Origin of the sequence: Microbacterium marinilacus, assembly GCF_019753765.1 — a bacterium.
Lineage (GTDB): Bacteria > Actinomycetota > Actinomycetes > Actinomycetales > Microbacteriaceae > Microbacterium > Microbacterium marinilacus.
Genome location: NZ_JAIJZW010000015.1, coordinates 1 through 57,313, shown reverse-complemented (window position 1 = coordinate 57,313; position 57,313 = coordinate 1). Strand labels below are relative to the sequence as shown.

Annotated in this window: 47 protein-coding genes and 1 pseudogene (1 of these 48 cut by a window edge); 29 read left to right on the top strand and 19 right to left on the bottom strand. The window is 72.7% G+C overall.

The annotated features are described in order from the left end of the window. A pseudogene (locus K5S26_RS17235) lies at window positions 1-1,147 on the top strand (MOSC domain-containing protein) (its annotated part extends 224 nt beyond the left edge of the window); the annotation flags it as partial. Continuing rightward, on the top strand, window positions 1,102-1,521 hold the full coding sequence (locus tag K5S26_RS19335) for a 2Fe-2S iron-sulfur cluster-binding protein (protein WP_372454424.1): 420 nt from the start codon (window positions 1,102-1,104) through the stop codon (window positions 1,519-1,521). The pseudogene K5S26_RS17235 and the gene K5S26_RS19335, both read left to right, overlap by 46 nt. A 73-nt stretch (window positions 1,522-1,594) precedes the next feature. Here the strand turns inward: K5S26_RS19335 and K5S26_RS17230 are convergent, their stop codons facing one another. From K5S26_RS17230 to ocd, 8 genes are all read right to left on the bottom strand, one after another. Further along, on the bottom strand, window positions 1,595-2,299 hold the full coding sequence (locus K5S26_RS17230; protein WP_246604206.1) for a M48 family metallopeptidase: 705 nt from the start codon (window positions 2,297-2,299) through the stop codon (window positions 1,595-1,597). Between the two features lie 5 nt (window positions 2,300-2,304). Further along, window positions 2,305-5,520: a type I restriction endonuclease subunit R gene (locus K5S26_RS17225; protein ID WP_221860498.1), complete on the bottom strand. Its 3,216-nt coding sequence runs from the start codon at window positions 5,518-5,520 to the stop codon at window positions 2,305-2,307. Window positions 5,521-5,644: 124 nt separating this feature from the next. Next, on the bottom strand, window positions 5,645-6,388 hold the full coding sequence (locus K5S26_RS17220; RefSeq protein WP_308123050.1) for a DUF3800 domain-containing protein: 744 nt from the start codon (window positions 6,386-6,388) through the stop codon (window positions 5,645-5,647). Further along, entirely contained in the window at window positions 6,381-7,445 is a 1,065-nt protein-coding gene (locus tag K5S26_RS17215; protein ID WP_221860494.1) for a restriction endonuclease subunit S, read from the bottom strand. Before K5S26_RS17215 ends, K5S26_RS17220 begins: the two co-directional genes overlap by 8 nt. Window positions 7,446-7,700: 255 nt before the next feature. After that, window positions 7,701-9,221: a type I restriction-modification system subunit M gene (locus tag K5S26_RS17210; RefSeq protein WP_221860493.1), complete on the bottom strand. Its 1,521-nt coding sequence runs from the start codon at window positions 9,219-9,221 to the stop codon at window positions 7,701-7,703. Further along, window positions 9,218-9,811 carry a restriction endonuclease subunit S domain-containing protein gene (locus tag K5S26_RS17205; protein ID WP_221860491.1) on the bottom strand — a complete coding sequence of 198 codons (594 nt, stop codon included), beginning with the start codon at window positions 9,809-9,811 and terminating at the stop codon, window positions 9,218-9,220. The genes K5S26_RS17210 and K5S26_RS17205 overlap by 4 nt, the downstream gene beginning before the upstream one ends. A 39-nt stretch (window positions 9,812-9,850) precedes the next feature. Then, window positions 9,851-11,455, bottom strand: coding sequence for an amidohydrolase (locus K5S26_RS17200; RefSeq protein ID WP_221860489.1), 1,605 nt, complete (start codon window positions 11,453-11,455; stop codon window positions 9,851-9,853). Window positions 11,456-11,501: 46 nt separating this feature from the next. Then, a complete protein-coding gene (gene ocd, locus K5S26_RS17195) occupies window positions 11,502-12,530 on the bottom strand; it encodes an ornithine cyclodeaminase (RefSeq protein ID WP_221860487.1) in 1,029 nt (342 codons plus the stop codon). 97 nt (window positions 12,531-12,627) lie between these two features. Between ocd and K5S26_RS17190 the strand changes: the two genes are divergently transcribed. Next, window positions 12,628-13,065, top strand: coding sequence for an Lrp/AsnC family transcriptional regulator (locus K5S26_RS17190; protein ID WP_221860485.1), 438 nt, complete (start codon window positions 12,628-12,630; stop codon window positions 13,063-13,065). 104 nt (window positions 13,066-13,169) lie between these two features. On the opposite strand, the gene K5S26_RS19265 is transcribed toward K5S26_RS17190, so the two are convergent. Continuing rightward, window positions 13,170-14,651, bottom strand: coding sequence for a PucR family transcriptional regulator (locus tag K5S26_RS19265; protein WP_221860483.1), 1,482 nt, complete (start codon window positions 14,649-14,651; stop codon window positions 13,170-13,172). 73 nt (window positions 14,652-14,724) lie between these two features. Between K5S26_RS19265 and K5S26_RS17180 the strand changes: the two genes are divergently transcribed. From K5S26_RS17180 to K5S26_RS17155, 6 genes are read left to right on the top strand one after another with little or no spacing between them, the layout of a single operon-like run. Then, window positions 14,725-15,846, top strand: coding sequence for an S-methyl thiohydantoin desulfurase family protein (locus tag K5S26_RS17180; protein WP_221860482.1), 1,122 nt, complete (start codon window positions 14,725-14,727; stop codon window positions 15,844-15,846). Further along, window positions 15,843-17,447 carry a hydantoinase/oxoprolinase N-terminal domain-containing protein gene (locus tag K5S26_RS17175; RefSeq protein WP_246604198.1) on the top strand — a complete coding sequence of 535 codons (1,605 nt, stop codon included), beginning with the start codon at window positions 15,843-15,845 and terminating at the stop codon, window positions 17,445-17,447. The genes K5S26_RS17180 and K5S26_RS17175 overlap by 4 nt, the downstream gene beginning before the upstream one ends. Continuing rightward, window positions 17,444-19,054 (top strand): ABC transporter substrate-binding protein, encoded by a 1,611-nt coding sequence (locus tag K5S26_RS17170; protein WP_221860480.1) that lies wholly within the window; start codon window positions 17,444-17,446, stop codon window positions 19,052-19,054. The genes K5S26_RS17175 and K5S26_RS17170 overlap by 4 nt, the downstream gene beginning before the upstream one ends. Window positions 19,055-19,064: 10 nt before the next feature. Beyond that, complete coding sequence (locus tag K5S26_RS17165) at window positions 19,065-20,087, top strand: ABC transporter permease (protein WP_221860478.1); 1,023 nt, start codon at window positions 19,065-19,067, stop codon at window positions 20,085-20,087. Window positions 20,088-20,097: 10 nt separating this feature from the next. Further along, window positions 20,098-21,987, top strand: a complete 1,890-nt coding sequence (locus K5S26_RS17160; RefSeq protein WP_221860476.1) for a dipeptide/oligopeptide/nickel ABC transporter permease/ATP-binding protein — start codon at window positions 20,098-20,100, stop codon at window positions 21,985-21,987. Beyond that, a complete protein-coding gene (locus K5S26_RS17155; RefSeq protein WP_221860474.1) occupies window positions 21,984-22,760 on the top strand; it encodes an ABC transporter ATP-binding protein in 777 nt (258 codons plus the stop codon). Before K5S26_RS17160 ends, K5S26_RS17155 begins: the two co-directional genes overlap by 4 nt. A 19-nt stretch (window positions 22,761-22,779) precedes the next feature. Here K5S26_RS17155 and K5S26_RS17150 read toward each other — a convergent pair whose 3' ends face one another. Together K5S26_RS17150 and K5S26_RS17145 are read right to left on the bottom strand one after the other, a co-directional pair. After that, window positions 22,780-23,043, bottom strand: a complete 264-nt coding sequence (locus tag K5S26_RS17150; RefSeq protein ID WP_221860472.1) for a DUF1905 domain-containing protein — start codon at window positions 23,041-23,043, stop codon at window positions 22,780-22,782. A 165-nt stretch (window positions 23,044-23,208) separates the two neighbouring features. Then, on the bottom strand, window positions 23,209-24,552 hold the full coding sequence (locus K5S26_RS17145; protein WP_221860471.1) for an MFS transporter: 1,344 nt from the start codon (window positions 24,550-24,552) through the stop codon (window positions 23,209-23,211). Between the two features lie 193 nt (window positions 24,553-24,745). Between K5S26_RS17145 and K5S26_RS17140 the strand changes: the two genes are divergently transcribed. From K5S26_RS17140 to K5S26_RS17115, 6 genes are all read left to right on the top strand, one after another. Continuing rightward, complete coding sequence (locus K5S26_RS17140) at window positions 24,746-26,665, top strand: helix-turn-helix domain-containing protein (protein ID WP_221860469.1); 1,920 nt, start codon at window positions 24,746-24,748, stop codon at window positions 26,663-26,665. A gap of 130 nt (window positions 26,666-26,795) precedes the next feature. Next, window positions 26,796-28,067, top strand: a complete 1,272-nt coding sequence (locus K5S26_RS17135; protein WP_221860467.1) for a hydroxymethylglutaryl-CoA reductase, degradative — start codon at window positions 26,796-26,798, stop codon at window positions 28,065-28,067. Continuing rightward, window positions 28,064-29,047 carry a hydroxymethylglutaryl-CoA lyase gene (locus K5S26_RS17130; RefSeq protein ID WP_221860465.1) on the top strand — a complete coding sequence of 328 codons (984 nt, stop codon included), beginning with the start codon at window positions 28,064-28,066 and terminating at the stop codon, window positions 29,045-29,047. The genes K5S26_RS17135 and K5S26_RS17130 overlap by 4 nt, the downstream gene beginning before the upstream one ends. Before the next feature lie 31 nt (window positions 29,048-29,078). Then, window positions 29,079-30,329 (top strand): CaiB/BaiF CoA transferase family protein, encoded by a 1,251-nt coding sequence (locus K5S26_RS17125; protein WP_221860463.1) that lies wholly within the window; start codon window positions 29,079-29,081, stop codon window positions 30,327-30,329. A gap of 8 nt (window positions 30,330-30,337) precedes the next feature. After that, a complete protein-coding gene (locus tag K5S26_RS17120) occupies window positions 30,338-31,210 on the top strand; it encodes an FAS1-like dehydratase domain-containing protein (protein WP_221860461.1) in 873 nt (290 codons plus the stop codon). An 88-nt stretch (window positions 31,211-31,298) separates the two neighbouring features. Next, window positions 31,299-32,075, top strand: coding sequence for an IclR family transcriptional regulator (locus K5S26_RS17115; protein WP_221860459.1), 777 nt, complete (start codon window positions 31,299-31,301; stop codon window positions 32,073-32,075). A 131-nt stretch (window positions 32,076-32,206) separates the two neighbouring features. On the opposite strand, the gene K5S26_RS17110 is transcribed toward K5S26_RS17115, so the two are convergent. Continuing rightward, window positions 32,207-32,998 carry an HpcH/HpaI aldolase/citrate lyase family protein gene (locus tag K5S26_RS17110; RefSeq protein WP_221860457.1) on the bottom strand — a complete coding sequence of 264 codons (792 nt, stop codon included), beginning with the start codon at window positions 32,996-32,998 and terminating at the stop codon, window positions 32,207-32,209. Continuing rightward, on the bottom strand, window positions 32,995-33,489 hold the full coding sequence (locus K5S26_RS17105) for a MaoC family dehydratase (RefSeq protein ID WP_221860455.1): 495 nt from the start codon (window positions 33,487-33,489) through the stop codon (window positions 32,995-32,997). Before K5S26_RS17105 ends, K5S26_RS17110 begins: the two co-directional genes overlap by 4 nt. A 77-nt stretch (window positions 33,490-33,566) precedes the next feature. On the opposite strand from K5S26_RS17105, the gene K5S26_RS17100 reads away from it, so the two are divergent. Beyond that, window positions 33,567-34,760 carry a CaiB/BaiF CoA transferase family protein gene (locus tag K5S26_RS17100; protein ID WP_221860453.1) on the top strand — a complete coding sequence of 398 codons (1,194 nt, stop codon included), beginning with the start codon at window positions 33,567-33,569 and terminating at the stop codon, window positions 34,758-34,760. Window positions 34,761-34,789: 29 nt separating this feature from the next. Here K5S26_RS17100 and K5S26_RS17095 read toward each other — a convergent pair whose 3' ends face one another. The 5 genes from K5S26_RS17095 to K5S26_RS17075 form a co-directional block, all read right to left on the bottom strand. After that, the gene (locus tag K5S26_RS17095; RefSeq protein WP_221860451.1) at window positions 34,790-36,751 is read right to left on the bottom strand and encodes a helix-turn-helix domain-containing protein; all 1,962 of its coding nucleotides are present in this window, start codon (window positions 36,749-36,751) and stop codon (window positions 34,790-34,792) included. A 73-nt stretch (window positions 36,752-36,824) separates the two neighbouring features. Next, window positions 36,825-37,601, bottom strand: a complete 777-nt coding sequence (locus tag K5S26_RS17090) for an enoyl-CoA hydratase/isomerase family protein (protein ID WP_221860449.1) — start codon at window positions 37,599-37,601, stop codon at window positions 36,825-36,827. After that, window positions 37,601-38,866 carry a CaiB/BaiF CoA transferase family protein gene (locus tag K5S26_RS17085; protein WP_221860447.1) on the bottom strand — a complete coding sequence of 422 codons (1,266 nt, stop codon included), beginning with the start codon at window positions 38,864-38,866 and terminating at the stop codon, window positions 37,601-37,603. Before K5S26_RS17085 ends, K5S26_RS17090 begins: the two co-directional genes overlap by 1 nt. Then, on the bottom strand, window positions 38,863-40,203 hold the full coding sequence (locus K5S26_RS17080) for an MFS transporter (protein WP_221860445.1): 1,341 nt from the start codon (window positions 40,201-40,203) through the stop codon (window positions 38,863-38,865). Before K5S26_RS17080 ends, K5S26_RS17085 begins: the two co-directional genes overlap by 4 nt. Before the next feature lie 128 nt (window positions 40,204-40,331). After that, window positions 40,332-41,378 (bottom strand): Lrp/AsnC family transcriptional regulator, encoded by a 1,047-nt coding sequence (locus K5S26_RS17075; RefSeq protein ID WP_221860443.1) that lies wholly within the window; start codon window positions 41,376-41,378, stop codon window positions 40,332-40,334. Between the two features lie 238 nt (window positions 41,379-41,616). Between K5S26_RS17075 and K5S26_RS17070 the strand changes: the two genes are divergently transcribed. From K5S26_RS17070 to K5S26_RS17035, 8 genes are read left to right on the top strand one after another with little or no spacing between them, the layout of a single operon-like run. Then, on the top strand, window positions 41,617-43,221 hold the full coding sequence (locus K5S26_RS17070; protein ID WP_221860441.1) for an ABC transporter substrate-binding protein: 1,605 nt from the start codon (window positions 41,617-41,619) through the stop codon (window positions 43,219-43,221). A gap of 53 nt (window positions 43,222-43,274) precedes the next feature. Next, the gene (locus K5S26_RS17065; protein ID WP_221860439.1) at window positions 43,275-44,213 is read left to right on the top strand and encodes an ABC transporter permease; all 939 of its coding nucleotides are present in this window, start codon (window positions 43,275-43,277) and stop codon (window positions 44,211-44,213) included. 55 nt (window positions 44,214-44,268) lie between these two features. After that, the gene (locus tag K5S26_RS17060; RefSeq protein ID WP_221860437.1) at window positions 44,269-45,486 is read left to right on the top strand and encodes a metal-dependent hydrolase family protein; all 1,218 of its coding nucleotides are present in this window, start codon (window positions 44,269-44,271) and stop codon (window positions 45,484-45,486) included. Continuing rightward, window positions 45,483-46,358: an ABC transporter permease gene (locus K5S26_RS17055; protein WP_221860435.1), complete on the top strand. Its 876-nt coding sequence runs from the start codon at window positions 45,483-45,485 to the stop codon at window positions 46,356-46,358. Before K5S26_RS17060 ends, K5S26_RS17055 begins: the two co-directional genes overlap by 4 nt. Further along, a complete protein-coding gene (locus tag K5S26_RS17050; RefSeq protein WP_221860433.1) occupies window positions 46,355-47,377 on the top strand; it encodes an ABC transporter ATP-binding protein in 1,023 nt (340 codons plus the stop codon). The genes K5S26_RS17055 and K5S26_RS17050 overlap by 4 nt, the downstream gene beginning before the upstream one ends. Further along, window positions 47,374-48,345: an ABC transporter ATP-binding protein gene (locus tag K5S26_RS17045; RefSeq protein WP_221860431.1), complete on the top strand. Its 972-nt coding sequence runs from the start codon at window positions 47,374-47,376 to the stop codon at window positions 48,343-48,345. The genes K5S26_RS17050 and K5S26_RS17045 overlap by 4 nt, the downstream gene beginning before the upstream one ends. Further along, entirely contained in the window at window positions 48,327-49,484 is a 1,158-nt protein-coding gene (locus tag K5S26_RS17040; RefSeq protein WP_221860429.1) for a peptidase C39 family protein, read from the top strand. The genes K5S26_RS17045 and K5S26_RS17040 overlap by 19 nt, the downstream gene beginning before the upstream one ends. Further along, window positions 49,477-50,961, top strand: a complete 1,485-nt coding sequence (locus tag K5S26_RS17035) for an amidohydrolase (protein ID WP_221860426.1) — start codon at window positions 49,477-49,479, stop codon at window positions 50,959-50,961. Before K5S26_RS17040 ends, K5S26_RS17035 begins: the two co-directional genes overlap by 8 nt. On the opposite strand, the gene K5S26_RS17030 is transcribed toward K5S26_RS17035, so the two are convergent. Further along, window positions 50,958-52,445 carry an amidohydrolase gene (locus K5S26_RS17030; protein ID WP_221860424.1) on the bottom strand — a complete coding sequence of 496 codons (1,488 nt, stop codon included), beginning with the start codon at window positions 52,443-52,445 and terminating at the stop codon, window positions 50,958-50,960. The two genes, K5S26_RS17035 and K5S26_RS17030, sit on opposite strands and share 4 nt — an antisense overlap. A gap of 222 nt (window positions 52,446-52,667) precedes the next feature. Here K5S26_RS17030 and K5S26_RS17025 point away from each other — a divergent pair, with 222 nt between their 5' ends. The 5 genes from K5S26_RS17025 to K5S26_RS17005 all read left to right on the top strand — a co-directional run. Then, window positions 52,668-53,846, top strand: a complete 1,179-nt coding sequence (locus tag K5S26_RS17025) for a M20 metallopeptidase family protein (RefSeq protein ID WP_308123047.1) — start codon at window positions 52,668-52,670, stop codon at window positions 53,844-53,846. A 125-nt stretch (window positions 53,847-53,971) separates the two neighbouring features. Beyond that, on the top strand, window positions 53,972-54,820 hold the full coding sequence (locus K5S26_RS17020) for an alpha/beta fold hydrolase (RefSeq protein ID WP_221860420.1): 849 nt from the start codon (window positions 53,972-53,974) through the stop codon (window positions 54,818-54,820). Continuing rightward, the gene (locus K5S26_RS17015) at window positions 54,813-55,445 is read left to right on the top strand and encodes an FMN-binding negative transcriptional regulator (RefSeq protein WP_221860418.1); all 633 of its coding nucleotides are present in this window, start codon (window positions 54,813-54,815) and stop codon (window positions 55,443-55,445) included. The genes K5S26_RS17020 and K5S26_RS17015 overlap by 8 nt, the downstream gene beginning before the upstream one ends. 625 nt (window positions 55,446-56,070) lie before the next feature. Further along, window positions 56,071-57,045 (top strand): IS481 family transposase, encoded by a 975-nt coding sequence (locus K5S26_RS17010; protein WP_221860417.1) that lies wholly within the window; start codon window positions 56,071-56,073, stop codon window positions 57,043-57,045. Between the two features lie 86 nt (window positions 57,046-57,131). Then, a partial coding sequence (locus tag K5S26_RS17005) for a helix-turn-helix domain-containing protein (protein ID WP_221860415.1) occupies window positions 57,132-57,313 on the top strand: 182 nt, incomplete at its 3' end.

The following is a 57,313-nucleotide window of genomic DNA, read 5'->3' as shown; positions in this document are numbered from 1 at the left end:
GGGCGACGGGCACTTCGCCGAGAACCTGACGGTCGATGTGCTGGACGCGTCGCTGCTGCGGGTCGGCGACCGCTTCGCCCTCGGCGAGGCCGAGCTCGTGGTCACCGGGCCGCGTGTGCCGTGCTGGAAGCTCACGTGGCGGCTGGGTCAGCCCAAGACGTTCATGCGGCGGTTCCGCCTGTCGGGCCGCTCGGGCGTCTACCTCGGCGTGCTGCGCCCGGGCCGCGCGCGGCCCGGCGACGAGTTCGTCCCCTTGGGCGGGGAGGACGACCGGCCCACCGTCGTCGAGCTGTCCCGGCTGTGCGATTCGGGCACGCGCATCACGCCGGACGAGCGCGCCGTCATCGACCGGGCCCTCGCGTCGCCGCACCTCAGCGCCACGGTCCGCGCCACGCTCGACCTGAAGGTCGCGGGCATCGAGCGCGAGTCGGGCGCGTACGCGGGCGGGTGGAAGGGATGGCGGCCGTTCGACGTCGACGAGGTCGTCGACGAGACGGCCGAGATCGTCTCGGTGTCGCTGCGTCCGCGCGACCGCGGCGCCCTGCCGGCGCCCCGGGCGGGGCAGCACGTGGTGGTGCGCCTCGCGGAAGCAGGGCGGGAGCCCGTCGTGCGCACCTGGAGCCTGTCGAGCTTCTCGGCGCGCCCCGAGCGCTACCGGATCAGCGTGCGCGTCCGACCCGACGGGCGGGGCAGCCGGCTGCTCGCGCGTGCGGGATCGGGCGCGGTGTCCGTGGAGCTGCGCGCACCGGCCGGCCGGTTCCACCTCGATCGCGGCACGTTCCGCCCCGTGGTGCTGGTGGCGGCGGGCATCGGGATCACCCCGATGGTCGCGATGATCCAGGCGCATCTCGAGCGCGGGCCGGGCATGCCGCCGCTCTGGCTGCTCTACGGCGTGCGCACCCCCGAGGAGGCGGCCTTCCGCCACGAGCTGGAGCGGGTCTTCGCCGGGCACGACGACCTGCACCTGCACTGGTTCCTGACCCGGCCCGCGGGCGAGCCGCCCGTGGGCGAGGTGCACGAGGGGCGGATCACCGCGGAGCGCGTCGTCGAGGTGATGCGCGACAACTACATCCCGACCCCCGGCGGCCGGGTGGACGTGCCGTGGTTCGAGAGCGACGCCTATGTCTGCGGCTCGCCGGAGTTCGCCGAGGCCGTGCGCGAGGGCCTGATCTCGGCGGGCGCGAACCCCGACCTGGTGTTCGCCGAGGACTTCGCCGCCGCCGCGTCCGCGCCTCTCGCGCCGCTTCGGCGGACCGATGCGCTCGTGCGCTTCGGGCAGGGCGGCCCGGACACGGCGTGGGAGGCCGCGACGGAGAAGACCTTGCTCGAGGTCGCCGAGGACTCCGGTCTCGAGCCCCCTACGACTGCCGCGTTGGTACCTGCCGCACGTGCGAGTCGCGGCTGCTGTTCGGCGAGGTCGACGGGGCGGTCACGACCCTGGCCGACGGCGAGCGCCGCGTCCTGCCGTGCGTGAGCTATCCGCGGTCCGATCTCGTGGTCATCGAGCCGTCGCCCGGATGACCCCCGCCGCGCGGGTCCGCCGGCCGGCGCGGGCGCGGGGAGAGGTCAGCGGCTCTGGCCCGACCCCGCCGGGTCAGGCCAGAGCACGCTCCAGCCGCGTCTTGCGGCGTTCGTAATCCGGCATGGCCGCGGCCAGCACGCGCCAGAACGCCGGTCCGTGGTGCGGCTCGATGCGATGGGCGAGCTCGTGCGTGATGACGTAGTCGATCGCGTCGGACGGCGCGCGGACGAGGGCCGGCGCGAGGCTGAGGACGCCACCCGGGGACATCGATCCCCAACGCGTGCTCATCTCCCGGATGCGCATCGAGACGGGGGCGACCGCCGCTGTGTCGAAACGCCGCAGGCACTCGTGAAGTCGCCGCGCGAAGACCTCCGTCGCACGATCCCGGTACCAGGCGTGCACCAGCCGCTCGGTCTTGTCGGCGTCTCCGAAGCGCACGCCGTCGACGAGCAAGAATCCGCGGATCAGGCGCACGCGACGATGGGTCGCGTCGGGGTTGCCTACGCGCAACCGGTACTGCCGTCCCAGGTACAGATGTGTCTCCCCGGGCAGCCACGTGCGTGGCGGGGTGCGCGGCCGGAACTGCTCGAAGTACTGCCGCTGCGCGGTGATCCAGCGTCCGTGCCGCGCGACCCGTCGCACGACCTCCTCGTTCGCCGCGTGCTCCGGTGCGGTGACGATCACGTTTCCTTCGTCGTCTACGGCGATGTCCAAGGTGGTGCGCGGGCGACGCCGGAGGGTGAAGGTGATCGTGCCGGCACCGTAGGCGGCGGTCATCGTTGTCACGGGAATCTCGCCTTCGCGATTCTCAGCACGGCGCCGCGGATCGCGTCCTCGTCCTCCGGGGAGAGCGCGACGCTGTGCCGATCCTCGACTTCATTCCACAGGTAGTCGTCGATGGCGTTGGCGAGGTCGTGCTGGGCCTCCACGTTCTCCCAGAATCCGACGATGTGCCGGTCGCGCGCGAGACAGACGAGCTCGACGGCGACGTCGGCCACAAAGCTCATGTCGACGCGCGGTGACGCGCCGGAGACCGGGAAACGTCCGACGATCTCCGCGAACACGGCGGCGGACGGCTCGTCGTGCGATACCTGGGACGGGAGATCGTCGTGACGTCGCGCGTGCGCGACGTCGTCGGCGTGGGCACGCATCCGGGCGAGGTAGTCCACCTCCGAGATCCGGTGGGCGCGGTGCGCCTCGATGGTCTCCTCGATGAGCTCGCTGAACCGCCGGTACAGGGCCGGGTCCTCGTCGATCCGCTCCGAGATGCGCCGGCGTGCGGCGCTGGCGATCCGGTCGGCGCGCGCGGCGGGGGTCCCGCCCTGTTCGACGGCGGCGTCGTGCACGGCAGCGGGGTCGGTGAGGTCGAGGGCGTCGATCACGACGCGTGCGGGCAGCGCCAGCACGTGGTCGTCGAGGAGGTGCTGCACCTTCGGCTCGTAGTCGCGAAGGTCGACGCGCTCGTTGTAGCGGAACTGCACGGATCGGCGCAGCTGGATGAAGGCGGCCCAGTCTGCCTTGTAGCGGTCCAGCCGGTCCGCCGGCACGGCGTCCTCGACCGTGGCGCTCGACAGTGCGATGTGCAGGGTGCGGGTGAACGCGGTCAGCCGCTCGTAGAACTCCTCGCGCACATCGATCGGCTCGAGGTGCTGCTCCATCGCCTCTTGATCGTTCCTCGCGACGCCGTTGAACACCGCCCAGACGGCGTCCCAGCGGGCGGGCAGGCGCGCGATCTCGTCGCGCACGCTCACCACCGCGCCGAGCAGGTCGCCCTCGTCGAAGCCGTCGAGCGCGCTGTAGGCGGTCAGCGCCTGGTCGAGCTCCTGCAGCAGCCCCTCGTAGTCGACGATGATCCCGAAGTCCTTCGCCGGGTCGGTGTCGTGAGGCGGCTCGTAGAGGCGGTTGACACGGGCGATCGCCTGCAGCAATGTGTGCTCGCGCAGCGTACGGCACAGGTAGAGCACGGTGTTACGGGGCACGTCGAAGCCCGTGAGCAGCTTGGAGACGACGATCAGGATCTCCGGACCACCGGGCGTCTTGAACGCGTCGATGACGTCTCGGAGGTATGCGCCTTCAGTGCCGTGCTGCCGCATCGTGTCGTTCCAGAACCGTCGCACCAGCTCCCGCGACTCCTGGTCCGCCGCTTCGATGGTCTCGTCATCGCCGGGCGCGGAGATGACGACCTCGCTCGTGACATGACCGATTTCCTGCAGTACGTGATGGAACCGGATCGCCGATGCCTTGTCGGGCGCGACGAGCTGGGCCTTGAGACCGGTGCCCTGCCAGTGCTGCCGATAGTGCTCGGAGATGTCGAATGCCTTGGCACGGATCACCTGGCCGGCGCCCGCGATGCGGTCGGCGCGGGAGAACTTGCGCTTCAGGTCGGCGCGCTGCTCGGTCGTGAGCCCCGCGCTGATGCGGTCGAACCACGCGTCGACGGCGTCCGACGCGAGCTGCTTCTCGATGTGACGTCCCTCGTACAGCAGTGGGACGACGGCTTTGTCGTCGTTGGCGTCCTTCATCGTGTAGCGGTGGATGAGCGGACCGAAGGTGCGCATCGTGTTCTTCTCGCGCTTGAGCAGCGGAGTGCCGGTGAAGCCGATGAAGCTCGCCGCGGGCAGAGCACGGTGCATCCTGCGGGCGAAGGCGCCGTACTCGCCTGACTTCGCGGAGTGGCTGCGGTGACTCTCGTCGACGAGCACGAACACGTTCGGGTCGTCGTCGGGCGTCGTCCCCTCCAGGTGCGCGGCGGCGTTCTCGAACTTGTTCACGATCGTCGTGATGAGCGGAGCGCGCGTCGCGATCAGCTCCGCGAGATGCTTGCCGGTGCGGGCGCGCACGGGCTCCAGCTCGCAGGCGCGGAAGGTGTCGCGGATCTGCACGTCGAGGTCGTCCCGGTCGGTCACGAGCACAAGGCGCGGCTCGTCGATGCGCGGGTCGAAGGTGAGCGCCTTGCCGAGCATGACCATCGTGAGCGACTTGCCCGATCCCTGCGTGTGCCAGACGACACCGCCGGGCCGGGTCCGCCCGGCCGCGCACGAGGTGACGCGGTCGATCGTCTCCTTGACGGCGAAGTACTGCTGATGGCGCGCGACCTTGCGCACCCCGCTGTCGAACACCGTGAACGTGCGCACGAGCTCGAGCAGCCGCTCGGGCCGGCACAGCGCGTGCAGTAGGCGATCCTGTTCGCTCGGCACGCGCTTCTCGAGGGATTCGAGCTGCTCCGCGGGGCCGCCGAAGAGGTCTGCGAGGGTGCCGGGTGCGAGCGGGCGCCGTACGGCCTCGGCCACTGCGCCTTCGGCGTCACGCGCTTCCCGCCACGGTGTCCAGAACCTCTTCGGTGTGCCGGCGGTGGCGTAGTGCGCCTCGCGGCGATTGGTGGCGATGAGCAGCTGCGCGAACGAGAAGTAGGCGGGGATCTCTTCCTGCCGCTGGTAGCGCAGCAGCTGGTGGTCGGCGTTCGCGATCGGATCGGAGGGACGCTTGCACTCGATCGTGACGAAGGGGATGCCGTTGACGAACGCGACCACGTCGAGGCGGTTCGCGTGTGTGCTGCCTGTGCGCTCGACCTCGTACTCGACCGTGACGTGGTACGTGTTGTTCGCCGGATCCGTCCAGTCGATGTAGCGCACCTGTGGGCTGATCGAGGTGCCATCGATGGTCTTCGGGATGGCGCGGCCGCGCACGAGGTCGTCGTAGACGGCGCGGTTCAGCGTCGCCGCGCCGGTGCGCAGGGCAGGCTGCGGCAGGAGGCGGCGGATCGCCTCCTGCGCGTCAGCGAGATCGAGCGGGTACTCCTGACCGCGCCGGCGCACCCGGTTCAGGGCGACGATGCGCTCGGCGAGCACGTCCTCGAGGATCGGCGTGCGACGCCGCCCGCCCCGCATCGCGAGCGCATCCGCAGGTGAGAGCGGCCGGAAACCCAGCGCGGCGAGCATCTGCACGGCGGGCACTTGAGACTGCCACTTCTCGCTCGGGTCGAACGTGGCCTCGGTCATGGCGCACCGCCCTCGTCTTGTCCGGTGTCGCCGGCCCGACGTACACTGGAATCGGATTGGGAATGCCCGGTCGGCAACGGGACCTGAGGAACGCCTCGGGTCCTTTTGCTTTGCCCCGCCGACATCAGGGGAACACCTTCTGGTATCGGATCTTCGGCCGGATCAGGTCGTAGGCGCGATTGCCCTGGCCGGGCCTGACGGTGCGCAGTGCGATGGGGCGGGCCGTGAGGTCGGCGAGCTGGAGTCCTGTGGAGTTCGCGTCCTTCTTCGTGAAGATCGACTCGAAACGGATCTGAGAGAAGTCCATCGCTCGGTAGCCCCAGCGGACCTCGTTGTTGCAGATCCGCGAGAACTCCGCCTCAAGCTCTCGGTCTTCGCTCTTGCCGCGACTCTCGAAGATCACGTGCACGCGACGTCCCTGCTGATCGCGCTCGATGAGGAAGGAGAGAAGCCGCTCCATGCAGAACAGCAGCGCGATTTCATAGGGGCTCATTGGTGCTGAGTACCTGGCCACGTGCCGCCGCTTGTCGATGACTGCTGCGATGATGTCGAACCGCGCACCGGAGAGCAGAGGATTCAGCCGCTCGAAGAATGCCTCCCGCGTCTCCGCATTGAGCAGGATGTTGAACGGGCCGGAACTCTTGCGGATATCGGCCTCGTGCATGATCACGGCGTCGTGGCCCCAGAAATCGAACTTGAACGTCTCCATCGCGGGGATCACCTGCTGCGCGTAGTCAGCCTTCCGAAACACGCAGAACGTCAGAGCGAAGACGGGGAATCCGGCGTCGATGGAGACGAGGCTGTGGTCGCCGCTCTCATCGACGTAGACGACGTAGTCGGAGAACCCGAGGCCGTGCGGGTCAGTCACCGCTCGGCTCCTCGTCGAGCGGCACGCGGACATCGCCGCTGAGCAGCTTCTGCATCAGCCCGCGCTTCTGCGTGCGCAGCAGCTCGAGCTCACGGCCGAGCAAGGTGAGCTCTTCGCGAACGGCATCCAGCGCGGTCGCGATGGCGCGCTGACGTTCGAGGTCGGGTAGATGGACGCGGATCGCCGCGAGCTCGGCGTAGTAGGTGCGCGTCCGGACGCTTCCCGACGCGCCGGCGTTGACATCGTGGCGCCAGCGGCGCGTCTTCAGGACGTGATCCAGGTAAGCGGGGATCAGCCGCGTCTCCTCGCAGGCGAACAACACGTAGTCGGGGCTGACCAGCACCTCGGCGTCGAGCCGCGACATGGCGATCGAGCCGATGTTGATGCGCATCGGGTTGTAGGCGAAAGCCCGTGGGGGGAGCACCAGGTAACGCGAAACGTCGATCGAGACCGCCTGTCCCCGCATCATGGAGATGCCGGAGGTGTTCGAGACGCCTCTGACCGCCGTGCGGTCGAGTCTCCCGGCATTGCGTTCCGTGAGTTCGCGCGTCACGTCGCCGAGTCGTGCATGGGCGCCGTTCGCCGATCCGGCCAGCCGTTCCGCCGCCGCGTCATAGCGCTTCTGCGTGCGCGAGAGGAGCAGCCGCACGCGTTCGATTGCGTCGTCCCAGGCGCGCAGGATCTCGGCGATCCTCCGCTGCTCCGTCAGGGGCGGGAGGGGGACGGGGAACTTCTTCAACTGTGACGAGTTGATGCTTGCGAGATTGGTGCTCTGCTTTGACGCCCCGACGAAATACCGGCGCCCATGCGGCGACGCGGCGAGAGCAGCCAAGAACTCGGGCAGCAGGACACGCGGGTCCGGCCGCACGGCGAAGACGTGGTTCTGATGCAGGCACGGGTCGATCGACCCGTCCCAGACGCAACCGCGCCCGAGCTTGTCGAAGTCCCCGCCCTCCGTGAACAACACATCACCGGGCCGCAGGCCGTACCGAGAAGCCTCGACATCGTCAGCGAGGACGGAACGGACGTCAGTGGAATCGACGTATCCGTCTTTCACGTTCGCTACCCGAAGGTAAGGGACCTCCTTGGCGCCCGGCCTGGGGACGCGCCCGATCTGGATCCCGCTTTGCACAGCCGCAATATCTCCAAGCCGCGCGGTGGGCCATCGTGATCCGTTCACTCGGCGCCCTTTCCCGGGACGTCGGTGCCGACGGCGTAATGGCCGTGCACGGGCTGAACTGTCCGGAATCTCCGGATAGTTGCCGCCCCGATGCGAACTGTCAAGGAGTCCTTGACGGTTGCCCCGCCCGGTTCAGCCATCGATCCCCAGCTCCTTCAGGTAGCCGGCCATGCGGGTGCGCACCTCGGCGAGCTCCGCCTCGACGGCGTCGATCTCGCGCTGCACCGCGGCGATGTCGACCTCGGGCTCGGGCTCGAACGTGTCGACGTAGCGTGGGATGTTGAGGTTGTAGTCGTTGCCCGCGATCTCCTCGGGCGTCGCGCGATGCGCGTAGCGCTCGACCTCGGCGCGTTCGCGGTACGTCTCCACGATCTTCGCGATGTGCGCATCGTCCAGCAGGTTCTGCGACTTGGCGGGCGTGAACTCGCGGCTCGCGTCGATGAACAGCACGTCGTCGCGTTCCGCGTTCGCGCCGCCCTCCTCGCGAGAGCGGTCGAAGACGAGGATCACGACCGGGATGCCGGTGGTGGTGAACAGGTTCGCGGGCAGCCCGACCACCGCGTCGAGTAGGTTCTCGTCGATGAGCGCCTTGCGGATGCGCCCCTCCGCCCCTCCGCGGAACAGCACCCCGTGCGGCACGATCACCGCGACGCGCCCCGTCTCGCGCTTGGCGACCTCGACCATGTGCGTGATGAAGGCGTAGTCGCCCTTGCTCTTCGGGGGCACGCCCCGCCAGAACCGCCGGAACGGATCGGTCTCGGCCAACTCGGCGCCCCACTTGTCGAGCGAGAAGGGCGGGTTGGCGACGACGACGTCGTACTGCCGCAGCCGGTCGTTCTCGAGCAGCGTCGGCGCCGTGAGCGTGTTGCCCCACTCGATCGTCGCCGCGTCGTTCGCGTGCATGAACATGTTCATGCGGGCGAGCGCCCAGGTGGCGCCGTTGACCTCCTGCCCGAACAGCCGGTAGTTGTTCGAGCCGACCTCGGCCGCGGCCTGGACCAGGAGCGAGCCCGAACCGCACGTCGGGTCGAAGATCGTGTCGCCGGGGCGGGGGGCTGCAAGCTTGGCGAGCAGGGTCGATACCGAGCCGGGCGTATAGAACTCGCCGGCTTTCTTCCCTGCGTCCGAGGCGAATCGCGAGATCAGGTAGATGTAGGCCTCGCCGATGATGTCGTCGCCGACGCGCGACGGGCGGAGGTCTAGGTCGGCCTTGTGGAAGTCCTCGAGCAGGTGCGTGAGCCGCCGGTTGCGCTCTCGCGTCTGACCCAGGTTCGCCTCCGAGTTGAAGTCGATGTTGCGGAAGACGCCGTCGAGCTTGGCTTTGTTCGCCTCCTCGATGGCCTCCAGCGCGACATTGATGAGCTCACCGATGTTGTCGGCCTTGCGCTGACGGTACAGGTCGTAGAAGCTGGCGCCTGCCGGCAGGGGGAAGCGTTCTCGCTGCAAGCGCGTCGTGATCTTGCGCTCGTCGCCGTGGAACTGCTGCTCGTACTGATCGCGGTGGTCGTTCCAGATGTCGGAGATGTACTTCAGGAACAGCATCACGAGGATGTAGTCCTTGTACTGCGTGGCGTCGATGACTCCCCGGAACGTGTCGCACGCGGCCCACGCGGCCTGGTTGATGCGCTGCTGGGTGACGGTGTCGGCGGTCATGCGTCGGTGTTCCTGTCGGTGAGGGGGTCGGTGGCGCGCGCGTGCTGCACGAGATGAGCCGTGACGAGGTCGTGCCGCAGCGTCGCAAGACGGTCGGTGAGCGCACGTTCGCGGAGGGCGAGGGATCCCGCGGCGGCGGTCGCGCGTTGCGTCGCGAGCGGAGGGGGATCGAACGGCAGCGCCAGCAGCACGTTCTTGGTGATCATCTGGACACCCGTGCCCATCGCCTCCGCGGCGAAGTAGCGCTGTGCCACCGGCCCGTTGATCCACCAGCACAGATAGCTGGGATCGACCTCGGTGGCTGTGCGCAGCACGAACAGCGGGGCGACGGCGACCAGGGGCTCGCTCAGGGCATCGGCGCACCAGGCGTTCCAGTACGGCCCGCGTGAGCGGAAGACTACATCGCCGTCGCGGACGACGTGCTGCGGCGAGACGAGATCGGCTCCGATGCGGACGGTCGCACCTGGCGCGTACCCGCCGCCTCGTGCGACGTCCCCGAGCAGGAGCGCGCGCACCCCGAGGCCCTCTCCGGGAGCAGGCCGCTCACGCAACGAGATGCCGGTGCGCACCGACACCCACTGCTGCAACATGGTTCTGACCATACGCGCAGTACGTGCGTACCGCAATAGTCATGGTGAGGCTGGTGCTCGGCGCGTCCAGACGCGCTCGCCGGCGATCCAGGTCTCGAGCACCCCGGTCTCGCCGATCCGCTCGGAGGGCACCGTGAACACGTCCTGGTCGAGCACCGCGAAGCTGCCCTCGCACCCCACGTCGATGCGTCCCAGCCGGCCGACGTCGGTGAGGGCGGCGGCGCGGTCGGTGTAGAGCAGCATCGCCTGCGCGACGGACACCGCCGCGCCCTGCCCGATGTCCGCCCCGTTGTAGGCGCGGCGGCGCACGGCCGCCTCGACCGACACGAACACGTTGTCGGCCTCTCCCCAGGCCGTGGCCGGGCAGTCGGACGACAGCGCGAGCGCCGGGAGCTCCTCGTACAGCGAGCGGATCGGGTAGGCCTGGTCGCGCAGCTCGGGCCGCAGGTTGCGCTCGTAGCCGTCGTACTCGGCGTACAGGAAGACCGTGTGCGTCGCGATGCCGAAGGCCATCCGCGCCGTGCGGAGGCGCTCGATGGTCTCGGCGGACAGCAGCGTGGCGTGCTCGATGCGGATCGAGGGCGTGCCGTGGAGCCACGGCTCCTGGTCCGCGAACAGCTCGATCACCTGGCGGATCGCACGGTCGCCCATGGCGTGCACCGCGAGCTGCACGCCGTTGCGTCGCGCCCACGCGCCCGCGGACAGGGCGTCCTCGTCGCTCAGCGTGCGCAGCCCGTGGTCGTCGTCCGAGCCGGGGTAGGGGTGGCACACCCAGGCGGTGCGGTTGGAGTACGCGCCGTCCATGATCACCTTCAGCCCGGCCGCGCGCGATCGCCCGGTGCGGTCGTCGTCGGTGAGGTCGGCGGGCGGGTCGGCCGGGTCCCAGCCGTAGAACAGCGATGCGCGCGGCATCGGCGCGCCGTCCTCGGCCGCACGGTAGGCGTCCAGCGGCTCGGGGATGCGGGTGGCCAGCAGATCGCACACCCCGACGATGCCGCGGGAGAGCAGACGCTCGCCGACCTGGCGCAGCTGCGCGACGCGCTCCTCCGGCGCGGCGTCGGGGATGTGCGAGGCGACGGCCTGCGTGGCGGAGATCTCCGTGAGCACGCCGTCCGGGCGCCCGTCGGCGTCGCGCTCGAAGCGGCCGCCGGCGGGGTCGGGCGTGTCGGCGGTGAGCCCGGCGATCTCGAGCGCGCGCGAGTTGCACGCGGCCGAGTGCCGGTCGCAGCGCCACACGATCACCGGCTGCGTCGTCGACACCTCGTCGAGGTCGCGGGCGGTCGGGGCGCGTCCCTCGGGGTACTTCGTCTCGTCGTAGCCGTTCCCGACGATCCAGGCGTCCGGCCCCGCACCGACCGCGGCATGGGTGCGCAGGGCCTCGATCAGCTGCGGCAGCGACGTGACGGCCGGGGGCAGGCAGTCGACCGCGTCGATCGTTGTCGTCATGAGGGCCGGGTGCACGTGCATGTCGAGCAGGCCCGGCACGACCGTCCGCCCGCCGAGGCGGTGCGCGTCGGCGGTGTCCACCTCGGACGCGTCGCCCAGCCAGTCGACGACGCCGTCGGTCACGCGGAAGGCGGTGACGAAGTCGTCCTCGCCCCGTCCGGTGAAGACCTTCGCGTCGGTGAAGACCTGCGATGCCATGTGGTGCCCTTTCGTCTCGGAATCCGCGTGCCGGCCGCCTGCGCGGTCATCCGACCGGCACGAGCGAGTCGCACATGCCGAACAGGTCCTTCGGGTCCTCCGGCTCGGCGACGAGGTCGATGTCCTCGACGAACGGCGTCCCGGCGACCGCATCGCGAACATAGCGCAGCGCGGAGACGTCCTCGATCGCGAAGCCGACCGAGTCGAACAGCGTGATCTGCTCGGTCGACGTGCGTCCCGCGGCGCGTCCGGTCAGCACCTCCCACAGCTCGGTGACGGGGAACTCGGGGTCGCGGGCCTGGATCTCGCCCTCGATGCGCGTCTGCGGCGTGTACTCGACGAACACGCTCGAGCGGTCGAGGATGGTCGGCTCGAGCTCGGTCTTGCCGGGGCAGTCGCCGCCGATCGCGTTCAGGTGCATGCCCGGCGCGACATCCGCATCGCGCAGGACCGTCGCGAGCGCCTTGTCCGCCGTGCAGGTGGTGACGACGTCAGCGCCCTCGCACGCCTCCGCGGCATCGCCGGCCACCGTGATCCGGAAGCCGAGCGGCGTGAGGTTGCGGACGAACTTGGCGATGGCATCGGGGTCGATGTCGTAGACGGAGAGCTCCTCGATGCCGAGGGCGCCGCGCATCGCGAGCGCCTGGAACTCCGACTGGCTGCCCGCGCCGATCAGCGCCATGCGCGTCGAGTCGGGACGGGCGAGGGTGCGCGCCGCGAGCGCGGAGGTGGCGGCGGTGCGCAGCGCCGTCAGCACGGTCATCTCGGCGACGAACGTCGGGTAGCCGTTGTGCACGTCGGCGAGCACCCCGAAGGCGGTGACCGTCTGGTAGCCGCGCGCCGGGTTCGACGGATGCCCGTTGACGTACTTGAACCCGTAGGTCTCGCGGTCGCTGGTCGGCATCAGCTCGATCACGCCGAACGGCGTGTGGTTAGCGATGCGCGGGGTCTTGTCGAACTGCTCCCACCGGGCGAAGTCGTCCGCGACGTAGTCGACCAGGCCCGCGATCACGCGCTCCGGTCCGCTCCGCGCCAGCCAGCGCACCATGTTCTTCACACCAACGAAAGCCGTCATTCCTCTCACGTTATGAGTGGGCGATATGCGCAGACAATCATCCTCATGCCCATGTTGTGTCGTCTGACTGAGCACTTAGCTCTATGATTGTGAGCACATGGACAGAATCAAGCTCGACGAACTGGATCGCGCGCTGCTCTCGGCGCTGCGCGCCGACGGCCGCGCGCCGGTCGCGGTGCTCGCCCGCGAGCTGCAGGTGACGCGCGCCACGGTCACCAGCCGGATCGACCGCCTCGTGTCGTCCGGGGTCATCGTGGGCTTCACCGTGCGCGTGCGCGACGAGGTGGATCCGCTGGAGATCCGGGCGATCTCGCTCATCGAGGTCGAGGGGCGCGACACCGACACCGTGATCCGGCGCCTGCGCGGGCTGACGGAGATCACGGCGCTGCACTCGACCAACGGCGGCTGGGACCTGGTCGCCGAGCTGCGCGCGGCCTCCCTCGGCGACTTCGACCGCGTGCTCGGCCGGATCCGCTCGATCGACGGCGTCGTCAACAGCGAGACGAGCCTGCTGCTGAGCTCCGTGCTGCGCTGAGGCGAGGCGCCGCCCTCGACGCCCGCGAGTTCCATTCGGCACTCACAGACCGGGCGTGAGTGCCATATGGCACTCACAGGCCGCCCGCGAGTGCCGGATGGCACTCAGCGGCGGGTGGAGAGCAGGCGGACGCGGCAGGCCAGCTCGACGGCGAAGCGGTGGTCGGGGTCGGACAGGTCGAGCTGCAGCGCCTGCTCGGCGCGGCGCACGCGGTAGTTGACGGCGTTGGGATGCAGGTTCAGCACCTCGGCGGCCCGTGCCAGCGAGTTGCGGTTCGCGAGGTAGGCCTGCAGCGTGCGCACGGCGACGTCCGCCCGCTCGGGCCCGAGCGCGTCGAGCGGCGCGAGCACGTCGTCGAGCAGCTTGCGGCTGAGCGGCGAGGCGTAGAAGTCGAGGAGCACGCGGCGCAGGCCGGTCACGTCCGTGGCGGCGATCGATCCGCTGCGCCCGCCCGCGATCGCGGTCTCCACCGTGATGCGCGCCTCGGCGGCGGACTGCCGCAAGCCCGATGCGCCGAGCTGCGGGGTGCCGAGCCCTAGCGTGCACACCCACTCCTGGCCGCCGAGCTCCGACACGTGATGGATGAGCTGGCCGCCGACCTCGCGCAGGCGGCGCTGGTGGTCGCCGGCCCCGAGCGGCTCGGAGGACACGACGACGAGGTCGTCGTGCATCGACGCGAAGTGCCACAGCTCGCTGCGCGGCTCGACGAGCTGCAGGGCGAACAGCTCGAGCGCCGCCGACATCGTGCGCGGCGGACGCTGTGCCGGGTCGTCCCGGTGCGTCACCCGCAGCCAGCCGACCGCGTGCGAGAGCTGCAGCGGCAGGCCGAGCCGCGCGGCGTCGGCGGCGAAGGCGTCGACCCGCGACGAGTCGGCGAGGATCAGCTCGACGATCAGGTCGGCGCGGGACTGGGTCGGCGCGAACCGCTCGCTCAGGTCGCGCTGCATGGCGCGCGACACGAGCGAGGCGATCACCGGCACGGCGAGGGCGACGGCGGCGTCCGTGCCCTCCGCACGCAGCCGTCCCACCGGGGTCTCGCCGACGCACACCGCATCCGGGTCGGTCCATCGCGTTCCCGCTCCCGGCTCGATCGACAGCGTCAGGCCGAGCGCCTCCGACGCCTCGGCGAGGATCCGCTCGGCGTCGTGCCCCTGCTCGGCGACGGCCCCCGCGCGGTCGATCGCGTACTCGGCACGGGCGAGCGCTCCGACCGCGTCGCCGCGGACGATCCGGTCGATGCCCATCGCGATGTCGGGCGGAGATCCGGTGGTGCAGGTCAGCACGCGCATGCCCGCCCGCTCGGCCAGGGCCCGCGCGGTCTCGGCCAGGACCAGCTCTCCGATGAACACCAGGCCGCTGAAGCCGCGGGCGATCGCCTGCCGGATCGCGACGTCCACCTGGTACGGCGAGGGGGCGTTGCCCTCCCGCGTCGTCGCGAGCACGAGGCTGCCGGGCGCGGCCGAGAGCGCGTCGATCGGCGAGATGACGACGCGCTGCACGGCGGGGCCGACGTACGGGCCCGCGCGCAGGGTCAGGCCGAGGTGCTTGGCGGCGTCGAGAAGCTCGCGCAGATCGGATTGGGGCACCAGCACAGTATGCACAGAGACAGTGTGTTGGTGGAACATTGAGGCCCTTCGGGTGCCTCTCTAATCTCAAGGCATGCCTCACGAAGCACCACCCTCCGCCCCGTCGGCCGCGCGACGGACGGCGGCCGCGGTCACGCCCGACGACGTGCCGGCCCTCGCCGCCGGCGCCGCGATCTTCGGCACGGGCGGCGGCGGGGCCGTGCACACCGTCCGGCTCGCGACCCGGCACGCGCTCGACGAGCACGGGCCGGTGCCGCTGCTGACGGTCGCCGACCTCGGCGAGGACGACCTCGTGATCTCCATGTCGGGTGTCGGCGCCCCCTTCGCCGGCATCGAGATGCTGCCCGCCGACCACCAGCCCCTGACGCTGCGCGACGAGATCGAGGAGCTCGCCGGGCGGCCGGTGACGGCGGTGATGGCCACCGAGATCGGCGGCAGCAACGGCGTCGGCCCCGCCGCCTGGGCGGCGCGGCTCGGCATCGCCCTGCTCGACGCCGACACGATGGGCCGGGCCTTCCCCGAGGCCACCATGACGTCCACCAACGTCGCCGGCGTGCCGCGCGGTCCCATCGTGATGAGCGACGTCGTCGGCAACGTCTCCGTGCTCCGCACCGTCGACAGCGCCTGGCTCGAGCGGCACGTGCGCGCCAACGTCGTCGCCAGCGGCGCGATCGCGCTCGGCGCCAGCTTCATCGCCGCGGGCGACGTGCCGGGCGCCGTCATCGAGGGGTCCGTCAGCCGCGCGATCGCCGTCGGACGCCGGCTGCTCGGCTCCGCGTCGCCCGTAGAGGACCTCGCCGACGAGCTCGACGGCGACGTGCTCGTGAGCGGCAAGGTCATCGACGTCGAGCGCCGCAACGAGGGCGGCTTCACCCGCGGCTCGGCGACGATCGCCGGCGTCGGCCCCGACCGCGACCGGCTGGTGCGGGTGGAGATCCAGAACGAGAACCTCGTGGTGCTCGAGGACGGCCAGGTGCTGGTCAGCGTGCCCGACCTGATCACCATCGTCGACAGCGAGACGGGCGAGGCGATATCCACCGAGCTGCTGCGGTTCGGCCAGCGCGTGTCCGTGCTCGCGTGGGCGTGCGACCCCCTGTGGCGCACGCCGCGCGGCCTCGAGCTGACCGGCCCCCGCGCGTTCGGCTACGAGATCGACTACGCGCCGTTCGGCGCCGTGAAGGAGACGGTCCGATGACCGGCGTCCGCGACCTGTCCGTCGGCATCGACGTGGGCGGCACCAACACCGACGCCGTCGTGCTCGACGCCGACCGCCGGGTGATCGCCTGGACGAAGCAGCCGACGACGGCCGACGTGACGGGCGGCATCCGCGCGAGCCTCGTCGCGGTGCTCGCCGAGCTCGGCGACGACCGCCACCGGGTGTCGCGCATCATGCTCGGCACGACCCACGCCACCAACGCGATCGTGCGCCGCCGGGACCTGTCGCGCGTCGCGGTGCTGCGGTTCGGCGCCCCCGCGTCGACCGCGTACCCGCCCCTGGTGGGCTGGCCGCAGACCCTGCGCGAGGCGGCGCTGGCCGGATCGGCGATCCTCGCCGGCGGCCACCTCGTGGACGGGTATCCGATCGCCCGCCTCGACCCCGACGCGATCCGCCGGCACCTCGACGGCCTCGACGGCATCGAGGCCGTGGCGATCTCGAGCATCTTCAGCCCCTCCTTCCCCGAGCAGGAGCTGGAGGCGGAGGCGATCGTCCACGCCCACCTCGGCGTCGACGTGCCCGTCTCGCTGAGCCACGACATCGGCGAGCTCGGCCTGCTGGAGCGCGAGAACGCGACGGTGCTGAACGCCTCGCTGCACGGCGTCGCCCGCGACGTCACGCGCGCCCTGCTGACGGCGGTCGACGAGGAGGGCCTCGACGCCGAGACGTACTTCGCCCAGAACGACGGCACGCTCATGGCGGTCGAGTACGCCGCCCGCTACCCGGTGCTGACGATCGGCTCTGGGCCCGCGAACTCGATCCGGGGAGCCGCGGCGCTGTCGGGCCTCGAGGGCGCCATCGTCGTCGACGTGGGCGGCACCACCAGCGACCTCGGCGTGCTGGTCGACGGCTTCCCCCGCGAGTCGACCATGCCGCGCGAGATCGGCGGCGTCCGCACCAACTTCCGCATGCCGGACGTGCTGAGCATCGGCATCGGCGGCGGCACGATCGTCGACCCGGTCGCGGGCGAGCCGATCGCCGACTCCGTCGGGTACCGGCTCGGCACCGAGGCCCTGCTGTTCGGCGGGTCGACGGCGACGCTGACGGACGCGGCGGTCGCGGCGGGCGAGCTCGAGATCCCCGGACGCTCGCTGCCCCCGCTCGACCCCGCCACCCGGCGCGGGCTGCTCGCCGCGCTCGACGTGGCGCACGAGCGCATCGAGGCCGCGGTGGAGCGGATGTCGCTCGGGCGCGGCGGGCTGCCGCTCGTCGTGGTCGGCGGCGGCGGGTTCCTCGTGCCGGACGACCTGCCCGGCGTGAGCGCCGTGCACCGCCCCGGGCAGGCCGGCGTCGCGAACGCCGTCGGCGCCGCCATCGCGCTGGCGGGCGGACGCGCCGACCAGCTGGCGGACCTCGCCGACCGGGGTGCGGCGATCGAGGCCGCCTCCGCGGCGGCCATCGACAAGGCGATCCAGGCGGGGGCGGATCCGCTGCACGTCGACGTCGTCGACGTGCAGGAGACCCCCGTGTCCTACACGACCAAGCCGGCGCTGCGCGTGTCGGTCAAGGCGGCCGGTCCTCTCGCGAGCATCGGCCGGGCTCCATCACTGCATCACCAACCCGAAAGAGAGACATCATGATCACTCGCAGGAAGGCGGTGACGGCGACGGCCCTGGGCGTCATGGGCGCCCTCGTGCTCACCGCGTGCAGCGGCGGCTCGTCGGACGGCGACGGCTCGGACGGATCCGGCAACGAGGCCGGGCTCGTCACGGGCGGCACCTTCCGTCACGCGGTGTTCCCCGAGGTCGGCAGCGTCATCCCGATGAGCGCGAACCAGCCGCAGGAGATCCAGGTCATCACCTACTCGTACGAGTCGCTCATCTACACCGACGAGACGGGCGAGGAGACCCCCTGGCTCGCCGAGTCGTGGGAGGTCGGCGACGACGGCACCTCGGTGACGTTCGAGCTGCGCGACGACGTCACGTTCCAGGACGGCACGCCGTTCGACGCGGAGGCCGCCGCGGCGAGCATCAACTACCACACCGACCCCGACAACGTCTCGGTCCTCTCGGACGTGCTGCCCGCCGGGCTGCAGGCCAGCGGCAGCGGCACCACGCTCGAGGTCACCGCGGAGGCGACCGATCCGTTCCTCGCGACCATCATCGGAGACATCTGGATGGTCGCCCCGGCGGGCCTGGAGGACCCGTCGAGCCTGGAGCAGGCGTCCAACGGCACCGGCCTCTACGCGCTCACCGGCGTGCAGGCCGACCGCTACGTGTTCGAGACCCGCGACGACTACACGTGGGGCCCGGGAGGCCTCACGTCCGACAGCGAGGGCATCCCGGACGGGCTCGAGGTCAGCGTCGTCACCGACGCATCGACCCGTGCGAACCTGCTGCTCTCGGGCGAGCTGAACGCGGCCGCGGTCGAGGGCCCCGACCAGGACCGCCTCGACGCCTCCGGCTACGAGTTCGCCGGCACGATCAACCCGATCGGCCAGATGCTCTTCAACGAGCGCGAGGACCGCCCCACCCACGACCCGCTGGTCCGCGAGGCGCTCATCCTCGGCTACGGACACGACGACGTGGCGGAGGTCGTCTCGGGCGGACGTCCCGTCGAGCTGACCTCGTGGATCACGGACGCACCGTTCACGTGCTTCAGCGAGGAGCCCGTCTGGGAGCGGCCCGAGGCCGACCCGGAGCGCGCGGCGGAGCTGCTCGACGAGGCGGGCTGGACCGCCGGCGCCGACGGGGCGCGCGAGAAGGACGGCGAGCCGCTCGAGATCAACTTCATCTACGACGCCGCGTCGACGTCGCACGCATCGGCCGCCGAGCTGGTCGCGCAGGACTGGGAGGAGCTGGGCATCACGACGAACCTCATCGCGATGGACGGCGCCGCCTGGTCGGAGTACCTGTACGAGACGTTCGACTACGACACCGGCTGGATCCAGATCGGCGTCGGCAGCCCGGTGACCCAGAACCTGTTCTACGGCGGCGCCTCCCCGGAGGACGGCGGCCTGAACTTCATGGGCACGGACGACCCGGAGTACAACGAGCTCGCCGCCCAGGCGACCTCCGCGTCCGACCCCGACGAGGCGTGCGACTACTGGAAGCAGGCGGAGAAGGTCGTCGTGGAGAACTTCCACACGTTCCTCCTCACCGGCACCATCCGCCCGACCTACATGTCGAAGGCGACCTTCGAGATCACCGACTACGTCCAGCCCGTCACGATCCGGATGACCGAGTGACCCTCTGCCGATGACCACGACAACCACTCGACCGAAGGGGCCCACGACGGGGCCGCTCCTGCAGCTGCGCGAGCTGCGGGGGCGGCTCTCGCCCCGGGCCGACTTCGCCATCCGGCGTCTGGGCCGACTCGTCGTCAGCCTGCTCATCGTCGTGCTCGCGGCGTTCTTCGTCGTGCACCTCGTGCCCGGCGACCCCGTCCGCGCGGCGCTGGGGCCCACCGCGCCCGCGGCGCTGGTGGAGGCGACGCGCGCCGAGCTCGGGCTCGACAAGCCGGTGCCGCAGCAGCTGCTCGACTATCTCGGCTCGCTGCTGCAGGGAGACCTGCGCACCTCCATCCAGACCGGGCAGTCGGTCAGCTCCACGATCGCCTCGCGGTTCCCGAACACCCTGCTCCTGGCCGCCCTCGGCTTCGTCGTCGCCGTCGTCGGGGCCCTGCCCATCGGCATGGGCGCGGCGCTCATCGCGCGCACCGGCCGGGGACGCGCCGCGAACGGCGGCATCTCCGGCTTCCTCGGCGTCCTCATCGCTATCCCCGACTTCGTGCTGTCGGTCGGGCTCATCGCCGCGTTCAGCATGTGGCTGGGGATCTTCCCGCCCGCGGGATGGGGAGAGGCCCGCAACGTCGTGCTGCCGGTTCTCGGCCTCGCGCTCGGGCCCATGGCGTACCTGGCGCGGATCGTGCAGGTCGAGATGATCAAGGTGCTCGACTCCACCTACATCGCCACGGCCCGCGCCAAGCGCCTGCCGCAGCGCATCATCCTGCTGCGGCACGCGCTGCCGAACATCGTCACGGCCACCCTCACCGTCGGCGGCCTGCTGCTGTCCGGGCTCGTCGCCGGGACCGTCATCATCGAGACCGTCTTCGCGATCCCCGGGGCGGGCAACACCCTCGTCTCAGCCGTCGGCACCAAGGACTATCCGATGATCCAGGGCATGGTGCTGGTCTACGCCGGCATGGTGCTCGCCGTGAACCTCGTGGTCGATCTGATCCTCATCACCATCGACCCCCGCACCACGATCGCAGAAGGGTGAGTGACCGGACATGACGACCGCCGCCCCCCGCAGGCTCGACGCCCCCCTCGTCGCCGCGCCCCCCACGCGCCGCCGCCGCTCGCGCTGGATCAGCATCACCGGCATCACCGCCATCGTCGGCGTCGCGGTGCTGCTCACCATCGCGGTCATCGGCCCCGGCATCTGGACCGAGGCCGCGACCGTCCGCAACATCCCGGAGCGGTGGGCGACCGCCGGTGCCGAGCACCTGTTCGGCACCGACGACATCGGCCGCGACATCTTCGCCCGCGTGATGGTGGCGGCGCGCACGTCCCTGCTGCTCACGGCGGGCGCCACCGCGATGCTCATCGGCGGCGGGCTCGTCATCGGGCTCACCGCCGCCATCCTGCCCAAGCGTCCGCGACGGGCGCTGATCTGGGTCATGGACATGCTGCTGGCGTTCCCGTGGCTGCTGCTGGTGCTGTTCTTCACCGTGATCTGGGGCGCGACCGCCGTCGGCGCGATGCTCGCGATCGGCCTGGCGGGCATCCCGAACGTCACGCGTCTGGTCTACAACATGGCGTCCTCCGTGACGGAGCAGGACTACGTGCGCGCTGCGCGGGTGGTCGGCGTGGGGCCGTTCGGGATCATGGTCAAGCACGTGCTGCCGAACATCGCGAACCCGCTGCTCGTGCAGGCCGCCGCCGCGGCGAGCACCACGCTGCTCGCGTTCGCGGGCCTGTCCTTCCTCGGGCTCGGCGTGCAGGCCCCCGAGTACGACTGGGGCCGGCTGCTCGACGAGGGCCTCGGGCACCTCTACACGAACCCGATGGCGGCCATCGGCCCCGGCATCTTCGTCGTGTTCGCTGCGCTCGTGTTCACGATGATCGCCGAGACGATCGGCGACCGCCCCGGGGAGGGGCTGCGCGCCGTCGCGAAGGCGAGCCGGACGGCCGTGCTCGCTCGCCGCGCCGCCGCCGCGCCCTCGTCGGCGGATCACCGGGCCGGGGCCGAGGCTCCTCTCGCCGAGGTGCGCGGGCTGCACGTCTCGTTCCCCGACGGCGAGGGGGGCGTCGTCGAGCGGGTCCACGGCGTCGACCTGCGCGTCGAGCCGGGCGAGGTGGTCGGCATCGTCGGCGAGTCGGGGTCGGGCAAGTCGTTGACCGCCATGGCCCTGGCCGGCCTGCTGGACTCGCCGGCGATCGTCGAGGCCGACACCCGGCGCTTCGAGGACATCGACCTGGACGCGCCCCTGACAGCCGCCGCCCGCAAGCGGCTCGGCGTCGAGATCGGCGTGATCTTCCAGGACCCGCTCACCTCGCTGAACCCGGCGCTGACCATCGGCCGGCAGCTCACGGAGGTGCCGCAGGAGCACCTGGGCATGAGCAGGGTCGAGGCGCGCAAGGCGGCGGTCGAGGGCCTCGAGGCGGTCCGCATCCCGGACCCCGCCGACCGGCTGCGCGACTACCCGCACCAGTTCTCGGGCGGCATGCGCCAGCGCGCCATGATCGGCATGGCGCTCACCGGCAGGCCGCGCCTGATCATCGCCGACGAGCCGACCACGGCGCTCGACGTCACCGTCCAGCGGCAGGTGCTGGCCGTGCTGCAGCGCGCGCAGCGGGCCACCGGCGCGGGCATCGTGTTCATCTCGCACGACATCGCCCTGGTCTCCGGCTTCTGCGACCGCGTGGTCGTCATGAAGGACGGCCGCATCGTCGAGGAGCTGGACGCCGAGCACATCAAGGAGCAGGCGACCCACCCCTACACCCAGGGGCTCATCGCCTGTCTGCCGAACATGCGGTCCGACCGGACGCAGCCGCTGCCGGTGATCTCGGAGGACCTGCTGGACGAGGGGGCGCCGGCGACCGGCGACCGCCGCCAGGACGATGCCGGGGCGCCGGACGCGCTGGCCGATCAGCACCCCGCGGAGGCGACACGATGAACGCGCTGGAGATCCACGACCTGCGGGTCAGGTACCGCCACCGCGAGGTCGTCTCCGGGGTGTCGATCGACGTGCCGGCGGGACGCACCGTCGGCCTCGTCGGCGAGTCCGGATCGGGCAAGTCCACGATCGCCAACGCCGCGGTCGGGCTCGCGCCCGTGCACGCGGGCGACATCCGCGTGCACGGCGTCAGCGCGCTCGGGCGCAGCCGCGAGGCGACGACCGCGCGGCGGCGCATCCAGCTGGTGTTCCAGGACCCGTTCTCGGCGCTCGACCCGCGCATGCCGATCGGGGAGTCGATCGCCGAGGGGCTCATCGCCACGGGCAGGGCGTTCTCGCGGGCGGAGCGGGCCGACCGCGTCGCAGAGCTCCTGCTGCAGGTCGGCCTCGAACCGGGCAGGGCGGGCGAGCTGCCGCGGTCGTTCTCGGGCGGGCAGCGTCAGCGCATCACCATCGCCCGCGCGCTGGCGGGCGACCCGGAGATCCTCATCGCCGACGAGGTGACGAGCGCGCTCGACGTGTCGGTGCAGTCGACCGTGCTCAACCTGCTGCGCGACCTGCAGCAGCGGCTCGGACTGTCGATGCTGTTCATCTCGCACAACCTCGCGGTCGTCCGATACATCAGCGACGAGATCGTCGTGATGCGCCACGGCCGCGTGGTCGAGGCAGGCGAGACGGACGCGCTGCTGGAGGCCCCCGCCGACCCCTACACCCGCGAACTGCTCGACGCCGTGCCGGTGCTCGGCCGGCGGCTCGACCTCGACCGCGTCTGACCGCGGAGGCGCCGGCCGGTCAGCGGTCGGGGTCGGCGACCAGCTCGACCTCGATCTCGTCGCCGGCGCCGCGGCCGGTGCTCTTGCGCGTCTCGGCGTTGAACGACACCAGGTAGCGCCCGCCCATGACGCCGATCGTGGTCTTGTACGTGTAGTCGCCGTCGATCGTGACGATGACGGGGACGCGCTTGCCGCGGTCGAAGCCGAGGACGACCTCCTCCGGGACGACGATGCCGACGTTGTTGCCACCGGTCGCCTCGAGGACGGTGCGGAAGACGGTCATACGATCTCCTCGTGGGAAGCCGATACGGTCGGCGTGGGGCAGAGGGGCCCCTCTGCCGCGACCATAAGCAGGTCCTCGTCGGTCGTCAAGGTCATCCCCACTCGTGTCCCACTTTCGGCCCTTGAGCCTCGTGCTTCGGGGCCGAAAGTGGGACACGGTCTGCCGCTACGCGCTCGCCGCGGGAACGGCAGCGGCGGGCGCCTCGGCCTCGTCGCGCAGCGTCTCGGGCAGGAACGCGATGCCGATCAGGCCGATCACGCTGAGCACGACGAGGTAGCCGGCCACCAGCCACGGCGTGCCGCCGCCCGCCTGCACCAGCCACGTCGCGATGAACGGCGCGGTGCCGCCCACGAGCGCCGCCGGGATCTCGCGGCAGATCGCGATGCCGGTCCAGCGCGTGGACGTCGTGAACACCTCCGCCAGCGTCGCCGCCGAGACGCCGATCGTCGCTCCCTGCACGACCGCGAGCCCCAGCACGAGGCCGAGCCCGACGAGCAGCGACGACTCGGTGAGGAACAGCAGGAACATCGGGAAGGCGAACGCGATGCCGAACACCGCGGCGAAGATCAGGACGGGCTTGCGCCCGATCCGGTCGGCGATGCGGCCCGAGAACAGCGTGGCCGGGATGGTGAGCAGCTCGGCGGCGATCAGCCCGATGAGCGCGTGGGTCGGGTCGACCGTGAGCGTCTGGGTCGTGTAGTTGATGGCGAACGTCTGCACGATGTACACCCACGGCAGCGCGAACACGAACAGGGCCATGCCGGGCAGCAGCACCCGCCAGTGGGTGCGGACGGCCTGCGCCAGCGGGGCGCGCGCGACGGTGCCGGCGCTCTCCGCGGCCTCGAACGCCGCGGTCTCCTTCACGCGCAGGCGGAAGTAGAGCGCGAACAGCACGATCACGACGCTGGCGATGAACGGGATCCGCCAGCCGAACGCGATGAACGCCTCGTCGGACATCGAGGCGCGCAGGATGGCGAACGCGCCCGTCGCGATCGCCATGCCGACGTAGACGGCCGCTCCGGGGAAGCCGGCGGTGAACGCGCGGCCGCGGGTGCCCGCCGACTCGCTCGCCATGGTCATGGCGCCGGCGAACTCGGCGCCCGCCCCCGCGCCCTGGAACAGGCGCAGCACGACCAGCAGCGCGGGCGCCCACAGGCCGATGGCCTCGGCGGTGGGCAGCACGCCGATCACCGTCGTCGCCGTGCCCATCATGAGGAGGGTGACCAGCAGCGTGCTCTTGCGGCCCATCCTGTCGCCGAAGTGCGCGAACACGAGGCCGCCGACCGGTCGGGCCGCGAACCCGACGGCGAACGTCGCGAACGAGCCGAGCATGCCCGCGATGCCCGAGTCGCCGAAGAACAGCGGGGCGAAGACCAGCGCGCTCGCGAGGCCGTAGAGGGTGAAGTCGTACCACTCGATGACGGTGCCGACGCTGCTGCCGATCACGGCTCGGCGCCGCTGATCGCGGGAGTCCAGGCCGCTGCGGTCGATGTCGATGGCGGATGCCATGGGCAACACTCCTTCGTGTCGGTGGGGCGGCGCCCGGGGGAGGGCGCGCGGCGTCGGCGCGAACGGCGCCCCGGCCACGCTAGTTCGGCGCCGGAGCGAGAGGTGATGTGTCCGCGCCACATGATCGTGGCGGTTTGATGAGCGTGCGCCACATGCCCCATCCTGGACACTGACGTCGAGGGAGACAGGAACCATGAGCGAGGACGCCCGCCGTGCGGTGACCGTGGTGCTGGACGCCGTCGCCGCGGACGCAGAGCCGGGAGTCGGCGACGTGATGGCGGCGCTCGGCGAGCTGGGCGTCTCCGGCGCGGGCGCCGAGGCGCTCGCCGACCACGTCTTCCGGCTGCGGGCGGATGCCGCCCGCCTTCGGCGCCGGGAGCGGGAGCTCGCCGAGCTGTACTCGAGCGCGCGCGAGCTGGCGGAGATCCGCGACGCGAGCGCGGTGCTCGAGCGACTGGTGCAGCGCGCGCACGAGATGCTCGGCGGCGACCTCACGTACCTGTCGGAGTTCGACAGCGCCAACAGCGAGCTGCGGGTGCGCACCACCGCCGGCTCGGTCAGCGCGCTGTTCAAGTCGCTGCGGGTCCCGCCCGGACGCGGGCTCGCGAGCGTCGTCGTCGAGACCCGCACGCCGCAGTGGGCGACGCGCTACGACGAGTACCGCTCCGACCGACACGAGCGCGGCATCGACGACGCCGTGGCCGCCGAGGGGATCGTGTCGCTGCTGGGAGTGCCCATGCTCAGCGACGACGACGTGCTCGGCGTGCTCTTCATCGCCTATCGCGACGACCACGACTTCACGCCCGACGAGGTCGCGCTGCTGTCGGCGCTCGCCGACCATGCCTCGGTCGTGCTGCAGACGGCGGGGATGCTCCGCACGCTCCAGTCGTCGGAGGACGAGACGCGCGCCGCGCTCGCGACGCTCCGCGACCACCTCGCCGACCGCGACCGCGCCAGCGTCGTCCACCGCGAGCTCGTGCAGGCGGTGCTCGCCGGGGGCGGCTACGCGCCCGTCGTCGAGACGCTGGCCACCGCGCTCGAGCGGGCCGTCGCGATCCTCGACGAGCGGAACCTGCTGGTCGCGGCCGCTGGGCTGCCGCTCTCGGCGTCGATGTCGGAGCCCGGGGATGCGGTGCGGGAGGCCATCGAGCGCAGCCGCCGGTCGGCGCGCTGCGTGACCGTCGGCGCCGATCCGGGCGTCGCGGGGGTCGCGGCGCTCACCGCCGGCCCCCGGCACTTCGGCGCCATCGTGCTCGGCCCGGGGCGGGAGCTCGGCGCGGTCGACCTGCGCACCGTGGAGAGGGCGGCGCAGGTCGGCGCCCTCCTCGCCCTGCAGCAGGAGGCGGTGGCCGACACCGAGCGGCGGATGCGGACCGAGCTGGTCGTCGACCTGCTGGACGACGTGCCCGAACGGCGCGCCGACGTCGCACGGCGCGCGCGCCGCATGGGCATCGCGGTCGACGGCCTCGAGACCCTGCTGCTGTTCGCGGTGGACGGGGAGCAGCGGGCCGCCGCGGCACGCGCCCTGGCGGGCGGTCTGGGCGACGACGCGCTGGCGGGGGAGTACCGCGGGTACGTCATCGCGCTGACGTCCGGAAGCGGTGTCGATCCGGCGCCGCTGCGCGAGCGGCTGGCGCAGGCGACGGGAGGCGCGGTGCTCGCCGTGAGCGCCGACCGTCGCGCGGCGGGCCTCGGCGCGGCGTTCGTCGAGGCGATGCGCACGGCGCGCCTGCTCGCCGCCCTCGGGGCCCACGACCGGGTCGCGACGGCGCGCGAGTACCTGCCCTACTCGGCCGTGCTCGACGCCGACCGCGACGGCGTCGACGGCTTCCTCGACGACCTCATCGGGCCGGTGCGGCGCTACGACGCCGAGCGCGGCACCGACCTGCTCGGCACCCTGCGGGCCTTCGTGCGGAGCGGCGCGAGCCCGACGCGCACCGCGCGGGCGCTGCGCTTCCACGCGAACACCATCCTGCAGCGGCTCGAGCGGCTCGACGTCGTGCTCGGATCCGACTGGCGCGACGACGAGCGGCTGTTCCGACTCGGCCTCGCGGTCAGGCTCGACGAGCTGCGCGAGGGCCTCTCGCGGCCGGCCGCCGACTCGCACGGGTGATCTCCCCATAGGCGAGCTCCCGTCATGGGTCGATCGCACATATCGGCGACCGGAGCCGGCTTCCTAGGGTGACGGGAGGGCTCACGTGACGATCGCGTGCGGCCACCCACGAACTGCTCGAGGAGGATCAGTGGCGGTCAACAGTCGTCTGTCCGGATTGCGCGACCGGGAGCCCGCGGAGCGGCGCCGCCTCGTGGCGGAGAGCGCGGGGGTGGACGGCGACGTTCTCTCGCCGCTGGACCCCGAGGCGGGCCTCACCGTGGCGCAGGCCGACCACCTGGTCGAGAACGTCGTGGGCGTGATCGGGATCCCGGTCGGCGTCGCGACGAACTTCACGGTCGACGGCCGCGACTACCTCGTGCCGATGGCCACCGAGGAGCCGAGCGTCGTGGCGGCGGCGTCGAACGCCGCACGCATGGCGCGCGGCCACGGCGGCTTCCGCACGTCGACCACGGGAACCGTGATGATCGCGCAGATCCAGGTGGTCGACGCGGTCGACCCCGACGGCGCGCGAGCCCGCATCCTCGAGGCCCGCGACGAGCTGCTCGAGCTCGCGAACGCGCAGGACCCGCTGCTCGTGAGCCTCGGCGGCGGCGCGATCGACGTGTCGGTGCGCGTGCTGCCGACCGGCACGGGCGCGCACGTCGTGACCCACCTGCACGTCGACGTGCGCGACGCGATGGGCGCCAACGCCGTCAACACGATGGCGGAGGCCCTCGCCCCGCGCGTCTCGGAGATCTCCGGCGGCCGCGCCCTGCTGCGCATCCTCAGCAACAAGGCCGACCTGCGCCTGATCCGGGCTCGCGCCGTGTTCGACAGGGAGATGCTGGGCGGCGAGGAGGTCGTGCGGGACATCGTCCACGCGTCCGCCTTCGCGACGGCCGACCCCTACCGGGCCGCGACCCACAACAAGGGCATCATGAACGGCATCACGGCCGTCGTGCTCGCGACCGGCAACGACACCCGCGCGGTCGAGTCGGGCGCCCACTCGCACGCCGTGCGCGAGGGACGCTACTCGGCGCTCTCGCGGTACGAGGTCGGCGCCGACGGGAACCTCGTCGGCACGCTCGAGCTGCCGCTGGCCGTGGGACTCGTGGGCGGCGCGACGCGCGCCCACCCCACCGCCCAGGCCGCGGTGCGCCTGCTCGGCGTGCAGACCGCGGCCGAGCTCGCCGCCGTGGTCGCATCCGTCGGCCTGGCGCAGAACCTCGCCGCGCTGCGCGCCCTGTCGGCCGAGGGCATCCAGCGCGGTCACATGACCCTGCATGCCCGCACGATCGCGGCGTCGGCCGGAGCGACCGCCGAGGAGATCGGCCAGGTCGCGCAGCGCATCGTCGCCGACGGGCGCATCCGGATCGAGCACGCGCAGGCCGTGCTGGAGGAGCTGAGGTCGGGCCGATGACCGACCTCCCCGAGACCGCGTCGGCTCAGCCTGCGAGCTGGCACCCGGCACCCCAGCCCGTGCGCGACCCCTCGCTGCCCGCCCGGGTGCGCGTCTACGAGGTCGGCCCCCGCGACGGGCTGCAGGCCGAGCCGGAGATCCTCCCCGCGCCGGTCAAGGCCGAGTTCTGCCGCCGGCTGCTGGCCGCCGGCGTCCCGGCGCTCGAGGTCACGAGCTTCGTGCCCCCGCGCTGGATCCCCCAGCTCGCCGACGCCGAAGAGGTGGTCGCCGCGGTCGGCGACGCACCCGGCCGGAGGCTGGTGTCGCTCGTGCCGAACCTGCGCGGGCTCGACCGTGCGCTCGCGGCGGGGGTGACCGAGGTCGCCGTCGTGGTGAGCGCGACCGAGAGCTTCGCGCGCGCCAACCTCAACAACACCGTGCGCGGCGCGATCGACACCGCCGCGTCGGTGGCGGCCGCCGCGGCCGACGCCGGCGTGCGCGTGCGCGGGTACGTCTCGATGTCGTTCGGCGACCCGTGGGAAGGCCCCGTGCCCCACGAGCGCGTCGCGGGCATCGCCGCCGAGCTCGCGGGCGCCGGGGCAGCGACGGTCGCCCTCGGCGACACGATCGGCACGGCCACGCCCGCGCACGTCGAGCGGGTGGTCGGGCTCACGGCCGACGCCGGCGTGGCGCGCGACGCCCTCGCCCTGCACCTGCACGACACCTACGGCCAGGCGCTCGGCAACGTGCAGGCCGGCCTGCGGGCCGGCATCGTCGAGTTCGACGCGTCGACGGGAGGGCTCGGCCGGTGCCCCTACGCGAAGGGCGCCACCGGCAACCTGGCGACGGAGGACCTCGTCTGGCTGCTGCACGGCCTCGGCATCGACACCGGCATCGACCTGGAGCAGCTGGTGCGCACGACGCAGTGGATGACGGCCCGCCTCGGGCGCCCCCTGCCCTCGCGCGTCGCCGCCGCCCTCACGGCCGCCGGCGTCGCCTGACAGGATCATCGAGACGAACCAGGAGCACCACATGTCAGGACATCCCCTTCCCGCAGAGCACGCCCTTCTCGCCCAGCAGGCCGGATCCCTCGGCGGAGTCGTCGTGCTCGACCTCTCCCGGGTGCTCGCCGGCCCGTACGCGGCGCAGTTCCTGGCCGACCTCGGCGCGACCGTGGTGAAGATCGAGAACCCCGCCGACCCGGACGTGTCCCGCGGCTTCCCGCCGTATCTGCGGAACGGCGACGAGGAGTTCAGCGGCTACTACGCGCAGTACAACCGCGGCAAGCTCGGCCTCGCCCTCGACCTGCGCAGCGACGACGGCAAGGCCGTGCTGAAGGACCTGGTGGCGCAGGCCGACATCCTGGTCGAGAACTTCCGGCCGGGCACGATGGACAAGCTCGGCCTCGGCTACGACGTGCTGCGCGAGATCAACCCGCGCCTCGTCTACACCGCGATCTCCGGCTACGGCCAGACCGGCTCGCGCAGCCGCCGTCCCGCCTTCGACAACACCGCCCAGGCGGCCGGCGGGCTGTGGTCGATGAACGGCTACGCGGACCAGCCTCCGGTGCGGGTGGGCGTGACGATCGGCGACCTGTCGGCGACGCTGTTCGGGGTGATCGGGACGCTCGCCGCGCTGCGGCACGCCGAGCGCACCGGCGAGGGGCAGCTGGTCGACGTCGCCCAGGTCGACAGCATCATGGCGATGACCGAGACCGCGGTGGTCGAGTACACCGTCGACGGCAAGGTCGCCTCGCCGTCCGGCAACGAGCACGCGTGGGTGCGGCCGTACGAGCTGTTCCCGTGCGCCGACGGGCAGGTGTTCTTCGGCGGCTACACCGACAAGCTGTGGCGAGCGAGCTGCGAGCTGTTCGGCACGCCCGAGGTCGCGGCCGATCCGGAGATCGACACCATGCGCAAGCGGTTCGATCCCGAGACGTACGCGCGGCGGGTGAAGCCCCTGATCCTGGAGTGGTTCGCCGATCGCACCCGGGTCGAGCTCGAGGAGCTCGCGGGCGATGTGATCCCGCTCACCGCGGTGCGCGACATCGGCGAGGTGGTCGACGACCCCGGGACCGCCGAGCGCGACATGGTGGTCGAGGCCGACTACGGGGAGTTCGGCACGCTGCGCATGTTCGGCCAGCCCATCAAGCTGTCGGCGACGCCCGCCGACCCGGCGCGCGTCGCCAATCGGATGGGCGAGCACGCCGACGTGGTGCTGGCGGGCATCGCCGGATACGACGACGAGCGGATCGCCGCGCTGCGCGCGGCGGGCGTGATCTGAGGGCGCGCATGAGCGTGACGCGCGTGCAGCGGCTCGACGCCTTCCCGGCGGAGGCCTACCGGGGCACGTTCTCCCCGAACGATCCGGCCTTCGCCGGAGGCTCTCCGCAGGATCCGGCCTTCGCCGGGGGCTCTCCGAACGATCCGGCCTTCGCCGGGGGTGAGCTGCCGCCCGGGTGGGAGGGGGTGTACTTCCCCTACGACGCCGCGCTGGCCGACCTGCGCGAGGACGGCTCGCCCGCCCGCGACGGCGTGCTGCCCGAGTTCGACCTGCCCCGCCGGATGTACGCGGGGGAGGACGCCGTCTACCACCGGGCGCTGCGCCTGGGCGACGTGGTCGAGCAGACCGTCCGCGCCGGGGCGGTCGTCGAGAAGGACGGCCGCAGCGGGCGGCTGGTGTTCGCCGACGTCGTGCGGGAGTACCGCGTCGACGGCGAGCTCGCGATCGAGAGCGTGTGGCACGACGTGTTCCTCGGCGCGGGTGGCGGCGGATCCGCGCGGCCGGTGCCCGCGGAGATCCCCGGGGGTGCCTGGTCGGAGGACGCGGTGCTGGACGAGCGTCAGCTGTTCCGCTTCTCGGCCCTCACGTTCAACACCCATCGCGTGCACTACGACCTGGCGTGGGCGCACGACGCCGAGGGGCTCGACGGGCTGCTCGTGCACGGGCCGCTCATCCGCATCCTGCTGCTCGACGCCGTGCGGCGCCACGAGGGTGGGGACGGCGCGATCGCCGGCTTCCGCTTCCGTGCGCGGGCGCCGTTCCTCGTCGGCACGCGGGCGACCGTGCACGGGGTGCGCGACGGCGACGCCACGACGGTCTCCCTGGTCGACGCCGACGGCGCGCTGCTCGCGCAGGGCGACGTCGCCTGGCGCGCCTCCTGAGCCGCAGCCGTCGCGCGAGGCCCGTGGCCGCCGTGCCGCGCCCGATCGCGCGACCGACACGGGCGGTGCCGGATGCCAGGATGGGGGGATGAGCGAGCCGGGACCGCGCCGTGAGCGCAACCCCATCGCGTCCGCGACCAGGGTGCTGGGGGCGCTCGCCGAGCTGCCGGAGCCCGCGGGCGTCCGCGAGCTCGCGCGGCTGCTCGGGTCCCCCGCCAGCTCGGTGCAGCGCACGCTCGAGGCGGCCGCCGAGAGCGGCCTCGTCCGGTCGGCGGACGGCCGCTGGGAGCTCGGCTGGGAGTTCCACCGCCTGGCGGCGGTGACCCAGCAGCGTCAGCCGTTCCGCGTGGCGGAGCCGGTGCTCCGGGCGCTCAGCGACCGCACCGGCGAGACCGCGCTGCTCGCCGTCTACGACGCGGGGCGCGGCCGGCGGATGTTCGTGGCGCAGGCCGAGGCCGCGGGGCACGCGGTGCGGTTCGTGCCCGAGCTGTACTCCTGGCTGCCGATGCACGCGGGCGCGTCGGCGCTGGCCATCCTCGCCTTCCTGCCCGACGACGAGCGCGCCCGGGTGGCCGCCGACGGCCTGCCGCCGCTCACCGGCACCACGATCACGTCGGCCCTCGAGCTGGAACGCACGCTGGCGCGGGTGCGCGACGAGGGCGTGGCGGTGAGTCGCGACCAGGTCAACCTCGGTGCGAGCGGCGTCGCCGCGCCGCTGCGCGCTCGCGGCGGGGTCGCCGGGAGCCTGGCCGTGATCGTGCCGAACCAGCGCTTCGACGACGGTGTCGAGCTGGTCCTGCGCAAGGCCGTCGCCGACGCCGCGGCGACCTTGAGCGCCCTGCTGGACGGTCCCGCGCCCTCCTGACCCGCGTCCGTCCCGGGGCCGGTCGCATCGAGCCCGCAGGTTCTCTGCGAGCCGGCACGGGATCCGATGCCGGCTCGCGCAGGAGGTGCGGGCTCGGCGCCGCCGGGGATGCCCGTACCGGTGCGGGCCGGTCAGCCTTCCGCCGCCTCCAGCACCCGGCGGGCCTGGCGCAGCACGGGCTCGTCGACCATGTCTCCGCCGATGCGCTGCGCTCCGCCGTGTGCGGCCGCCGCGAGCACGGCGCGCGCCCACTCGACGCGTGCCGGGTGGGGGCGGAAGGCGTCGCGGATGACGGGCACCTGCCGCGGGTGCAGCGCGACCTTCCCGGCGAACCCCGAGCGTGCGGCGTCGGCCGCCTCGGCCCGCAGCCCGTCCAGGTCGTCCAGCAGCGGGTACACGGCATCGAGGGCCGGCACGCCCGCGGCGCCGGCGGCCAGCAGCACGCGAGATCGCGCATGCCGCACGACGTCGAGCCAGCGCCCGTCCGGCCCGCGGCTCGACAGCCCGCCCAGCCCGGCGATCAGGTCCTCCGATCCCCACATCACCGCGTCCGCGGCGGCGGCGATCTCCTCCGCCCGCACGACGCCGAGCGGCGTCTCGCAGAGTGCGACGACCTGGTATCCGTCCAGGGCGGCGATCTGGGCGGCGGACTCCGCCTTGGCGAGCATGACGCGCGCCACCGGCGTCCCGGCGAGCGCGGCCAGATCGCGGGCCTGATCGGGGGTGCCGGCGGGGCTGACCCGGACGATCGTGCGGGCGGGGTCGAGCTCGGCGACGTGCGCGCGGAGCGCGACGCGGGCGGCCTCGCGGCGCTCGGAAGCTACCCCGTCCTCGAGGTCGAGGATCACGGCGTCGGCAGCGGCCGCCGCCTTCGCGTACCGGTCGGGGCGGTCGGCGGGGCAGAACAGCCAGGCGGTGCTCATGCCGGCCGCATCCTGACCATGGTCGTGCGGGTGGCGGCGACCACGAGCTCGCCGTCCTGGTTCAGCCCGCGGTGCGCGAGCGTGACGATGCCCGTCCCGACGTGGGAACGCGACGGGCGCTTGGCGGTGACGGCGGTCTCGGCGCTGAGCGTGTCGCCGATGCGCACCGGGTGGGGGAAGGCGACGTCGGTCAGCCCGAGGTTCGCGACGAGCGTCCCCTGGGTGAGCTGGGCGACGGAGAGGCCGACCACCGTCGACAGCGTCAGCATGCTGTTGACCAGGCGCTCGCCGAAGTCGCTGCCGGCGCTCCACGCGGCGTCCAGGTGCAGGGCCTGGGCGTTCATCGTCAGCGTGGTGAAGAGCACGTTGTCCGCCTCCGTGATCGTGCGCCCGGGGGCATGCGCGTACACGACGTCGGTGCGCAGCTCCTCGTACCAGAGCCCGCGCTGCGCGACCCGCTCACGGCGGGCGAAGGGGTCGTCATGGGTCATCCGGCCTCCCAGGGCTCGCTATGGTTGCGATTAGCGTACACGTGTGCGTCAATAGCGTGAGTTGGAGAGGGGAAAGCATGACGAGACCGACGGCTGGCGGCCCGCTGCACGGCGTCCGCGTGCTCGACCTCACCCGCAACCTCGCGGGCCCCTATTGCACAATGGCGCTCGCCGACCTGGGCGCCGACGTGATCAAGGTCGAGGCGCCCGCGGGCGACGACACGCGCCGCTGGCAACCGCCGTCCTGGCGGGGCGAGAGCGCGACGTTCCTGTCGGCGAACCGCGGCAAGCGCGCGATCGTGCTCGACCTCGACGCGGCCGAGGGGCAGGCGGCGGCCCGGGGGCTGGCCGCGACCGCCGACGTCCTGGTCGAGTCGTTCCGTCCCGGCGCGCTCGCCCGCCGCGGGCTCGACCACGAGGCCGTCTCGGCGCTGAACCCGGCCGTGGTGTACTGCTCGATCAGCGCGTACGGGTCGCGCGGCCCGAAGCGCGATCTGCCGGGCTACGACCCCGTGATCCAGGCGGACACGGGCATCATGGCGATCACCGGGCAACCCGACGGCCCGCCCGCCCGCCTCGGCATCGGCGCCGTCGACCTCGGCACCGCGCTGTGGGCCACGATCGGCATCCAGGGCGCCCTGATCGAACGGGCGCGCACCGGTCGTGGCGCGCACATCGAGGCCAGCCTGTACGAGACCGGCGCGTGGTGGCTCTCGTATCACCTGATGGGGCATCTCGGCACCGGCGAGGTGCCGCCGCGTCAGGGGACCGGCACGCCCTTCATCGCCCCCTACGAGGTGTTCGACGCGCGCGATGGCGGCATCCTGGTGGCGGCCGCGAACGACAGGCTGTTCGCCGTGCTCGCCGACGAGCTGGGGGCGCCGGAGCTGGCCGCCGACCGCCGCTTCCGGGGGAACGCCGACCGCGTCGCCCGCAAGGACGAGCTGCGGGCGCTGCTCGCGCCGAGGTTCGCCGCGGACGACGCCGCCGGCTGGGAGCGGCGGCTGCGGGCGCGGTCGGTGCCGTGCTCGGCGGTGCGCTCGGTGGCCGACCTGGCCGTGGACCCGCAGCTCGACGCGCTGGGGCTGCTGCGAGACCTCCCGCATCCCGCGGTGCCCGACCTCCGCGTCGTCGACATGCCGATGTCGATCGACGGCGTCCGCGGCCGCGGCATGACCCCGCCGCCGACGCTCGGGCAGCACGACGCCGACGTGCTCGGCGCGGACGACCCGTGGCGGCACCAGTCGCCCATGCGGCGCGCCGGCCGGTAGCAGCCGGGGCCCGCCCGCGGCGGCGTGCGTCAGGCGCCGATGGCGGCGGTGGTACCCGCGTGCGGCGCGCGCAGATCCCGCCGCAGCCGCTCCAGCCTGACCGCCGCATGGACGCGGAAGCGCAGCTCGGGGTCCTCCCACGCCCCCGGGAGCAGCTGCTCGATGCGATCGAGGCGCTGGCGGAGGGTGTTCTTGTGCACCCGCAGGCGGGCCGCCGCGTCCTTGCCCTGCTCGCCGGCGTCGAAGAACGCGCACAGCGTCTCGAACAGGCGGGTGCCGCGGTGCGCGTCCCAGCGCAGCACGGGGCCGATCAGGTCGGCGACGAACCGCTCGGCGGCGCCCGCGTCCTGCGACGCCAGCAGGTGGTACGGCGCGAAGGCATCCGACCGAGCGGTCGTGCCCCGGAGCCCCAGCGACGGGAGGAAGGCGAGATCGCGCCCGGCGCGCGCCAGCCCGGAGGCGAGACCGGAGTCGCTCAGGGGCGCGACGACCGCGGAGACGTGCGGGTCGCCGAGCCGGTCGGCGAGGGCGTGGCGCAGCCGCTCGGTGCGCGCGAAGGCGTCCGGCACCGCCCAGGCCACCACCACGTGGTCCCGGCGGCGGGCGACGAGCCCGTCGTCCCCCACGACCTCGCCCGCGACCGTCACCGCGTGGGCGAGGTCGGCGCCGTCCACGTCGACGACCGCGCAGGCTGCGAGCGGCGCCGGCAGCGCAAGCTGCGGGTCGGCCTCCGGCGCCGTCTCGCGACCGTCGATCAGGTCGAGCAGATGGGCGGCCCGGCGCTCGGCGCGCAGTGCGTCGACGGCGTCGCGCCGGAACGACACGAGCGCGGCGACGTGCCCGGCGCGCTCGAGCGTGCGCCGCGACGCGTCGTCGGGCAGGTCGTCGGGCAGGGCGCCGTCGGACTCGGCGAGGATCGAGCCGACCACCCGGTCGGCGCCGATGATGGCGGTGATCAGCCACGTCCGTCCTGACGCGGCGATCGGCTCGGCGTGACCGCTCGCCTGACTGCGCGCGGCGGCGTCGGCGATGAGCGATCGCGGCGGCAGGCGTCGGGCGTCGTCGGCGTGCGCGAACAGCGGACGTCCGTCCGCCGACAGGGCCCAGACGCGGCGCCCGAGGTGCCGCGACAGGGTCGTGACCAGCTCGGCCACGCTGCCGCCGGAGATGACCGCGGCGATCAGCTCCTCGTGGATCGCGCTCGCGGTCTCGGTGGCGGCGAGGTGCGCCTCCAGGCGCCGGTAGGCGTCCTCCGCCCGGTCGGTCGCCGCGGCCCGCTCGGCGATGACGCGCGCGCTGTGCAGCACGGCGGCCGCGTGGTCGGCGAACGCCGACAGCAGCAGCACCTCCTCCGGCGTGAAGTCGTGCGCGAACCGGTTGCACGCGAACAGCACGCCCAGCACCTCGTCGCCCACCGCCAGAGGCACGCCGAGGAACGCCACGAGGCCCTCGCCGGCGACAGCGGCGTCGATGGACGCGTGATGCGGCGCCTCCTGCATCGTGGCGTACCGGGGCACCCACGTCGGCTCGCGCGTCCGGGCGATGCGGCTCGCGAGCCCGATGCCGGACGGGACGAGCAGGTCGCGGAACTCCGGGGTGACGGTGCCGGCAGAATGGCGCACCCGCAGGGCGCTCGTCTCCGGCTCCCGCTCGGAGAGATAGGTGACGTCCGTGCCCATGAGCTCGTGGGCACGCTCGACGAGACGGCGCAGCACGGCGTCGACGTCCTGCAGCCGCACCAGGTCGCGCGCCGTCGAGAACAGCGCCTCGAGCTCCACGGCCCGCTGGCGCAGGTGGGCGGTGTGGAGGCGGGACTCCTGGACGGCGGCGATGACGGCGTCGGTCGTCTCCCGGTCGACGCCCGTGTCGTCCAGCCGCGCGCGCAGGCTGTCGGTCGCCGCGCCGGGGGCTGCCCGGGCCGCGGCCAGCAGGTCTCGCGCGAGCGCGCCGGCGGGGTGCGGCGACAGGGGGAGAGCGGACGCCTGCGTCATGGGGACCTCCATCGGTCGTGCGCCCGGTCGGCCGGGCGCATCGCGTGGTGCACGGCCGGGAGCTGCCTGGAGTCTACGAGCCGTGCGACGGGAACCGGGCGGGCCGTCGTGCCGCGAACGCCGCGAGGCCCTCGCGGGCGTCGTCGCTGGTGAACGCCTCCTGGCCGAGCAGAGCCTCCCGTCGGAACGCCTCGTCCAGCGGCAGGTCCGACAGTTCGCGCACCGCGCGCTTGACGGTCGCCACGGCGGTCCGGCTGCGGGTCAGGAGCTCGCGGGCCAGCCGCTCGGCGGCCTCCGCCAGCTCGCCGTCCGGCACCACCTCGTTGACGATGCCGTACCGCTGCGCGGTGGCGGCGTCGATGCGCGAGCCGCGGAGCATCAGGTCCATCGCGAAGGCGTAGGGGATCTGCCGCACGAGGCGGGCGAGCGTGCCCCCGGCCGGCACCACGCCGATCCCGGTCTCGGGCAGGGCGAACTGCGCGCTCGCCGCGGCGATCCGCAGGTCGGTGGACAGCACGATCTCGAAGCCGCCGCCCAGGCAGAGCCCGTTCACGGCCGCGATCACGGGCTTGTCGAGCCGGGAGTGCTTCTGGTGGGCCGCGTCCCACTCGCCGATGTCGAAGCGGCCGGAGGCGAGGGCGGGGATCGACTCGCCGAGGTCGGCGCCCACGCAGAAGGCGCGGTCCCCGGCGCCCGTCAGCACCGCCACGCCGATCGACGGGTCGTCGCGCACCTCGGCGAACGCCGCGCCGAGCTCGTCGTACATGGCGAGCGTGAGCGCGTTGAGCTTGTCCGGCCGGTCGATCGTGATCGTCGCGACGCCGTCGGAGCGCTCCAGGCGGATGCCCATCAGATCGCCCCCGCCTGACGCATCGCGTCGATCTCGGCGGCCGAGTACCCGAGCACGTCGGCGAGCACCTCCGCAGTGTGCGCCCCGGTCGCGGGGGCCCGTCCGCGGGTGCGGGGCGGCGTGACGTCGAGCTTGACGGGCGAGCCGAACGTGCGCAGCGCGCCGTAGCCGTCGTACTCGGTCTCGACGATCATGTCCCGCGCGGCGATCTGCGGATCGTCGACGACCTCGCCGATGTCCTTCACCGCGCTGAGCGGCACCAGGTCGCCCGCGAGGGCCTCGAGCTCGGCCTTCGTGCGGTCGCGGAACCAGCCCTCGACCATCGGGCGCACCCGATCGCGGTACACGTCGGGGTCGAAGCGCGTGGCCATGTCGCTCAGGTCGGCGTGCGCGTCCGCGGTGCCCTCGCCGCCGAAGACCTCGCACGAGATGCGCCAGAACTTGTCCGTGTAGCCCCCGAAGAAGACGTGTCCGTCGCGGCACGGGAACAGCTCGTAGGGGCGGACGAACGGGTGGGCGTTGCCGAGGGGCTCCGGCACCGTGCCCTCGGTGGTGTACGCCACGACGGCGTTCTCGGTCAGCGTGACCACCGAGTCCTGCTGGGAGATGTCCACCAGCTGCCCCTCGCCCGTCCGCTCGGCATGCCGCAGCGCCGCGAGCACTCCGATCGCGCCGTACAGGCTCGCGGCGAGATCGCCGATGATCGTGCCTACCCGCGTGGGGGGCCCGCCGGCGGGGCCGTTCATCGACCACAGCCCCCCGGTGGCCTGGGCGCTGTTGTCGTAGGCGGGCCGGCCGCGGTACGGGCCGTGCTGCCCGTACCCGCTCAGTGCGGCGTAGACGAGGCGCGGGTTCGCCTCCCGCAGCCGGTCGGGGCCCACCCCCAGGCGCTCCATGGTGCCGGGGCGGAAGTTCTCGATCAGCACGTCGGTGCGTGCCACGAGCCGCTCGAGCAGCTCCCGGCCCTCCGCGGTCCGCAGGTTCGCGGTGACACCGAGCTTGTTGCGGTTGTACTGGGCGAAGAAGCCGCTCAGCGGCTCGGAGCCCTCGCCGGTCAGCAGCGGCGGGAACGTGCGGGTGTAGTCCGGGTCGTCGGGGTTCTCGACCTTGATGACGGTGGCGCCGAGGTCGGCCAGGATCATCGCGCAGTACGGCCCCGCGACGACCCGCGTGACGTCCACGACCACGACCCCGGCGAGTGCCCCGGGCGTGGGGTCGAAGCCGCCGATGCCTGCCAGCAGCGAACGGGTCTGCTCGTCGATCATGCGCCTGCCCCCTCGTTCGTGTGCTGCCGCCGCCGGTTCAGCGCCTGCAGCAGCGTCGACGCCACGAGGGTGACGACGCCCGCGACGACCATGTACAGCGCGATCGCCCACGAGCCGCCGAAGGTCGACAGCAGCTCGAGGTAGATGACGGGGACGAACGCCGAGCCCGCGATGGTGCCGATGCCGAGGGCGAGGGACATGCCGGTGTAGCGGATGCGCACGTCGAACGCCTGGGCGTAGAGCACGCCGAGAGTGCCGTACGTCGCGCAGAAGCCGATCGTCGTGGCCAGGTAGGCGACGTAGGCCGCGGCGAGGCCGCCGCCGTCGATGAGCCAGAAGGCGGGGAACGCCAGCGCGGTCGAGATGAGCGTCCCGCCGGTGAACACGCGCCAGACGCCGAACCGGTCGGCGAGGCGGCCGGCGAGCGGCAGCCCGACGAGGGCCACGGCCGAGCAGACGGTCGCGATCGTCAGCATCTCCGATCGCTCGTGCCCGATGAACTCCGTGCCGTAGGTGAGGCTGAACGTGAACAGCATGTAGAACACCGCGCCGATCACGGCGAAGCTCAGGGCCGCCAGCAGCACCTGCGCCGTGTGGGTGCGCAGGGTCTCCCAGAGCGGCACGCGCGCCTCGGCGCCCGCGCGCCGGACGGCCTCGAACTCGGGCGTCTCGGAGATCCGCAGCCGGATGAACAGCCCGACCAGCACGAGCACGGCGCTTACGAGGAACGGCAGGCGCCATCCCCAGCTCTCGAACGCCTCGCCCGGCAGGGCGACCAGCGGCAGGAACACCAGCGTCGACAGCGTCAGTCCGAGCGCGAGCCCGACCTGGGGAAAGCTGCCGAGGAACGCCTTGCGCCCCTCGGGCGCGTGCTCCACGACGAGGAGGACGGCGCCGCCCCACTCGCCGCCGAGCGCGAAGCCCTGGACGAAGCGCAGCGCCATCAGGATCAGCGGCGCGGCGGCGCCGATCGCGTCGTAGGTGGGCAGCAGGCCGATGGCGAACGTGGCGGCGCCCATCGTGACCAGCGACACCACGAGCACCCCCTTGCGGCCGATGCGATCGCCGAAGTGGCCGAACACGATCGAGCCGAGCGGACGTCCGAAGTATCCGACCGCGATGCCGCCGAAGGCCAGGATGGTGCCGACGAGCGGGTCGTACTCCGGGAAGAACAGGGCGTTGAGGACGAGGGCCGCCGCGGTCGAGTACGCGAAGAAGTCGAACCACTCGACGGTGGTGCCGACGACGCTCGAGGCGACGATCGTCCGCAGCTGCGTCGGGGGCGTCCCGGTCGGGGGAGTCCCGGTCGGCCGGGCCTCGCGGCGGGTGGTGCTCATTGTGCTCCCATCAGGCGGGCGTCGCCGATGACGACCGCTCGGCGTCGAGCGTGGCACGCGCGCCGCGGGGGCCCTATGGTCCCGGGGGACACAAAGCGGCCGCCCGGCATGGACCCGCGGGCGGGGTCTCAGCTCGTGCCGATGCTCGGCAGGGGCACCGGGACGTAGCCCCGGCGCCGGCCGGCGTCGTCGAACAGGGTGCCCATGCGCTTGACGACGCGCGTCACCATCCACCGGTCGACGACGCGCGCCTCCGGGGCGAGGCGGCGGATGTGCAGCTCGATCTCGTCGAGCTCCTCGAGCTCGCGCAGCCACAGCGAGGTCACGAGGTTGGCGGGACCGATCGTCGATGCGCACAGGCGCACGCTCGGCAGCAGCGCGAGTCCGGTCGCGAGACGCTCGAGCGCATCCTGCGGCACGGTGACCCAGAGGTTCACCGAGGCGTTCCAGCCGACGACCTCGTGGGCGAAGTCGGCCCGCATCCGCACCCAGTCGGAGTGCATCAGCCGGCTGATCGCGCGCCGGGCGAGCGGGACCGAGATGCCGACGATGTCCGCGACCTCGCTGGCAGGCCGGCGGACGTCCGGCTGCAGCGCGGCGATGACGCTCGCGTTCAGCGAGGACGGCTCGGCGCTCTCGACGACGGACGACTCGGTGCGCCGGATCTCGTCGACGCCGACGCGCTGGGCGGGTCGGAGCGCGTTCAGGTCGTACTCGGAGCCCTCGCGGTACATGATGCGCACGAACCGCGTGTTGGTGGAGATGACGCCGGGAAGCGGGGCGATCTGCGTGTCCACGTAGTCGTCGATCTCGCCCGGTGCGGCCGACGCCACGTTGAGCGAGAGGTCGCGGGAACCCGAGGTGCACTCGATGTTGATCACCTCGGGCTTGCGGGCGAGGGCGTCGATGACCTCTGCCCGTCGCCCCGCCTCGCAGCGGATCTCGATGGAGGCGTAGCTCGAGCGGAGCCGCTCGCCCAGGGCGGAGTACGCCTGCATCCGCTGCGGCAGCACGTAGCACGTCGTCCACGCGATGCCCGCCTCCGTCAGCCGCGCCCAGCGTCGCGACAGCGTCGACGCGTCGGTGCGCAGGGCGGGCGCGAGCGTCGCCCACGGTGCCCGCGGCGCGATCTGCAGCGCGTTGACGAGCTGGAAGTCGAGTTCGTCGAGGATCATGCGGGCCTCCCGGCTTCGCCCGTCCGTCATGGCACGGGTTCGGATCATGCACGTGAGAAGCCGTAGGGCGCCTTCTCGTGCACTTCGCGCCGATTATTCCACCGGATCCCACCCCGACGCTGATTCTGGGAACTCCCCACCCCATCGTTCTCCCGCCGCCCGCATCCGCACCGAGTCCCCGCTCGCTGCGACCGGCCTCCCCACCGGCCGGCCGGACGGCCACGACCCAAGGAGAGTCATGTCCACCTCACGACGACGCCTGGCGGCAGCCGCGATGCTGACCGCCGCCGGGACGGCACTGGCAGGATGCGCCGGCGGCGAAGCGCCGGGCGACGCCGCCTCCGCGACGCCCGCGAGCGGCGGCAGCGCCACGTTCGCGGTCTCGACCACGTTCGGCAGCTTCGACCCCAACATCACGGCATCGGCGCCCGATGCGCGCGCCATCCGCCAGGTCTTCGACTCGCTCGTCGACCTCGACGCCGATGGCGAGATCGTGCCCTGGCTCGCCTCGGCCTGGGAGGTGAGCGACGACGGGCTCGCCTACACCTTCACGCTGCGAGACGACGTCTCGTTCCACGACGGCACCGCGTTCGACGCCGAGGCCGTCTGCTACAACCTCGACCGGATCGTCGCGCCGGAGACCGCGTCGCTGTACGCCATCTCGCTGATCGGCCCGTACGAGTCGTGCGAGGCGCCCGACGCGACGACGGCTGTGGTGACGCTGTCGGCGCCGTACACGCCACTGCTCGCGAACCTCTCCACCCCGTTCCTCGGGATCGTCTCGCCGACGGCGGCCGAGGAGTCCGGCATCGAGGGGTTCGGCACGCAGCCCGTCGGCACCGGGCCGTTCCGCTTCGTCTCCTACGCCGCCGACAGCGAGCTGGTGCTCGAGCGCAACGACGACTACGACTGGGCGCCCGAGAGCGCCGGGCACGACGGCGCCGCCTATCTCGACGAGCTGAGGTTCCAGGTCATCACCGACGCGACCGTGCGCCTCGGCTCGCTCCGCAACGGCGACGTGCAGGCGATCGGCGACGTCCCCGCCCAGGAGGTCGCCGGGGTCGAGGAGGACGACACCCTCGCGTACCACGACCAGAAGCAGTCGGGAGCGACGTTCCAGTACTTCTTCAACACGACCCGCCCGCTGCTGGCGGACGCGGCCGTCCGCCGCGCGATCACCGCGGGGCTCGACATCGACTCGGCGCTGCTGGCGACGTACTTCGGCACCTACGAGCGCGCGACGTCGCCGCTGTCGCCGACCACGGCGGGGTACGACGAGACGGTCGAGCCGGTCGCCTACGACCCCGAGCAGGCGGCGGCCGACCTGACCGAGGCGGGGTGGATCCCCGGCGACGACGGGATCCGCGAGAAGGACGGTCAGCGACTGAGCCTGTCCGCCTTGCTCGGCTCGCCGAGCTACGACAGCCGCACCGAGCTGACGGAGTTCCTGCGTCAGAACCTCGCGGAGATCGGCGTCGAGCTGGAGATCAACACCACGGCTCAGGTCGCCGAGGTCTATGCGGCGGGCGACTACGATATCGTGACCACGAGCTTCGTCGCCGTCGACCCGGTGATCCTCGGCACGATCTACAGCTCGGCGTCGTACTTCGGCATGGCGAAGATCGACGCGCTCGACGACCAGCTCGCGCAGGCCGAGCAGCTCCCGCCCGGCGCCGAGCGCGACGCGCTCTACGGCGAGATCCAGCACGCGGTGATCGACGAGGCGTACTCGATCCCGGTCTACGTGCTGTCCTTCCGGGTCGCGACGAGCACCTCGCTGCACGGCATCGACTTCGACGCCGCCGCCTACCCGGCGTTCTACGACGCCTATCTGTCCGAGTGAGAGCGGCGGGGAGGGCGGCCGTCCCGCCCTCCCCGCCCCGGAAGGAGGGCCCCGTGCTCACCGTCATCGGCAAGCGCGCGCTCGCCGCGATCCCGACGCTGCTCGGCGTCACCGCCGTCGTCTTCCTGATCCTGCGCCTCGTGCCGGGCGACCCGGTCACCGCCATGCTGCAGGGATCGCCCGCGACCACCGAGCGCATCCAGGAGCTGCGCGAGCAGTTCGGCCTCGAGCGCCCGCTGCTCGTGCAGTACCTGGCCTTCCTCGTCGGCCTGGTGCGCGGAGACCTCGGCACCTCCTACGCGACCCGCCAGGACGTCACGGCGATGATCGCCCAGCAGCTCCTCCCCACGCTCGAGCTGGCGCTCGCCGCGGCGCTGTTCACCGCGGTCGTCGGCATCGCGCTCGGGGCGGTCGCCGCGGCGTTCCCGCGCTCGCCCGCCGACGCGGCGATCCGCGTCTTCAGCCTGCTCGGCACCTCCATGCCGGCGTTCTGGATCGGGCTGATGCTCATCATGGTCGTCTCGTTCCAGCTGAGGCTGCTGCCGGCCACTGGCACCGGCGGGATCGAGAGGCTGATCCTGCCCGCGGTCGCGCTCGGGATGTCGGCCGCGGGCGTCGTCGGCCGGCTGGTGCGCAACAACATGCTCGAGGTGATGGGCGAGAACTTCGTCTCGGCCCTCGTGGCCAAGGGCGTGCCGCGTCGGGTCGTGCTGGTCAAGCACGTGCTCCGCAACGCCGTCAGCCCCGCGATCACCATCCTGGGCCTGCAGATCGGGGCGCTGCTGGCGGGCGCCGTGATCGTCGAGTCGGTGTTCGCCCGGCAGGGGCTCGGCCACCTCCTCACCCAGGCGATCGCCACGAGCGACTTCCCCGTGATCCAGGGGATCGTGCTCGTCATCGCCGTGATCTACATCGCCGTCAACGTCGTCGTCGACGTCTCGTACGCGATCGTCGACCCGCGCGTCCGGCCGTCGTCGGCCGCGTCGCGCTAGGGCAGAAGCCGCACAGGCCGGAAGCCGAACAGGCCAGAGAAGGAGTCCCCCGAGAATGCATCCAACGGCCACGCCGACCCTGTACGTCGCAGACCGCCTCCTCCACACCGACCCCGTGAGCGTGGTCGGCAACGGCGGGGTGCTGGTGCGCGACGGCCTCATCGCCTGGGCCGGCCCGATGAGCGAGTACGACGCCGCGATCGCAGACGACGTCGTGCGCGAGGAACTCGGCGACGTCACGCTGATGCCCGGCCTGATCGACGCGCACGTCCATCTCGGCTTCGACGGCGGCGACGACCCGGTCGGCCGCATGAGGCGCGAGAGCGACGTCGAGCAGGCGATGCTCATGCTGCGCAGCGCCCGCGAGCTGCTGGGGGCCGGCGTCACCACGGCCCGAGACCTCGGGGCGCGCGGCTATCTGGACGTCGCCGTCCGGCGGGCGATCGAGGACGGCACCGCCGAGGGGCCCCGGCTGCTCACCGCGGGGGCGCCCCTCACCGTGACCGGCGGGCACTGCTGGTTCATGGGCGGCGAGGTCGACGACGAGGGCGAGGCGCGAAAGGCGGTGCGCCGGCATCACAAGAGGGGAGTGGACCTCATCAAGGTGATGTCGACGGGCGGGTACATGACGCCCGGATCCGCTCCGTGGCACACGCAGTTCACCGACGGCCAGCTCGCGGCGATCGTGGGGGAGGCGCATCGGCTGGGCAAGCAGGTGGCCGCGCACTGCCACGGCGTCGAGGGCATCCGCGCCGCGCTGGCGGCGGGCGTCGACACCCTCGAGCACTGCTCGTTCACGTCCCCGGACGGCGGCAGCGAGCTCGACCCCCGGCTCGTGGACGCCATCGCCGCATCGCCCAGCTACGTCTCGCCCACGATGAACGTCGACGTGCGCGCCAAGATGGCCGCCGAGGGGTGGGAGCCGGCCGTCGCGGAGCTCTACCGGCGCGGTGCCAAGATCATCGCGAGCACGGATGCCGGGATCGCGCACACCCCGCACGGCGACTACGCCGCCGGGCTCGAGGCGCTCGCGCAGGCGGGCCTGCCGCCGCGGGAGGTGCTGGTCGCCGCCACGAGCCGCGCGGCCGACGCGCTCGGGCTGTCCGGCGTCACGGGACGTCTCGCCGCCGGGCTGTCGGCCGACCTCATCGCCGTCGACGGGGATCCCACCGTCGACCTGTCCGTGCTGCGCGCGCCGCGGCTCGTCGTGGCGCGCGGTCTGCGCTTCGCGCTGCCGGAGCCCCGGGCGGCGTTCGCGAGGGTGCCGGCATGACGGGCCTGGCCGCCGCCGGGACGGGCGCGTTCTCCGGCGTCGTGTCGGCGTCGCGCGGCTGGTCGCGGCGCATCCGGCTGAACGGCGTGCTGGTGGGGCTGTCGCTGCTGTGGCTCGCCCTCGTCGTGCTCGCGGCCGTGGCGCCGGCCGTGCTGGCACCGGGCGACCCCGTGCAGCTGCACCCCACGGAGGTGCTGCGGGCGCCGGGACCGGACGCGGTGCTCGGCACGGAGCAGTACGGCCGTTCCGTCTACGTGCTGCTCGTCCACGGCGCCCGCACGGCGCTGACGATCGGCGTCGCCGCCACCGCGCTCGCCGTCGTCGCGGGAAGCCTCATCGGGCTGGTCGCGGGCTACGCCGGCGGGGTCGTCGACGCTCTGATCGGGCGCGTGCTGGACGTCATGATGGCGCTGCCCGGCGTGCTGCTCGCGCTGCTGATCACCGCGGCGGCGGGGCCGTCGGTCGGCGTGCTCATCGTCTCGGTCGGCGTCGCCTCGATCGCCGGTTTCGCACGCCTGATGCGCGGCGAGGTCATCTCGACCCGGACGCGCCTGTACGTCGAGGCGGCGCGGGCGACCGGCATCTCGCCCGCCCGGATCCTGATGCGGCACGTGCTGCCCAACGCCGCGGCCCCCGTGGCGGCGCTCGCCACCATCGCGGTGGGCGAGGCGATCCTCGCCGCCGCCGCGCTCAGCTTCCTCGGCCTCGGGCCGCGGCTCGACGTGCCCGACTGGGGGCAGCTGCTCGCCTCGGGACAGGCCTTCCTGCGGCAGTCGTGGTGGGTGTCGGTGTTCGCCGGCGCCGTCATCTCCCTCACGGTCGTTTCGGTCGGCCTGGTCGGCGACTGGCTGCGCGAGAGGACACGGGCATGACCGCCGTCGCACGCGACCCCGAGCCCCTGCTGTCCGTCGAAGGACTCACCGTCCGGCTCACGCGCGGCGGCGAGCACGGCCCCGCTCTCGTGGACGACGTCTCGCTCGACGTCGGACGCGGCGAGATCGTGTGCCTGGTCGGCGAGTCCGGCTCGGGGAAGTCGGTCACCGCACGCACGATCATGGGGCTCACCCAGCTCGACCGATCGCTCGCCGTCGACCTGCGCATGCGCTTCGCGGGAGAGTCGATCGACGGCCCCGCTCGGGCGGCGGCCCTGCGCGGGCGCGAGCTCGCCATGGTCTTCCAGGAGCCCATGAGCTCCCTCGACCCCCTGTTCACGATCGAGTCGCAGCTCGCCGAGTCGCTGCGCCGCCGGCACGGGCGGCTGCCGCGGGCGGAGCGCCGCGCGCGGATGCTGCGCCTGCTCGCCGACGTCGGCATCCACGACGGCGAGCGCGTGCTGCGAAGCCATCCCCACGAGCTGTCCGGCGGCATGTGCCAGCGGGTGATGATCGCCTCCGCGCTCGCCTGCGAGCCCGACCTCCTGATCGCCGACGAGCCGACGACGGCCCTCGACGTCACCGTGCAGGCGCAGATCCTCGAGCTGATCGACCGGCTGCGCGCCGAACGCGGGATGGCGGTCCTGCTCGTCACCCACGACATGGGGGTGGCGGCGGAGGTCGCCGACCGCGTCGTGATGATGTACTCCGGCCGCGTGGTCGAGGAGGCGTCGCCCGGCGAGGCGTTCTTCGACGCCCGGCATCCGTACACCCGCGGGCTGCTCGCCTGCATCCCGCCGATGACGGGCGAGCGCGCGGCCAGGCTCTCGGCGATCCCCGGGATGGTGCCCGATCCGGCCCACCGGCCGCGCGGGTGCCCCTTCAGCCCGCGCTGCGAGCTCGCCGACGACCGCTGCCGCGAGGAGGACCCGGCGCTGACACAGGAGAGGGGACGACGCTACGCATGCTGGAACCCGATCGGCGTGAAGACGCCCGACGTGGCGGGGGCGACGCCATGAGCGGCGACGCCCTGCTGTCCCTGTCGGACGTGTCGAAGCACTACCGCGTGCGGCTGCCCGGCGCGCGGCGCGCGAGCGGCGAACTGCGCGCCGTCGACGGCGTGAGCCTCGAGATCCAGCCATCCGAGACGTTCGCCCTCGTCGGCGAGTCCGGATCGGGGAAGTCGACGCTGGGTCGCGTGGCGCTGCGCCTCACCGATCCCACGGCCGGCACCGTGCGATTCGAGGGGCGAGACATGACCTCGCTGCACGGCGCCGCGCTGCGTGCCGTCCGACCGCGGATGCAGGCGGTGTTCCAGGATCCGCTCGGCTCGCTCAATCCCCGCATGACCGCGGGGGCGATCGTCGCCGAGCCGCTGAGCGCCATCAGGGGCCTGCGCGGAAGCGAGCTCGACGACCGCGTGGACGAGCTCTTCCGTGCCGTCGGGCTCGACCCGTCGCGCCGCGCCGCGCGGCCACGGGCCCTGTCCGGCGGGCAGCGGCAGCGCGTCAGCATCGCCCGCGCCATCGCGCTCGAGCCACGGCTCGTGCTCGCGGACGAGGCCGTGTCGGCGCTCGACGTATCGGTCCAGGCCCAGATCGCGAACCTCTTCGCCGAGCTCCGCGAGCGGATGGGCCTGGCGTACCTCTTCATCGCGCACGGCCTGCCGATCGTGCGCCACGTCTCCCAGCGCGTCGGTGTGATGTACCTGGGGCGCATCGTGGAGACCGGCGACGTCGACGAGGTGTTCGAGGACCCGCGGCATCCCTACACGCGGGCGCTCATCGCGGCGTCCCCCGTGCCCGATCCTCGGGTCGCCCGCGAGCGCGTCGTGCTCGGCGGCGAGCCGCCGTCGCCGCTCGCGCCGCCCAGCGGGTGCCGCTTCCGCACCCGCTGCCCCATCGCGACGGACGTCTGCGCACACGAGGCGCCGCCCGTCGTCCGTCTGAGCCCCACGAGGAGCGTCGAATGTCATCACGCCGCGTAGCCGCGCACCCTGCCACCGTCTCCGGAACTGCCACCGCCTCCGGACCTGCGTCTCTCGGGGGCATCGGCGTCGAGGTCGTCCCGTTCGATCGCGACGCCCTGCCCGATGTCGTGCGCCGTCTCGCACCGGCCGGCGTGCAGGAGCGCTGGGCGGGGACGGACCGCGCCGTGCACGAGCCCCGGCTGGTCGGGGTGCCGGGCCCGGAGGAAGGGGAGTGGTCGGCGGCGGCCCTGGTCACCGCGCGGCCGGGCACCGCCTACGTGAAGATCGTCGACGCCGTGGGCGACACGGCCGCCGCGGTCGCCGCCGTGATCGAGCACGCGCGTCGCATCGGCGCCGTGCAGGTCAAGTGGGAGGGCTGGACGGCGTCTCCAGCCGACGCGGAGGCCGCGGGCTTCGTCCCGCTGGCACCCGCGATCCCCTCGGGCCCCGTCGGCGGCGCCGACAGCGCGCCCACCGCCGGATACGTGCGGTGGCTCGCCGGCGACCCCGTGGCCGAGCCGCCGTACTACCGCCAGAGCACGGACTTCTCGTGCGGGGCCGTCGTCGCCCTCGTCGCGCAGGCCCGGACCGGCACCGGGGCGCGGGAGGACCTCACGCGCGACGCCGAGCTGTCGCTGTGGCGCGGCGCGACGAACTTCCCCGCGTGCGAGCCCGTCGGCCTGGGCGTCGCCGTGCGGCGCACGTGGCCCGGCTCGGAGGTGACGATCTGCCTCGACGTCGACCGGCCCGTGGTGCTCGCGGCGTACCCGGAGCCCGAGCGCGAGTGGCGGGCGGTGCTGCAGCGGGTGTCGCGTGCCGACGCCGCGGGGCTCGGCGTGCCGATCGACGCGCGCCGCCTGACCATCGGCGCGATCCGCGACGCCGTCGACGCCGGCGAGAGGGTGCTGCTGCTCATCTCGCTCGGCGTCATGCAGGGGCTGGACGTGCCGCACTGGGTGCTCTGCCACGCCGCGGGCCCGGGCGTCGTCGTCATCGACGACCCGTGGACGCACGTCGCGGCCGGCGAGACCTGGGTCGACGCGCACCTGCTGCCCGTGCCCGACACGCGGCTCGACGCGATGTCCGCGCTGGAGGACGACGGCTTCCGCGGCGCGGTGCGCCTGGGCGCGCGCGCCGGGGAGGGCGGCGATGAGTGACGCCACCGGGCCGATCACCCTGCTCTCGGCGCGGCCGTACGGCGGAGAGCCGGTCGACGTCGTCGTGAGGGGTGGCCTCATCGAGAGCGTCGCACCCGCCGGCTCGGCCCCGTCCCGCGGCGACCGCATCCAGCTCGACGGGCGCTGGGTGGGCCCGGGGCTCTGGGACGCCCACGTGCACTTCACGCAGTGGGCGGTCACCCGGCGCCGCATCGACCTGGCAGGCACGACGGGCGCCGCCGACGCGATCGCGACGGTGCGGCGGGCGCTCGCCGCCGGCTTCCCGTCCATCGACGGCGTGGTCTTCGGCTACGGCTACCGCGACGGCGTCTGGTCGGAACCGACCACTCTGCGGGCGCTGGACGACGCGTTCCCCGAGACCCCGGTCGTGCTGATCAACGGAGACCTGCACAGCGGGTGGATGAGCTCCCTCGGCGCGGCCCGTCTCGGCGTGGTGCCCGACGCGACCGGCGTCGTGCGCGAGGGGGAGTGGACCGCGGCGCTGCGGCGCTTCGAGGAGACGACGGCGCTGCCCGTCGACGCGTACCGCGATGCCGCCGAGGGCGCTGCCCGGCGCGGGGTCGTCGGCATCGTCGACTTCGAGATCGCGCCGAACCCCGAAGAGTGGCCCGAGCGCCTGGCCGCGGGCGTCGACGCGCTGCGCGTGGAGGCGGCGGTCTGGCCCGACGGCCTGGACGACGCCCTCGCCCGAGGGCTGCGCACGGGTATGCCGCTCGAGGACCGCGGGCTCGTCCGGATGGGGCCGCTGAAGGTGGTCGTGGACGGGTCGCTGAACACGCGCACGGCCTGGTGCTGGGACCCGTATCCGGGGGTCGAACCTGCCGCCCCGCACGCGTGCGGCGTCGAGGCCGTGTCGTTCGCGGAGCTGCGCCGGCTGCTCGAGCGGGCCCGCGCCGGAGGCATCGCCGCGGCCGTCCACGCCATCGGCGACCGGGCCAACACCCGCGTGCTCGAGGTGTTCGAGTCGCTCGGGATGCCCGGGACGGTGGAGCACGCCCAGCTCGTGCGCGCGGTCGACTTCCCGCGTTTCGCGCGGGCGGGGCTCGTGGCCAGCGTGCAGCCGGAGCACGCCATGGACGACCGCGACGTGGCCGAGAGGCACTGGGCCGGCCGCACCGGCCGCGCGTTCGCGTTCGGCTCGCTGCACGCCGCGGGGGCCGAGCTGCGCCTGGGCTCAGACGCCCCGGTCGCGCCGCTCGACCCCTGGCACGCGATCGCCTCCGCCACGGCCCGCAGCCGCGACGCCCGCGATGCGTGGCACCCCGAGCAGCGCCTGCCCCTGCAGGTCGCGCTCGCCGCGAGCGCGCGGACGCGCGTGGAGCCGGGCGCGCCGGGCGACCTCGTGGTCGTCGAACGCGACCCGTTCTCGTGCGGGCGCGACGAGCTGCGCCGGATGCCGGTCGCCGCGACGATGCGCGCCGGCGACTTCACCCACCGCGATCCGTCCCTGTGCTAGAGCCGCCACCAGGTGCGTCGCCCGGCGAGGAGGGTCGCGGCGACCGGCAGCGCGCGCAGGCGCTCGATCGAGGCCGTCCGCGGGTCGTCGTCGAGCACCGCGATGTCGGCGGGGTCGCCCTCGCGGATCGCGTCGCGTCCCATGGTGCTCGCCGCGATGGCGACGTCGAGCGGCAGGCGCTGCTCGGGATGCCACGGCTCGCGATCGTCGCCGGTGCGCGCCACGGCCGCGGCGATCGCCCGCCAGGGGTCGAGCGGTGCCACCGGGGCGTCGGAGCCCAGGCGCAGCTCGGCCCCCGCGGCGTGCAGCGACCCGAACGCGAACGCGCGGTCGGTGCGGCCGGCCCAGATGCGGTCGGCGACGTCGCGGTCGTCGAGGGCGTGCTCGGGCTGCACGCTGGCGACCACGCCGAGACGGGCGAAGCGCGGCAGGTCCTCGTCGCGCAGCAGCTGCGCGTGCTCGATGGCGCCGCGCGCCCTGGCGCGCTCGAACTCGTCGAGCACCACGGTGTTGGCCCGGTCGCCGATCGCGTGGATCGCCAGGCCGATGCCCGCCCCGACCGCTCGTTCGATCAACGCGCGCAGCGTGCCGGGGTCGACGCTCTCGACCCCGTACGCGTCCGCGGCGTCCGGGTCGGCGCCGTCGCCTCCCGCGCGGGGATAGGGGTCCCAGCAGAGGGCCGTGCGCGTGTTCAGCGAGCCGTCGACGACGATCTTCAGCGGCCCGACGGTGACCAGCCCGGCCTCGTCGAGCACCTGACCCGTGCGGTGGCCGGCGGCGATCGCTGCTTCGAGCCGGTGCGGCCACATCGACGCGACGACGCGGAGGGAGTCGACGCCCGCCGCCACGCGCTCGGGCCACTCCCGCAGGTTGTCGGCGCCCTCGTACTCGATGATCCCGACCACTCCGCGGCTCGCTGCCTGCTCGGCCGTCTCGCGGTAGTCGGCGATCGACGGCTCGGACAGGCCCTCGACGCTGTCGAGCGTGCCGATCCACGCGCCCTCCTTGAGCAGGCCCGTCGCGTCCGGATGGCGTCCGAGCCGCTCGGCCGCGGCCGAGCTGATCCAGCCCGTGTGCAGGTCGCCGCTGACCAGCACGAGCGCGGCGCCCGAGCCCGCCTCGTCGAGCGCCCGCTGCGACGGCTCGTCGGGCCACAGCGCGTCGCGGAACCCGTAGCCCACGAGCACCTCGTCGGGGCGCGGCGCCCTCCCCGCGACGATCCGCCGGACGATCGCCAGGGCGTCGGCGGCGCTGCGAGCCCCCGACAGGTCGAAGCGGCTGCGCTGGATCGCGGCCTGGGTGAAGTGCACGTGCCCGTCCCACAGTCCGGGCATCGCAATGCGGCCGTCGAGGTCGACGACCTCCGCTCGCTCGCGGACGGACCCCGCGGGGGCGACGCGGGCGACGACGCCGTCGCGGATCAGGATGTCGGACAGCGCGTCGGGGCCGAGCCGCGCGCCTCGGAGCAGGAGATCGGTGGTCACCCGATCGACGTTAGGCGAGCGCGGTGCGCGCGCCCAGGTACCGGGGGCACAGCGACGCCCCGCTTTCCCGTGCCCGGGGCACAACCGCCGTCCGAGCGCCGACGGGCAGGGTGGAACGAGCGCCGCGTCTCGCGGTGCGATCCGCCGTGTGCGCGGCGACGTGCAGATCGGAGCTCCATGTCCTCTTCCTCCTCGGCGACCCCCTCCTCCAGGACGCCGGCGGTGAGCGACGCCGTCCTCGACGACATCGTCGCCCTGCGCCGCCGCATCCACGCCCGCCCCGAGCTCGGGCTCGACCTGCCGGAGACGCAGCGGGCGGTGCTCGACGCACTCGACGGTCTCGGTCTCGAGGTCACGACGGGAACCGGGCTGTCGTCGGTCACCGCGGTGCTGCGCGGCGGCCGGCCCGGACCGGTCGTGCTGCTGCGCGCCGACATGGACGGGCTCCCGATCGCCGAGGCGACGGGCCTGGACTTCGCGGCCGTGGACGGCACGATGCACGCCTGCGGGCACGACCTGCACGTCGCCGGCCTGGTGGGCGCCGCGCGGCTGCTCACCGAGCGCCGCGCCGAGCTGCCGGGCACGGTGGTGTTCATGTTCCAGCCCGGCGAGGAGGGCCACGCCGGCGGTCGGGCGATGATCGACGAGGGCGTGCTCGACGCGGCGGGCGAGCGTCCCGTCGCCGCCTACGCGATCCACGTCGACAGCACCACGCCCCTCGGGCAGTTCGTGAGCCGGCCGGGCCCGATCATGGCCAGCGCGAGCGGCATGCGGCTGTCCATCGTCGGCGCCGGCGGGCACGCCGCGTTCCCGCACCTGGCGACCGACCCGGTGCCGGCGGCGGCCGAGACGGTGCTCGCCCTGCAGACGTTCGTCGCGCGCAGGGTGCCCGTCGCGAGCCCGGCCGTGGTCTCGGTCGTGCGGATCGCCTCCGACTCCGAGGCCCCCAACGTGCTTCCGGGTCGCGTGGACATCGCCCTGAACATCCGCACGCTGGCGCGCGAGACGCTGCAGCTCCTGCGCGCCGAGCTACCCGCCCTCGTCGAGCGGGTCGCCGCCGTGCACGGCTGCCGCGCCGAGACCGAGTTCGTCGACTCGTACCCCGTGACGCACAACGACCCGCACGAGACCGAGGGCGTGCTCTCGCTTCTCGAGCAGCGGCACGGCACCGGCCGGGTGACGCGGATGCCGGCGCCGTCGATGGCGTCGGAGGACTTCGCGTACGTCCTGGAGGAGGTGCCGGGGACGCTGCTGTTCCTCGGCGCGTGCCCGGAGGGCGTCTCGGACCCGGCGCCCATGCACTCCGAGCGCACGCTGTTCGACGACGGGGTGCTGGGGCTGCAGGCGGCCACGCTCGCCGAGCTCGCCTGGCGTCGCCTGGAGGGGACCCTGACGCCCTGACGTCGGGGGCGCTGGTCCCCCACCCCAATCCGGAGCCCGGATCCTGTGTCGTCCTTCCGCGACGCGGACGCCGCCGGGCTGAGATCCTTGACTCATCACCTCCGACCCGCCCACGGGAGCACGCGATGCCTTACACCACGACCGACGACATCAAGATCTGGTACGAGACGCTCGGCTCTCCGGACGACGAGGCGATCGTGCTGATCGCCGGCGGTGGCGCCCAGCTGATCGCCTGGCAGGACCCGTTCTGCGAGTCGCTCGTCGCCGCCGGCTACCGGGTGGTGCGGTTCGACAACCGTGACACCGGCCTGTCGCAGCGCTTCGGGGGCCCGGAGGACCTGGACGGCGGCTACGACATCGAGGACCTGGCGCTCGACGTGCTGCGCGTGCTCGACAGCGAGGGGATCGCGGCCGCGCACGTCGTCGGCCACTCGATGGGCGGCATCGTCGCCCAGGTGCTGGCGCTGGACCACGCCGACCGCGTGCTCAGCGCGGTGTTCGCCTCGGCGATCCCGGGTCACGACCCCGCCTGGGTGGTCTCGCCCGGCATCCCCGACGTCTTCACGCGGCCCCAGGTGCGGTACTCCCGCGAGGAGGTCGTGGAGGGCGCCGTCGCGATGCAGTCCCACTACGCGGGCTCGGTCTACCCCTTCGACGAGGAGACGGCGCGCGGGCTGGCGGGCCTGGCGTACGACCGCGGCTACTGGCCCGACGGCTTCCCGAGGCAGTGGGCGGCGCTGGCGCGCGCGACCGAGCGACTCGACCGGCTGCGCGGCCTGCGGCTGCCGGTGCTCGTGCTGCACGGACGCGACGACCAGACGTGCGCCTGGCGCGCCGCCGTCGACACGGCGCTCGCGATCGAGGGCTCCGAGCTGCAGGTCTACGCGGGGATGGGCCATGTGCTGGTCCGCGAGCTCTGGCCCGAGTACGCCGCGGCGATCGTCCGCACCGCGAAGCGAGCAGCCCGTGCGTGAGAACCCCGACTACTCCCTGACCGACGTCGAGCGCGTGAAGGAGGTCATCCGCGTCTCGCCGTGGGCGACGATGATCAGCGCGACGGACGACGGCGTCGTCGCCTCGCACTACCCGTTCCTGCTGGAGGAGGACGCCGACGGCATCAGCGTGGTGAGCCACGTGGGCCGCCCCGATGAGCGGCTCCACGGCCTCGGGGCGCGGGAGCTGCTCGTGATCTTCGAGGGCCCGTACGGCTACGTCTCGCCCGGCTGGTACGGCGTGAGCCCGGCCGTGCCGACGTGGAACTTCGCCGTCGTGCACGCCTACGGGACGCCCGAGGTGCTGAGCGACGACGAGAACCTGGCGGTGCTGGAGCGGCTCGTCGACCACTTCGAGCAGCCGTTGCCGGAGCCGTTCCGGATGCGCCGCGACGAGCTGAACGTCGAGTACGCCGAGCGCATCGTGCACGGCACCGTGGGCTTCCGCATGCGCGTGGACCGCTTCGTCGCGAAGGACAAGATGAGCCAGGACAAGCCCGTCGAGGTCGTCGACCGTGTCGTCGCGGCCCTGGAGGGCCCGGGCCCCTACCAGAACCCCCGCCTGGCGGCCTGGATGCGCGACCTCCACGGCCGCGGAGCGTCCTAGCCCCGAGACGGGGGTACACGGACGGCGCGACGAGGGCTCCGGCGGAGACGCGTCCTCCGGTCGGCAGCACGATTCTCCCCCTCCAAACTCGCATCTAATGCCTTAGATGCGAGTTTGGAGGGGGAGAATCGCGAACGGGATCAACGGGAGCGACCCACTGGCCTCGAGGTGCGCTGCACATCCGGTCCAACACCCGAGCGCGTGCCCGACCTGATGGGCGACCTCACCGCATATCTCAACCGCCGAGCGCATTTTGCACGGTACCGTCGGCTTCCGCATGCGCGTGGACCGCTCCGGCCGCGGAGCGTCCGCGCTTCGTAACGAGTTCGCCGGGGCAACGCGATGAGACGTCACTCTGGATCAGCCGATGACGACGAAGTCCCTGGCGATGAGGTCTGTGCTGAGCAACGCTCCGAAACCGGGGCTTCGGAGAACCTCGCGGGTCGTTCCTGCGGTCAGGCTTATCTCGTAGATGGCGAGATCTGGGTTCTCGCTCGTTGGGTCGAGGCGACGGCTCAGGGCAGCGCATCGACTAGCTGTTCTTCCCCGGTGATCACGTGAGGTAAGCGAAGACCTCCGGGAACGATGTGGGTTACCACACTCGCATCGTCACACGGAGGTCTTCGTGACTCACGCTAATGCGCCCTTCACTCCCGAGGGCAGAACTCGTCTCGCCAGGCTGATCGTCGTCGATGGTTGGCCGGTGCGGCGCGCGGCAGAACGGTTCCAGTGCTCGCCAGCGACCGCGTCTCGATGGGCTCGCCGGTTCCGGGCGGGACTGCCGATGACCGACCGCAGCTCGCGGCCGAACTCGATGCCGTCGCGATTGTCCACGCGGCTGGAGCGACGGATCGTTGCGTTGCGATTCACACGCCGCTGGGGTCCGCATCGCATCAGCTACCACCTCGGCGTTCCGCGCTCCAGCGTCGGCCGAGTCATCGCTCGCTGTCGGATGCCGCTACTGTCGCACGTCGACCAGAGCACCGGGCTTCGAGTGCGCAAGCCCGCGGCGAACCGTTACGAGGCCGCTGCCCCGGGCGAGCTGGTCCACGTCGACATCAAGAAGCTCGGCCGCATCCCCAACGGCGGCGGATGGAAGAAGCTCGGCCTCACGATCGGGCGCCGCAACAACGGCCGCCGCGGCCTCGGCTATGCGTTCTTGCATCACGCGGTCGATGACCATTCCCGGCTCGCCTACTCCGAGATCCTCAACGACGAACGCAAAGAAACCGCCGCCGGCTTCTGGATCCGGGCTCGCGACTTCTTCGCCGAGCAGAACATCGTCGTCGCCGCGGTGATGACCGACAACGGCTCCTGCTATCGCTCGAGAGACTTCGCGGCCGCGCTCGGCGACCACGTCAAGCACCGTCGCACGAGGCCCTACCGGCCGCAGACGAACGGGAAGGTCGAACGCTTCAACCGAACCCTCGCCGCCGAATGGGCCTACTCAGAGACATACGCATCCGAGGCCGCCCGAGTCGCGGCCTATCCGGCGTGGCTGCATCACTACAATCACCACCGACCCCACACCGGCATCGGCGGCTCAACGCCCGCCTCCCGCGTTCACAACCTCATAGGGAAGACGTTCACAACCTCATAGGGAAGAACAACTAGCTCGACGGAGCCTGACCCGCTTTTCCGGACGCCAGCTTTGAGGCGATGATCGTCTCGGAAGGAGTCCGTGAGATGCCTGCTGCCCACCCGCCGGAGTTCCGGCGTCGAGCCCTGGATCTTGTCGCCCAGGGCAACCCCGTCGCGCAGACCGCGCGTGATCTGGGGATCAGCGAGTCGTGCCTGCGGAACTGGATGAACCGTGACGCGGTCGATTCTGGCCGCAAGGCCGGTGTCACGACCGATGAGCACAAGGA

Bases quoted from the DNA above. Each gene is read 5' to 3' on its own strand.
- K5S26_RS17230 (WP_246604206.1), bottom strand. From the start codon at position 2,299: ATGACCGCCGCCTACGGTGCCGGCACGATCACCTTCACCCTCCGGCGT.
- K5S26_RS17225 (WP_221860498.1), bottom strand. From the start codon at position 5,520: ATGACCGAGGCCACGTTCGACCCGAGCGAGAAGTGGCAGTCTCAAGTG.
- K5S26_RS17210 (WP_221860493.1), bottom strand. From the start codon at position 9,221: ATGACCGCCGACACCGTCACCCAGCAGCGCATCAACCAGGCCGCGTGG.
- K5S26_RS17205 (WP_221860491.1), bottom strand. From the start codon at position 9,811: ATGTTGCAGCAGTGGGTGTCGGTGCGCACCGGCATCTCGTTGCGTGAG.
- K5S26_RS17200 (WP_221860489.1), bottom strand. From the start codon at position 11,455: ATGGCATCGCAGGTCTTCACCGACGCGAAGGTCTTCACCGGACGGGGC.
- ocd (WP_221860487.1), bottom strand. From the start codon at position 12,530: ATGACGGCTTTCGTTGGTGTGAAGAACATGGTGCGCTGGCTGGCGCGG.
- K5S26_RS17190 (WP_221860485.1), top strand. From the start codon at position 12,628: ATGGACAGAATCAAGCTCGACGAACTGGATCGCGCGCTGCTCTCGGCG.
- K5S26_RS17180 (WP_221860482.1), top strand. From the start codon at position 14,725: ATGCCTCACGAAGCACCACCCTCCGCCCCGTCGGCCGCGCGACGGACG.
- K5S26_RS17175 (WP_246604198.1), top strand. From the start codon at position 15,843: ATGACCGGCGTCCGCGACCTGTCCGTCGGCATCGACGTGGGCGGCACC.
- K5S26_RS17170 (WP_221860480.1), top strand. From the start codon at position 17,444: ATGATCACTCGCAGGAAGGCGGTGACGGCGACGGCCCTGGGCGTCATG.
- K5S26_RS17165 (WP_221860478.1), top strand. From the start codon at position 19,065: ATGACCACGACAACCACTCGACCGAAGGGGCCCACGACGGGGCCGCTC.
- K5S26_RS17160 (WP_221860476.1), top strand. From the start codon at position 20,098: ATGACGACCGCCGCCCCCCGCAGGCTCGACGCCCCCCTCGTCGCCGCG.
- K5S26_RS17155 (WP_221860474.1), top strand. From the start codon at position 21,984: ATGAACGCGCTGGAGATCCACGACCTGCGGGTCAGGTACCGCCACCGC.
- K5S26_RS17150 (WP_221860472.1), bottom strand. From the start codon at position 23,043: ATGACCGTCTTCCGCACCGTCCTCGAGGCGACCGGTGGCAACAACGTC.
- K5S26_RS17145 (WP_221860471.1), bottom strand. From the start codon at position 24,552: ATGGCATCCGCCATCGACATCGACCGCAGCGGCCTGGACTCCCGCGAT.
- K5S26_RS17140 (WP_221860469.1), top strand. From the start codon at position 24,746: ATGAGCGAGGACGCCCGCCGTGCGGTGACCGTGGTGCTGGACGCCGTC.
- K5S26_RS17130 (WP_221860465.1), top strand. From the start codon at position 28,064: ATGACCGACCTCCCCGAGACCGCGTCGGCTCAGCCTGCGAGCTGGCAC.
- K5S26_RS17125 (WP_221860463.1), top strand. From the start codon at position 29,079: ATGTCAGGACATCCCCTTCCCGCAGAGCACGCCCTTCTCGCCCAGCAG.
- K5S26_RS17120 (WP_221860461.1), top strand. From the start codon at position 30,338: ATGAGCGTGACGCGCGTGCAGCGGCTCGACGCCTTCCCGGCGGAGGCC.
- K5S26_RS17115 (WP_221860459.1), top strand. From the start codon at position 31,299: ATGAGCGAGCCGGGACCGCGCCGTGAGCGCAACCCCATCGCGTCCGCG.
- K5S26_RS17110 (WP_221860457.1), bottom strand. From the start codon at position 32,998: ATGAGCACCGCCTGGCTGTTCTGCCCCGCCGACCGCCCCGACCGGTAC.
- K5S26_RS17105 (WP_221860455.1), bottom strand. From the start codon at position 33,489: ATGACCCATGACGACCCCTTCGCCCGCCGTGAGCGGGTCGCGCAGCGC.
- K5S26_RS17100 (WP_221860453.1), top strand. From the start codon at position 33,567: ATGACGAGACCGACGGCTGGCGGCCCGCTGCACGGCGTCCGCGTGCTC.
- K5S26_RS17095 (WP_221860451.1), bottom strand. From the start codon at position 36,751: ATGACGCAGGCGTCCGCTCTCCCCCTGTCGCCGCACCCCGCCGGCGCG.
- K5S26_RS17090 (WP_221860449.1), bottom strand. From the start codon at position 37,601: ATGGGCATCCGCCTGGAGCGCTCCGACGGCGTCGCGACGATCACGATC.
- K5S26_RS17085 (WP_221860447.1), bottom strand. From the start codon at position 38,866: ATGATCGACGAGCAGACCCGTTCGCTGCTGGCAGGCATCGGCGGCTTC.
- K5S26_RS17080 (WP_221860445.1), bottom strand. From the start codon at position 40,203: ATGAGCACCACCCGCCGCGAGGCCCGGCCGACCGGGACTCCCCCGACC.
- K5S26_RS17075 (WP_221860443.1), bottom strand. From the start codon at position 41,378: ATGATCCTCGACGAACTCGACTTCCAGCTCGTCAACGCGCTGCAGATC.
- K5S26_RS17070 (WP_221860441.1), top strand. From the start codon at position 41,617: ATGTCCACCTCACGACGACGCCTGGCGGCAGCCGCGATGCTGACCGCC.
- K5S26_RS17060 (WP_221860437.1), top strand. From the start codon at position 44,269: ATGCATCCAACGGCCACGCCGACCCTGTACGTCGCAGACCGCCTCCTC.
- K5S26_RS17055 (WP_221860435.1), top strand. From the start codon at position 45,483: ATGACGGGCCTGGCCGCCGCCGGGACGGGCGCGTTCTCCGGCGTCGTG.
- K5S26_RS17050 (WP_221860433.1), top strand. From the start codon at position 46,355: ATGACCGCCGTCGCACGCGACCCCGAGCCCCTGCTGTCCGTCGAAGGA.
- K5S26_RS17045 (WP_221860431.1), top strand. From the start codon at position 47,374: ATGAGCGGCGACGCCCTGCTGTCCCTGTCGGACGTGTCGAAGCACTAC.
- K5S26_RS17040 (WP_221860429.1), top strand. From the start codon at position 48,327: ATGTCATCACGCCGCGTAGCCGCGCACCCTGCCACCGTCTCCGGAACT.
- K5S26_RS17035 (WP_221860426.1), top strand. From the start codon at position 49,477: ATGAGTGACGCCACCGGGCCGATCACCCTGCTCTCGGCGCGGCCGTAC.
- K5S26_RS17020 (WP_221860420.1), top strand. From the start codon at position 53,972: ATGCCTTACACCACGACCGACGACATCAAGATCTGGTACGAGACGCTC.